Annotated in this window: 50 protein-coding genes, 1 pseudogene and 1 riboswitch (1 of these 52 running past the window's edge); of the genes and pseudogenes, 19 read left to right on the forward strand and 32 right to left on the reverse strand. The window is 67.4% G+C overall.

Translation table 11 applies throughout. The features are described 5' to 3' along the window. The 6 genes and pseudogenes from ACYSM9_RS07830 to ACYSM9_RS07855 all read right to left on the reverse strand — a co-directional run. Positions 1 to 172 (reverse strand): annotated as a pseudogene (locus tag ACYSM9_RS07830) (IS982 family transposase); the annotation flags it as partial. A 180-nt stretch (positions 173 to 352) separates the two neighbouring features. Next, on the reverse strand, positions 353 to 862 hold the full coding sequence (locus ACYSM9_RS07835; RefSeq protein WP_461856418.1) for a Pycsar system effector family protein: 510 nt from the start codon (positions 860 to 862) through the stop codon (positions 353 to 355). 102 nt (positions 863 to 964) lie between these two features. After that, entirely contained in the window at positions 965 to 4,138 is a 3,174-nt protein-coding gene (locus ACYSM9_RS07840) for a type I restriction endonuclease subunit R (protein ID WP_461856567.1), read from the reverse strand. Between the two features lie 101 nt (positions 4,139 to 4,239). After that, the gene (locus tag ACYSM9_RS07845) at positions 4,240 to 5,361 is read right to left on the reverse strand and encodes a restriction endonuclease subunit S (RefSeq protein WP_461856419.1); all 1,122 of its coding nucleotides are present in this window, start codon (positions 5,359 to 5,361) and stop codon (positions 4,240 to 4,242) included. Then, positions 5,354 to 6,985, reverse strand: coding sequence for a class I SAM-dependent DNA methyltransferase (locus ACYSM9_RS07850; RefSeq protein WP_461856420.1), 1,632 nt, complete (start codon positions 6,983 to 6,985; stop codon positions 5,354 to 5,356). The genes ACYSM9_RS07845 and ACYSM9_RS07850 overlap by 8 nt, the downstream gene beginning before the upstream one ends. Beyond that, positions 6,985 to 9,045: a hypothetical protein gene (locus ACYSM9_RS07855; protein WP_461856421.1), complete on the reverse strand. Its 2,061-nt coding sequence runs from the start codon at positions 9,043 to 9,045 to the stop codon at positions 6,985 to 6,987. The genes ACYSM9_RS07850 and ACYSM9_RS07855 overlap by 1 nt, the downstream gene beginning before the upstream one ends. A 237-nt stretch (positions 9,046 to 9,282) precedes the next feature. On the opposite strand from ACYSM9_RS07855, the gene ACYSM9_RS07860 reads away from it, so the two are divergent. From ACYSM9_RS07860 to ACYSM9_RS07880, 5 genes are all read left to right on the forward strand, one after another. Next, complete coding sequence (locus ACYSM9_RS07860; protein WP_461856422.1) at positions 9,283 to 9,945, forward strand: hypothetical protein; 663 nt, start codon at positions 9,283 to 9,285, stop codon at positions 9,943 to 9,945. 51 nt (positions 9,946 to 9,996) lie between these two features. Continuing rightward, positions 9,997 to 10,656, forward strand: a complete 660-nt coding sequence (locus ACYSM9_RS07865) for a DUF4352 domain-containing protein (protein WP_461856423.1) — start codon at positions 9,997 to 9,999, stop codon at positions 10,654 to 10,656. 187 nt (positions 10,657 to 10,843) lie between these two features. Further along, positions 10,844 to 12,118, forward strand: a complete 1,275-nt coding sequence (locus tag ACYSM9_RS07870) for a hypothetical protein (protein WP_461856424.1) — start codon at positions 10,844 to 10,846, stop codon at positions 12,116 to 12,118. After that, a complete protein-coding gene (locus tag ACYSM9_RS07875) occupies positions 12,115 to 12,789 on the forward strand; it encodes an NAD(P)/FAD-dependent oxidoreductase (protein WP_461856425.1) in 675 nt (224 codons plus the stop codon). Before ACYSM9_RS07870 ends, ACYSM9_RS07875 begins: the two co-directional genes overlap by 4 nt. Further along, positions 12,773 to 13,639 (forward strand): hypothetical protein, encoded by an 867-nt coding sequence (locus tag ACYSM9_RS07880; RefSeq protein ID WP_461856426.1) that lies wholly within the window; start codon positions 12,773 to 12,775, stop codon positions 13,637 to 13,639. Before ACYSM9_RS07875 ends, ACYSM9_RS07880 begins: the two co-directional genes overlap by 17 nt. 10 nt (positions 13,640 to 13,649) lie before the next feature. Here the strand turns inward: ACYSM9_RS07880 and ACYSM9_RS07885 are convergent, their stop codons facing one another. Then, on the reverse strand, positions 13,650 to 14,177 hold the full coding sequence (locus tag ACYSM9_RS07885) for a DUF2087 domain-containing protein (protein WP_461856427.1): 528 nt from the start codon (positions 14,175 to 14,177) through the stop codon (positions 13,650 to 13,652). A gap of 36 nt (positions 14,178 to 14,213) precedes the next feature. Next, positions 14,214 to 16,196 carry an APC family permease gene (locus ACYSM9_RS07890; RefSeq protein ID WP_461856428.1) on the reverse strand — a complete coding sequence of 661 codons (1,983 nt, stop codon included), beginning with the start codon at positions 16,194 to 16,196 and terminating at the stop codon, positions 14,214 to 14,216. A gap of 184 nt (positions 16,197 to 16,380) precedes the next feature. On the opposite strand from ACYSM9_RS07890, the gene ACYSM9_RS07895 reads away from it, so the two are divergent. Next, positions 16,381 to 17,142 (forward strand): glycosyltransferase family A protein, encoded by a 762-nt coding sequence (locus ACYSM9_RS07895; RefSeq protein WP_461856429.1) that lies wholly within the window; start codon positions 16,381 to 16,383, stop codon positions 17,140 to 17,142. Here ACYSM9_RS07895 and ACYSM9_RS07900 read toward each other — a convergent pair. The 7 genes from ACYSM9_RS07900 to ACYSM9_RS07930 form a co-directional block, all read right to left on the reverse strand. Further along, complete coding sequence (locus tag ACYSM9_RS07900) at positions 17,139 to 18,089, reverse strand: alpha/beta fold hydrolase (protein ID WP_461856430.1); 951 nt, start codon at positions 18,087 to 18,089, stop codon at positions 17,139 to 17,141. The genes ACYSM9_RS07895 and ACYSM9_RS07900 overlap by 4 nt on opposite strands. 27 nt (positions 18,090 to 18,116) lie before the next feature. Then, positions 18,117 to 19,190 carry an alpha/beta hydrolase gene (locus ACYSM9_RS07905; RefSeq protein ID WP_461856431.1) on the reverse strand — a complete coding sequence of 358 codons (1,074 nt, stop codon included), beginning with the start codon at positions 19,188 to 19,190 and terminating at the stop codon, positions 18,117 to 18,119. Positions 19,191 to 19,226: 36 nt separating this feature from the next. Continuing rightward, positions 19,227 to 20,093, reverse strand: a complete 867-nt coding sequence (locus tag ACYSM9_RS07910; RefSeq protein ID WP_461856432.1) for an HNH endonuclease — start codon at positions 20,091 to 20,093, stop codon at positions 19,227 to 19,229. Positions 20,094 to 20,139: 46 nt separating this feature from the next. After that, the gene (locus ACYSM9_RS07915; protein ID WP_461856433.1) at positions 20,140 to 20,334 is read right to left on the reverse strand and encodes a hypothetical protein; all 195 of its coding nucleotides are present in this window, start codon (positions 20,332 to 20,334) and stop codon (positions 20,140 to 20,142) included. After that, positions 20,331 to 20,846 (reverse strand): hypothetical protein, encoded by a 516-nt coding sequence (locus ACYSM9_RS07920; protein WP_461856434.1) that lies wholly within the window; start codon positions 20,844 to 20,846, stop codon positions 20,331 to 20,333. The genes ACYSM9_RS07915 and ACYSM9_RS07920 overlap by 4 nt, the downstream gene beginning before the upstream one ends. Positions 20,847 to 20,902: 56 nt before the next feature. Continuing rightward, complete coding sequence (locus ACYSM9_RS07925; protein WP_461856435.1) at positions 20,903 to 21,958, reverse strand: zinc-dependent alcohol dehydrogenase family protein; 1,056 nt, start codon at positions 21,956 to 21,958, stop codon at positions 20,903 to 20,905. A gap of 115 nt (positions 21,959 to 22,073) precedes the next feature. Then, positions 22,074 to 22,925: a universal stress protein gene (locus tag ACYSM9_RS07930; protein ID WP_461856436.1), complete on the reverse strand. Its 852-nt coding sequence runs from the start codon at positions 22,923 to 22,925 to the stop codon at positions 22,074 to 22,076. A gap of 92 nt (positions 22,926 to 23,017) precedes the next feature. On the opposite strand from ACYSM9_RS07930, the gene ACYSM9_RS07935 reads away from it, so the two are divergent. Then, positions 23,018 to 23,788, forward strand: coding sequence for an SDR family NAD(P)-dependent oxidoreductase (locus tag ACYSM9_RS07935; RefSeq protein ID WP_461856437.1), 771 nt, complete (start codon positions 23,018 to 23,020; stop codon positions 23,786 to 23,788). Continuing rightward, a complete protein-coding gene (locus ACYSM9_RS07940) occupies positions 23,785 to 25,251 on the forward strand; it encodes a DUF5129 domain-containing protein (RefSeq protein WP_461856438.1) in 1,467 nt (488 codons plus the stop codon). The genes ACYSM9_RS07935 and ACYSM9_RS07940 overlap by 4 nt, the downstream gene beginning before the upstream one ends. Positions 25,252 to 25,288: 37 nt before the next feature. Here the strand turns inward: ACYSM9_RS07940 and ACYSM9_RS07945 are convergent, their stop codons facing one another. The 3 genes from ACYSM9_RS07945 to ACYSM9_RS07955 form a co-directional block, all read right to left on the reverse strand. Next, the gene (locus ACYSM9_RS07945; protein ID WP_461856439.1) at positions 25,289 to 25,567 is read right to left on the reverse strand and encodes a YegP family protein; all 279 of its coding nucleotides are present in this window, start codon (positions 25,565 to 25,567) and stop codon (positions 25,289 to 25,291) included. A 256-nt stretch (positions 25,568 to 25,823) separates the two neighbouring features. Further along, the gene (locus tag ACYSM9_RS07950) at positions 25,824 to 26,294 is read right to left on the reverse strand and encodes a GyrI-like domain-containing protein (RefSeq protein ID WP_461856440.1); all 471 of its coding nucleotides are present in this window, start codon (positions 26,292 to 26,294) and stop codon (positions 25,824 to 25,826) included. 104 nt (positions 26,295 to 26,398) lie between these two features. Continuing rightward, entirely contained in the window at positions 26,399 to 26,746 is a 348-nt protein-coding gene (locus ACYSM9_RS07955) for a DUF5655 domain-containing protein (protein ID WP_461856441.1), read from the reverse strand. Positions 26,747 to 26,982: 236 nt separating this feature from the next. On the opposite strand from ACYSM9_RS07955, the gene ACYSM9_RS07960 reads away from it, so the two are divergent. The 3 genes from ACYSM9_RS07960 (at position 26,983) to ppsA (ending at position 34,057) form a co-directional block, all read left to right on the forward strand. Beyond that, a complete protein-coding gene (locus ACYSM9_RS07960; protein ID WP_461856442.1) occupies positions 26,983 to 28,914 on the forward strand; it encodes a heavy metal translocating P-type ATPase in 1,932 nt (643 codons plus the stop codon). Between the two features lie 116 nt (positions 28,915 to 29,030). Further along, positions 29,031 to 31,601: a cation-translocating P-type ATPase gene (locus ACYSM9_RS07965; RefSeq protein ID WP_461856568.1), complete on the forward strand. Its 2,571-nt coding sequence runs from the start codon at positions 29,031 to 29,033 to the stop codon at positions 31,599 to 31,601. A 41-nt stretch (positions 31,602 to 31,642) separates the two neighbouring features. Further along, positions 31,643 to 34,057, forward strand: a complete 2,415-nt coding sequence (gene ppsA, locus ACYSM9_RS07970) for a phosphoenolpyruvate synthase (RefSeq protein WP_461856443.1) — start codon at positions 31,643 to 31,645, stop codon at positions 34,055 to 34,057. 51 nt (positions 34,058 to 34,108) lie between these two features. Here the strand turns inward: ppsA and ACYSM9_RS07975 are convergent, their stop codons facing one another. From ACYSM9_RS07975 to ACYSM9_RS07990, 4 genes are all read right to left on the reverse strand, one after another. Next, a complete protein-coding gene (locus tag ACYSM9_RS07975; RefSeq protein ID WP_461856444.1) occupies positions 34,109 to 34,531 on the reverse strand; it encodes an Hsp20/alpha crystallin family protein in 423 nt (140 codons plus the stop codon). Between the two features lie 13 nt (positions 34,532 to 34,544). After that, positions 34,545 to 37,097 (reverse strand): HAD-IC family P-type ATPase, encoded by a 2,553-nt coding sequence (locus ACYSM9_RS07980; RefSeq protein WP_461856445.1) that lies wholly within the window; start codon positions 37,095 to 37,097, stop codon positions 34,545 to 34,547. Further along, positions 37,049 to 37,915 carry a universal stress protein gene (locus ACYSM9_RS07985; protein ID WP_461856446.1) on the reverse strand — a complete coding sequence of 289 codons (867 nt, stop codon included), beginning with the start codon at positions 37,913 to 37,915 and terminating at the stop codon, positions 37,049 to 37,051. Before ACYSM9_RS07985 ends, ACYSM9_RS07980 begins: the two co-directional genes overlap by 49 nt. Before the next feature lie 66 nt (positions 37,916 to 37,981). Further along, positions 37,982 to 38,440, reverse strand: a complete 459-nt coding sequence (locus ACYSM9_RS07990; RefSeq protein WP_461856447.1) for a pyridoxamine 5'-phosphate oxidase family protein — start codon at positions 38,438 to 38,440, stop codon at positions 37,982 to 37,984. 283 nt (positions 38,441 to 38,723) lie between these two features. On the opposite strand from ACYSM9_RS07990, the gene ACYSM9_RS07995 reads away from it, so the two are divergent. After that, positions 38,724 to 40,376, forward strand: coding sequence for a sensor histidine kinase (locus tag ACYSM9_RS07995; RefSeq protein WP_461856448.1), 1,653 nt, complete (start codon positions 38,724 to 38,726; stop codon positions 40,374 to 40,376). Between the two features lie 44 nt (positions 40,377 to 40,420). Here ACYSM9_RS07995 and ACYSM9_RS08000 read toward each other — a convergent pair whose 3' ends face one another. Beyond that, on the reverse strand, positions 40,421 to 41,053 hold the full coding sequence (locus ACYSM9_RS08000; RefSeq protein WP_461856569.1) for a response regulator: 633 nt from the start codon (positions 41,051 to 41,053) through the stop codon (positions 40,421 to 40,423). A 291-nt stretch (positions 41,054 to 41,344) separates the two neighbouring features. Here ACYSM9_RS08000 and ACYSM9_RS08005 point away from each other — a divergent pair, with 291 nt between their 5' ends. Continuing rightward, on the forward strand, positions 41,345 to 41,833 hold the full coding sequence (locus tag ACYSM9_RS08005; protein WP_461856449.1) for a universal stress protein: 489 nt from the start codon (positions 41,345 to 41,347) through the stop codon (positions 41,831 to 41,833). Here ACYSM9_RS08005 and ACYSM9_RS08010 read toward each other — a convergent pair. Genes ACYSM9_RS08010 through ACYSM9_RS08020 form a run of 3 tightly spaced genes read right to left on the reverse strand, consistent with a single transcriptional unit; the run spans position 41,830 to position 42,990 of the window. After that, on the reverse strand, positions 41,830 to 42,387 hold the full coding sequence (locus tag ACYSM9_RS08010; RefSeq protein WP_461856450.1) for a hemerythrin domain-containing protein: 558 nt from the start codon (positions 42,385 to 42,387) through the stop codon (positions 41,830 to 41,832). The genes ACYSM9_RS08005 and ACYSM9_RS08010 overlap by 4 nt on opposite strands. Then, positions 42,384 to 42,701, reverse strand: coding sequence for a DUF3040 domain-containing protein (locus ACYSM9_RS08015; RefSeq protein ID WP_461856451.1), 318 nt, complete (start codon positions 42,699 to 42,701; stop codon positions 42,384 to 42,386). The genes ACYSM9_RS08010 and ACYSM9_RS08015 overlap by 4 nt, the downstream gene beginning before the upstream one ends. A 31-nt stretch (positions 42,702 to 42,732) precedes the next feature. Next, positions 42,733 to 42,990 carry an SHOCT domain-containing protein gene (locus ACYSM9_RS08020; protein WP_461856452.1) on the reverse strand — a complete coding sequence of 86 codons (258 nt, stop codon included), beginning with the start codon at positions 42,988 to 42,990 and terminating at the stop codon, positions 42,733 to 42,735. A 195-nt stretch (positions 42,991 to 43,185) separates the two neighbouring features. On the opposite strand from ACYSM9_RS08020, the gene ACYSM9_RS08025 reads away from it, so the two are divergent. Further along, entirely contained in the window at positions 43,186 to 43,860 is a 675-nt protein-coding gene (locus ACYSM9_RS08025) for a hypothetical protein (protein ID WP_461856453.1), read from the forward strand. On the opposite strand, the gene ACYSM9_RS08030 is transcribed toward ACYSM9_RS08025, so the two are convergent. The 5 genes from ACYSM9_RS08030 to ACYSM9_RS08050 all read right to left on the reverse strand — a co-directional run bounded on the left by ACYSM9_RS08030 (position 43,857) and on the right by ACYSM9_RS08050 (position 50,773). Further along, positions 43,857 to 46,598 carry an HAD-IC family P-type ATPase gene (locus ACYSM9_RS08030; protein WP_461856454.1) on the reverse strand — a complete coding sequence of 914 codons (2,742 nt, stop codon included), beginning with the start codon at positions 46,596 to 46,598 and terminating at the stop codon, positions 43,857 to 43,859. The genes ACYSM9_RS08025 and ACYSM9_RS08030 overlap by 4 nt on opposite strands. A 16-nt stretch (positions 46,599 to 46,614) precedes the next feature. Then, positions 46,615 to 47,589, reverse strand: coding sequence for a polysaccharide deacetylase family protein (locus ACYSM9_RS08035; protein WP_461856570.1), 975 nt, complete (start codon positions 47,587 to 47,589; stop codon positions 46,615 to 46,617). Positions 47,590 to 47,631: 42 nt separating this feature from the next. Continuing rightward, positions 47,632 to 48,090 carry a universal stress protein gene (locus ACYSM9_RS08040; RefSeq protein ID WP_461856455.1) on the reverse strand — a complete coding sequence of 153 codons (459 nt, stop codon included), beginning with the start codon at positions 48,088 to 48,090 and terminating at the stop codon, positions 47,632 to 47,634. Positions 48,091 to 48,126: 36 nt separating this feature from the next. Next, positions 48,127 to 49,830 carry a DUF4389 domain-containing protein gene (locus ACYSM9_RS08045; protein WP_461856456.1) on the reverse strand — a complete coding sequence of 568 codons (1,704 nt, stop codon included), beginning with the start codon at positions 49,828 to 49,830 and terminating at the stop codon, positions 48,127 to 48,129. Between the two features lie 76 nt (positions 49,831 to 49,906). Then, positions 49,907 to 50,773: a universal stress protein gene (locus ACYSM9_RS08050; protein WP_461856457.1), complete on the reverse strand. Its 867-nt coding sequence runs from the start codon at positions 50,771 to 50,773 to the stop codon at positions 49,907 to 49,909. Between the two features lie 266 nt (positions 50,774 to 51,039). Between ACYSM9_RS08050 and ACYSM9_RS08055 the strand changes: the two genes are divergently transcribed. Genes ACYSM9_RS08055 through ACYSM9_RS08070 form a run of 4 tightly spaced genes read left to right on the forward strand, consistent with a single transcriptional unit; the run spans position 51,040 to position 54,445 of the window. After that, a complete protein-coding gene (locus ACYSM9_RS08055; protein ID WP_461856458.1) occupies positions 51,040 to 51,471 on the forward strand; it encodes a hypothetical protein in 432 nt (143 codons plus the stop codon). A gap of 44 nt (positions 51,472 to 51,515) precedes the next feature. Then, entirely contained in the window at positions 51,516 to 52,040 is a 525-nt protein-coding gene (locus tag ACYSM9_RS08060) for a mycothiol transferase (protein ID WP_461856459.1), read from the forward strand. Continuing rightward, on the forward strand, positions 52,033 to 52,989 hold the full coding sequence (locus tag ACYSM9_RS08065; RefSeq protein ID WP_461856460.1) for a ribonuclease Z: 957 nt from the start codon (positions 52,033 to 52,035) through the stop codon (positions 52,987 to 52,989). Before ACYSM9_RS08060 ends, ACYSM9_RS08065 begins: the two co-directional genes overlap by 8 nt. Continuing rightward, positions 52,973 to 54,445, forward strand: coding sequence for a protein adenylyltransferase SelO (locus ACYSM9_RS08070; RefSeq protein WP_461856461.1), 1,473 nt, complete (start codon positions 52,973 to 52,975; stop codon positions 54,443 to 54,445). The genes ACYSM9_RS08065 and ACYSM9_RS08070 overlap by 17 nt, the downstream gene beginning before the upstream one ends. 57 nt (positions 54,446 to 54,502) lie before the next feature. Here ACYSM9_RS08070 and ACYSM9_RS08075 read toward each other — a convergent pair whose 3' ends face one another. Beyond that, positions 54,503 to 55,342, reverse strand: a complete 840-nt coding sequence (locus ACYSM9_RS08075; protein WP_461856462.1) for a C40 family peptidase — start codon at positions 55,340 to 55,342, stop codon at positions 54,503 to 54,505. Positions 55,343 to 55,345: 3 nt separating this feature from the next. Next, positions 55,346 to 55,536: riboswitch (cyclic di-AMP (ydaO/yuaA leader) on the reverse strand. A 221-nt stretch (positions 55,537 to 55,757) separates the two neighbouring features. Here ACYSM9_RS08075 and ACYSM9_RS08080 point away from each other — a divergent pair. Then, positions 55,758 to 56,531: the 5' portion of an aggregation-promoting factor C-terminal-like domain-containing protein gene (locus ACYSM9_RS08080; RefSeq protein WP_461856463.1), read on the forward strand. Its footprint extends 543 nt past the window's final position; only the first 774 of its 1,317 coding nucleotides appear in the window; its start codon is at positions 55,758 to 55,760; its stop codon lies beyond the right edge, outside the window.

A 56,531-nucleotide genomic window follows, 5' to 3' on the forward strand; every position in this document is an offset into this window, starting at 1 on the left:
CCGAGGAGAAGCCGAGCAGGTGCTGGGCGACGGCAAGGCAGAGCAGTTCGGCGTCACTCAGAACTGGTTTCCGGCCCGGCCGGCGGTCCCTGGACATGCCAAGGTCAGGCAGGACATGGTCATCCAAATAGACGTACAGTGTGGTCAGGAGAGTGTTTAGTTGAGTGTTCACAGACCCGGCTTAACACTCTCCGCCTTATTTTAAAAGCGCCCGCGCCCCGCCAAGGCAATAGGACTTACTCATCTAGGGGCGCCGCCGGCGTGCGCCGTCCCGGAGAGGTTCCGGGACGGCGCAGTCCTCCACTCTTGCTGGAGTGGTGACGTCCTCAGCTGCAACGTGCGGCCGTTTGCCTCAGGCAGTGATGGCAACGTTCAACATCAAAGAGACCAAACCAAAGGCAGCAGCAAGGCTGAGATACCACATGGCCTTCCGGATGGCCAGGTATTTCGTTTGGACCGTATTGGATATCTGGATGATTTGATCAAGGAAACGATCTTTAGGATTTATGCTCGATGCCTCTATGAGTTCTGCAACCCGCTCCCGATCGCGTGCGTCCACAACGTCGCCGTAATAGGCGACAACTTCGGGCCGTGGCCCCTTCGCCCGGATCCTTGGGTAAACCGCTGAACCAAGCCAATAAACTGCGACTGCTGCCGAGGCGGAGCCAACCCACCACAGCCATTGAATTCGGACATCCAACTGGAAGGGAGTCCAATCACCTCCCAAAATCGCAGCCAGCAGAGCTCCAAGTGCCACGCCAGAGGCTGCCAGAAGAATCGACGCTTTGTTGTCAGCGCGGACAAGTTCTTCCCTTGTCTCAGTAAGAAGTGCTTTGGAGTATTCGATAACGGGGTCGTTCATGGGCGTTGCACTCCTCTTGAGGACTTGGCGGGTTGTAGCTTCGATTTGTCGCGGTCCCGGCCAGTTGTAGTCGTTTTATGATGTGAAAACATTCGAGAAGGGCTAGCGACCCGCCTCGGCAAAGCGCGGGGCCATGGACTCCATCTGCTCCATGACGAGCTTGATAGCCTCCGGTTGCTTGTCCGGCGGGTACCCAAATCGCACAAGAAGCCGCTTGATCGAGGAGCGAAGCTTCGCCCGGACGTCGTCGCGCACGGTCCAGTCAGTGCGGACGTCGCGACGCATGACGGCTACCAGTTCACGGGCGATGTCAGCCAGAACGCCTTCGCCCTGGACCTCCACGGCTGACTCGTTCTGGGCCACGGCGTCGTAGAACGCGAGTTCGTCGGAGTTCAGCGGGGGAGTGAACTGCTCACCGCGCTTACCCTCAGCGGCGACTTCACGCGCCAGCTCCACCAGCTCAGCGATAACCTCAGCTGACGTCAGCTGCTGGTTCGTGTACTTCTTCATCAGTTCGGTGATTCGTTCCGAGAACGCGCGCTTCCGGATTACGTTATTCCGCGTGGAAGAGGCAGACTCATCGGCAATAAGCTTTCGCAGCGCCTCGATGGCTAGGTGTGGGTTCCGTGCCTTCTGCGTCTTGGCGATGAACTCTGGTGTGAGGTCATCCAGAGACGGCTTGGGCATGCCTGCAGCATCATAGATGTCCAGAACTTCGCCAGAGGATGTCGCGGAAGCAATGAGGTGTCCCAGCAGCCGCTGGATCTCCTCTGGCACTGGTTCCCCGCTCGCCTGCCGGTCGGCGGCGTCGTACTTGGCCATCCAGACGCGGATTTCCTCGTACGCCTGGATCTCGGGACGCAACTCGGCCAGACTTTCCGAGCCGGAGCACAGCGCCCACGCCCGGGACAGCTGCCCGGAGAACCTGCGATACTTCGCGGCAAGCGATTCCTCACCATCGGCAGGCTGATTACCCGGAGTGGCAGGATTCCGCAGGTAGCTGACAGCTCCGGTGACGGCGTTCAGGAAGGATTTCGGTCCGCCTTTCAGCAGCACGGATTTCCAGTCATGGCCGGCCAACAAGGAGCGCAGGTTCTCCACGAGGGAAACCGTCAGCCCCACAGCCTCGTCCACGTTGCGGCCAACCGGCTTGTTCGCCCGGTCAGACTGCGTGTACTCACTCAGCGCCTTAGACAGGTTCTCGGCCAACGGCGCGTACGCCACCAGCAGCCCGTCTTCCTTGCCGCGGAACGTGCGGTTGACCCGGGCAAGTGTCTGCATCAGCAGCGCTCCCTTGAGCGGCCGGTCCAGGTACAGAGTGTGCAGCGGGGGAGAGTCGTAGCCGGTGAGCATCATGTCCTTGACGATCACCATCTCCAGCTCGTCGTCGACGTCCTTGAGTCGCTCCTTCACCTGGGCGTTCAACGAATCGCGGCGCACATGGTCGGACACTGGCGGCACATCTGTAGCATCGCCCGAATAAACCACTTTGATCTTGCCCTTGGACAGGTCGTCGCAATGCCACTCCGGCCGCAGTGCCACAATGGCGGAGTAGAGGTTTGCGCAAATCTCCCGAGTGCCGCCCACGATCATCGCCTTGCCTGGCACCTCAATGAACTTGAGCATCCGATCACGCCGGTTTTCCCAATGCGCCACCAGGTCCTCTGCCAGCGCAGCGATGCGCTGCGGCGCACCGTACACAGCATTGACGACGGCGACACTCGCCTCAATGCGCGCGCGTTCCGTGTCGTCGAGCCCAAGCGTCAGTTCATCCGCGGACTTGTCCAAGTCTTCCTCGGTTACGCCTTCGGAAAGTCCCACCTTGATCAGCCGCGGTTCGAAGTACACCGGCACTGTTGCGCCGTCCTCCACCGCACGTGATAGGTCGTAGATGTCGATGTAGTCGCCGAAGACTTCCTGGGTGTTCCGGTCGTCGAAGGAGATCGGGGTCCCGGTGAAGGCGATCAGCGTGGCGTGGGGGAGTGCGTCACGCAGGTGGCGGGCGTAGCCGTCCAGGTCGTCGTAATGCGAGCGGTGCGCCTCATCCACCACCACGATGATGTTGCGGCGGTCGGACAGCAGCGGATGGTCGGCACCGGCTTCCTTCTCGGACCTGCTTCGGCCGAACTTTTGCAGCGTGGTGAAGTAGATGCCACCAGTCGTCCGGTTGCTCAACTCGTCCCGAAGCTCCGACCGCTTCTTGATCTGCTTGGGTGACTCCGCGAGGAGTAGGCTTCGGTCGAAGCTCTCGAACAGCTGGCCGTCCAGTTCGTTCCGGTCGGTAATGACCACGACGGTGGGGTTTTTGAGCTTTGGCTGCCGCGCCACCATGTTCGCGTACAGTTCCATCTCCATGGACTTGCCAGACCCCTGCGTGTGCCAGACAACTCCTGCCTTCCCATTGCTTTCCACCGCCTGGATGGTGCTGGCCACCGCTTTGGTCACTGCGTAGTACTGGTGCGGCTTGGCGATCCGCTTGGCCAGCCCACCGGAGCCTTGGTCGAAGGCCGTGAAGTTGCGGACCAGTTGCAGGAAACGTTCCTGGTTGTAGAGCCCGTCCAGCGCGGTGTCGAGCGCGGTGACCGCATCGCCATCCAGGATGTAGCCCTGCGGAACCGGCACGCCGTCGTCGTCAACGTTCCACGGTGAGAAATGGTTGAAGGGGGTGAAGGGAGTCCCGTACTTGGCCTGGATTCCGTCACTGGCGAGCGTGAAGACGCAGAAGCGGAACGCCATGGGAAATTCGCGAAGGTACGTCTGCAGCTGGGCGTGGGCCCCGGGGAGGTCGGCGTAGGCGCTGCCGGCCTTCTTGAGTTCAATGATGCTGACGGGCATGCCGTTGCAGTAGAGCACAATGTCGAAGCGCCGTCTGTAATCGCCCTGCACCAAGGTGACCTGGTTGACGGCGAGCCAGTCGTTCTGGTCCGGCGCCTGGCTGAGCAGTCCGATGGTCGGGTTGGCCTCGTTGCCATCGGAGTCGATGTAGGTCAGTCGATAGCCGTCGACCAGGCAGTTGTGGATGCGGTGGTTCTCGGCCAACGCGTCGTTCGACTGCGGTGATGCGATTTCCGCCAAGGCCTGCTGCAGGTACTGGGCCGGGACCTCCGGGTTGAGCCGCTGGAGGGCTTGAAGCAGGCGTGGCCGGATCAGCAGCTCGGCCCACGCCTCGCGTTCCCCGGTGCCGGGTGCAATCGCCTGGCCCTCCATGGGCTTCCAGTCCAACTCCCCAAGCCGCTCCTTCGCGGCGCCCTCCCAGTCGGCTTCCGAAAAGGCCACTGCTGGTGCTGTCACGGTGATTCCCCCCAAATCGATTTGTTGTTCAGCTTACTCAGGCTTCGGACGGTGATCCCCGGTTGCCCATCAATCGCGCCGCGCGTTTACACTCCGGCGTTCTCCAGGACTTTCTCTGCATCCTTGACCCGGAGCTTTCCGGACATGAGCTGGGGGAGGAGAGTGTCGCGGGTCGCGGCGAGCGATTCATTTTCGGTTTCGCTGCTTGCAATCAGGTCAAATAGAACGGTTGCGGTGGCGGTGAATGTATTCAGACGGTCCTTCGACGGCACGCGAATCCGGCTTGCGTGTGCCTCGTTGCGGTTAAGACCGGGCACTGCCGAGTCATTATTCATCTCGTCAAGGCGTAGAGTTCTAAGGAGGAAGTAGCTGAAGATCTGGCTGATGTTTGCAGATCTCGGCACGACATAGAACGTAGTGTCGATTGGGAAGAAGGGCCGGCGAGACCAGTGGACTGCACCGGCAGTTCCCTTTCTTCCGACGACGACGCCAGGGTTTTCGCAAAGCGCCTCGGTGTGCGTACCCGAGACTCCGCCGCTCCCGTACACGTCCACATTCCCGGGTGTCCGCTTAGAGGCTGGCAACGACTTGCCATATTCGAGGGCCAAGATGTCACCGAGCACCGCTTCCTCGCTGGCGCCGCGCAGTGCATCAAGAAAGTACGCTTCCGCGAGGTTCTTAGCGGTAGCGGCAAGCTTGGTGTTGTCGGCGATCTTGTCGTCGAGGGCGCCGAGCACCTCCGCGATTGCCTGCTGCTCATCAAGGCTCGGGATTGATACGGGCCACGCGCCCATAGTGGAGAGGCTGATGCGGTTTACGGTTGCGCCGTGGATGGTGTGTTGTTCAATCGTTCGCTGGAACCCTGGGCTGAGATAGTAGTAGAGAAGAAACTTGGGGTTTACCACTGAACGGTTCGGACGAATAAGTGCCATGCGCCTGCCGAGGCATGCGCGAACGTCCGCAGGCATGAGGGCTGCTTCCCCGAGTCGCGTCTCATAGGAGAAGAGAAGATCCCCCTCTGTGGGCTCAACGCGCTTGGTCCATTTCTGAAAGTCCGTTTCTGAAACGTGATCGGACTGATCCAGTTCCAATCGTCCGCCGTTTAAACTGGCGATGTTCAGGAAGTAGGGCCCTGATTCAATCCGCTTGGGTGTCGCGTGGGGGCCGTCAAAGAGCGCGCCAAGGTCACGAACGGTCAGATCAGACATCGACCCTCCCCAACTGCTCGCGCACAGCCGCTGCCAACCGCTCGGACTCCTCGAACTGCTTAAACAACTCCTTCGAAAGCCGCGCGATCTTTTCCTGGATCGGCTCACCGTCGTCCTCCACTTCCGCGGCGCCGACGTATCGGCCCGGTGTCAGTGCGTAGTCCGCTGCCTTGACCTCGGCGAGTGAAGCCGAGTAGCAGAAGCCGGCCTCGTCTTCGTACGTCAGCCCTGCCTCAACTGCCGACGCGGTGCCGCGCCAGGCGTGGTAGGTGTTGGCGATCTTTGCGATGTCGTTGTCGGACAGGGCGCGCTCGGCGCGGTCCACCATGTGGCCCAGGTTCCGGGCGTCGATGAAAAGCACCTGCCCGGTCCGGTCCATCGAGCCGCGCGGTCCGGCGGTCTTGTCCTTCGCGAAGAACCAGGTGCAGACCGGGATGCCGGTGCTGCGGAAGAGCTGGGTGGGCAGGGCCACCATGCAGGAGACGAGGTCGGCCTCCACCAGCTGGGCGCGGATCTCGCCCTCGCCGCCCGAGTTGGAGGACATGGAGCCGTTGGCCATGACCACGCCGGCGCTGCCGCCGGGCGCCAGCTTGGAGATGATGTGCTGGATCCAGGCGTAGTTGGCGTTGCCGGCCGGCGGGACGCCGTACTTCCAGCGCGGGTCCGACTCGGACCGGGCCCAGTCCTTGATGTTGAACGGCGGGTTGGCCATGATGAAATCCGCGCCGTTGTTCCCGGTCAGCTCCGGATGCTGGTCACGGGCAAACGTGTCGCCCCAGCGTGAAGCCAGGTTGGCGTTCAAACCGTGGATGGCAAGGTTCATCTTGGCCATCCGCCACGTGCGCTCGTTGAGCTCCTGGCCGTAGACCGAGATGTCCGAGCCCTCCAGGTGGTGCGCCGCCAGGAACTTCTCTGCCTGCACGAACATGCCGCCCGAGCCACAGCACGGGTCGTACACCCGCCCGCGGTGCGGCTCCAGCACCTCCACCAGCACGCGGACAACGCCAGCGGGCGTGTAGAACTCGCCGCCGCGCTTGCCCTCGGCCTTGGCGAACTTCTCCAGGAAGTATTCGTACACCTCGCCGAGCAGGTCCCGCGCCTTGCTGGCGCCCTGGCCGGTGAACCGTGCGGAGTTGAACAGGTCCAGCAGCTCACCCAGGCGGCGCTGGTCCACGTTGTCCCGGTTATAGATCTTGGGGAGCGTGGCGGCCAGGGACTTGTTGTCCTGCATGATGAGCTCCATTGCCTCATCAATCAGCAGTCCAATGGACTTTGGAGCCGCCCCGTCCACTGAGTCCAGGCCCTTGGCGTTCTCTGCCAAGTAGGTCCAGCGTGCCCGGGGTGCAACCCAGAACACGCCCCGGCCGGTGTATTCGTCAACGTCGTCAATGAGCTGGGCGATCTGCCCTTCGTTGAGGCCATCGGCTTCCAGCTCGGCCTGGATTTGTTCGCGCCGTTCCTCGAACGCGTCCGACACGTACTTCAGGAACACCAGCCCCAGGATCACGTCCTTGTACTGTGAGGCATCCATCGAACCGCGGAGCTTGTCCGCCGCCTTCCAGAGCGTGTCCTTGAGTTCCTTCATGGTGGACGGGGCGAGGTCCACCTTCACTTTCGGGGGCATTATGCAGTTCCTTCTTCTGGCACGGCGTGGGTAATAGGGTCTGTCAGGGTGAGGCTTCCGCCCGCTACGCCGTCCGTAATCAGGGTAGCGAGTTCTTCCAGCTGTTTGAGCCGTTCGCGGGCCTGGGCCTGCTCGTGTTGCAGTCGCTGCAGGGCGTTAGTGAGCGGCTGCCGTTGGGCTTCGCCTGTGCGCCGCAGCTGCCAGTTGCGCCAGGACTTGTCGGCCGGGTTGACGTTGTTAATGTCACTGGCGAGGAGGGCGGGCAGCAGGCCGCCCGGGTCACCTTGGTCAATTCTCAGGATCCGGGCGGGAAAGACGACGACGCCGCCGCCCGCCGCGTCCACAATGGCCGAGGGCCGCGGGCTGGTACAGAAAACAACGTCGCCGGGTTCGGTGAGCCGCCCGGCAGGGTAGCTGGCGGCGAAGTCCAACAGGGTGATGAAGCGCGGGGGGGCATCATGGGGGTCCAGCAGTTCCTCCCGGCCAAGGATCCTGCTTCCCGCCGTCGTGTTGAGGTGCTGCTCTTCGACCCGGATGCCCTTCACGTACTTCAGGTGCCCAGAGCCCACAAGTTCTGTGACCGAGGCTGGGGCAGGGGAGGAGCGGTTGGCCGTAGGCTGAACACCAAGAAGCGTAGTGTCACCACTTCCCCTTGTAGACAGGGCCCTGACGAGTTCGTCGGCACGTAGTGCCGCCTCTGCGCCGGGCGCCGCCGTTGTCGTAGCCTTGGCGGGCAGCTCTACCAGGGCACCGGTTCGCGCAAGCAGAAGCCGGGTCTGCACCAACCGGGCGAACCGGAAGGAGTGCGCGCGGATGGTGGCGCGGTTGCCCATGGACGCGACGACGTCGCTGATCAGGTCCTGGCTCACGTCGACGGTCAGCGCGGCGGTGGTGAGGTCTGCCACCATGGTCCACCGGTCTGCGATGGGTACCTCGGCAAAAGAAGGCCCCAGCACCCACAGCGCCTGCGGCTCGCGTGGCTTTGCCCGGAGCAGCCCGGCCGTGAGCCGGATGATGGCCCGCACCCGGCCGGACCGGAGCAGGTCGGCGCGGACGTTGCCCGTTTCACCGGCAAGGGCATCAGACAACACCCGGGAGGGAGCGATCACCACCGCGCGCTGGGAATCATCCATTTGCAGCACGATGTTCTCGATACCGGACAGGATGCCTTTGGTGTCGAGGCTGGGTTTGCCGGGCGCGGGATATTGCGCAACATGGACGGCGGGACCGGTGACGGCGAAGGCGCCTTTGCTATCAACCTTGACGGGCCCACTGTCCGTGCCATGCACTGCCAGGCGCCGGCGGGCGAAACGTGAGGCGCCGCCGTCGTGATCCGCTGCCAAAAAGGTGGCGGACTCTGACTCGCTGAAGTGCTGCGCGATGCTGAGCATGACGTCGCTTCCGCCTGGTGTGGCGTCCACAAAGACTGGCCGGCTGTCCAGCGTGACCGCGAGCTCTATGGCTGCCGCGCTGATGAGGTTGAGGGCTGGGGCTGTCAGTGCGGTATCCGCATGCTCCCTCAGGCCCTCCTTGAAGCGGTGGGTCAGCAGTTTCTCAAACGCCGCTGGAGCGCTGTAGGCGCTGTCCGCCAGCCTGTCCGCGAAGCTGGCCAGCCCAGGAAGTGCGGAGCCAAGGGTCTCCAGTTCCGAGTACAGGAACAGATCATCCGGATCGGCCTCGTCCGCCTCATCTACGAGACGGGAGGCGCCTAAGTTACCCAGCACCTCTCCGGTGATGACTTTCAGGGCGAGCAGGGCTGTGAGGCCGTCGAAGGTCTTGCGGCCGTCCTTCAATGGCCCAGCGTGATCCGCGGGTTTGGCGTGGACGGCGACGTCGTTTCCTGCCTCAGGGTTGTTGCCCCGGCCGGTTGCCTGCAGCCATGCCGAAACTTCGTCGGCGTCGAAGAGTTCGACGCCGTTTACCGTTTCCGAGGGTGAGGGGAACGGCAGAGGCCCTCCGCTGCTGCGCTTCCGCCACATGGAGACGACGGGACGCTGAACCTGCGAGAGGGATGCCACGTCCGACAGCGTCATGCGCATTGAGCCCGTTGCTGTATCCATTCCGGTTCCCCCTTCGTCGAGTGTTCCCACAGCCTAGCCGGATGCCATGACATCGCCACTTTTCCGCTGATAACCCCCGTTATCAGTTACTCAGCGTCCGCGTACGCCAGCCCAGCCGTAGCTTGTTTCTGCAGCCACGAAGGAAATCTTCCGAAGCTGTGGCGGTGGCGGGAAACCGCACATTGGGGGGAGGTATCCCGCCGCCGACCTGCAGGACTCATGGAACGAGGAAGAGAAATGCTGAACAACGACATCGGCCCGGGGGAGATCCCCGACACTGAGCAGGCGTACCAAGCCGGGCATGCGACTCCTGCTCAGCTGACCAAGCGTGGCCGGAAGAAGCCTGCCCTTCTGGCGGCGGCCGCCGTCGTGCTGTTTGCCGGCGGAACGGCGCTTGGAACGGCATTGCCGGATCCCACGGAAAGCACCGCATATAAGTCCCTCGCTGGCGAGAAGTCCACCGTCGAGACCGAGCGGGACGCTGCACTTTCCAGCTACGCCTCACTGAAAGGCAAGTCCGACACGCTTGAAAACGGCATGGCTTCCCGTGAATCCAAGGTTGCGGCCCGGGAGGCCGAAGTCGGCAAGGCCGATGCTGCCGTGAAGACGGCTGAGGCAGCGGTCAAGGCCCGCGAAGACGCCGTGACCGGGGCCGAGAAGGCGAAGGCGGCGCGCACCGTGGGCGACGGCACGTGGACGGTGGGAACCGACATCGAACCCGGCACCTACCGGGCCGCGGCTGCCGTGGGATCCACCTGCTACTGGGGGATCTACCGCAGCGGCAGCAACGGCGGCGACATCATCGAGAACGACATCCCCGGCGGCGGCCGCCCGGTTGTCACCCTCTCCGCAGGGCAGGACTTCAACTCAACCCGCTGCGGCAAATGGGAAAAACAGTAGCCACGGCTACTCCGCAGGATCATCTAATCGCATCACTTGAAAGGCACCATCATGACCGACCACAACTTTGCCCCTGTCCCGCCGGCTGCCCAGGCACCTGCCGTCCGGCCATTTTACAAGAAAAAGCGCTTTGTGCTTCCGGCAGGCGTCCTGCTGGTGGGCATCCTCATGGGCTCCTGCTCCGGGGGAAGCAAGCAGGCTTCCGACTCCAGTTCGGTCGCCTCCGCCATAGAGTCCGTTGAAGCGGCTGCGCCGGCTGCCACTGCGCCTGCCGCCCCGGCGGCGACAGCACCGCCGTCGTCCGCTCCTGCTGCTCCCGCGGCGCCTGCAGTGGGCGTTCCATTCTCCGTGAAGATGCGCAACGGCAACGTTGCCAGGATCACTGTGGTGTCCGCTGTCCGGACTGACTCTGTCACCACCGGCGCGTTCGCTACACCGCCCAAGAACGGCACCTACCTGCTCCTGGACGTGCTCTGGGAAACCGAGTCCGGTAAGACCAGCTCCAACCCGCTCTACTTCTCGGCGAAGGATGCCAACGGGCGTAAGGCAGACATGAGCATGTTCGCCGATAACCAGCTGGGCTCAGGCGAGGTTCTGCCCGGCGACAAGGCGCGGGGCAACGTTGCCTTCGATATTGCTCCGGGTGCTGCCACCGTCATGATTTCTGATCCGCTGCTGCAGGAGGCTGCACGGATCCAAATTCCGGGATAAGTTCACTTCCGCCCGTGCGGTCTGATCGGCGGAGGTCCCGCAGCGTGGCGAGCAGGATCCTGCCGCGTCATGCGGGACACTGATGACGACGCGGTAGGGGAGCCCTGGGCTCCTCTGCCGCGAACCGAATTGCAGCGTTTATAGAAAGGCTCAGGGTTGAGCCTGTGGTTTAGAGGGGACAACGTAAATGACCGAAAGCGAAGCTGTCACGCTGGAGACCCAGTTGGATGATGAGGAAGCCAACGCAGACATCGCGAAGGCGGTCAGTGCGCGTCATTCAATCGCACGCAAGTACGTCATGCGGATTCGTCGCCGGCGTCCAGAGGCGACACCCGCCGAGGTGATCAGGCTGCTTGAGCGTCACTACAGCACGTCAATCACGGCTGCCGGGGCTGCGATCACCGCCGGGTCGATCGCGGCTGAGGTAGGAATCTCGTTGATCCCGGGCGGCAGCGTCGCGGCAACCGGTCTGAAGACAGCTGGGAAACAGGCGGCTAAGAAGACCGTGCAGGTAACGGCCAAGGAGGCGGCCAAAGTGGCCGCGAAGAACATGGCCATGGGGGCTGCGAAAACGGGTGCCCACCGAGTGGCCGCCCTCCTCCCTGCCGGTGATCAGCAGCTCCAGTTCGAGCTCACCGCAATTTTTGGGCTTGCCTTGGCCGACATCCACGGGAAGGCCCTTGACCAGGACCAGGCCCACGCGTTGGTCTACGGGCTGACCAATGAGCGGGTAAGCCAGGAGCAAATTGCCATCATGGCCAAGGATGTCGCGGAGACTTCCCCCGACGGTGTGGTGGGCGTTGGCCACAAATTTGCCGCCGCCAGCGGGGACTGGTCCCATTGGGCGACTACCCTGGCTGATACCCTGCCCAGCGGCGCCGCGCAAAGCCTCGTCCGGACCATGCAAACGGGTCAGCTGGACACCGTGCGGGAGACCTTGAACGGAAAACATCAGACGGCGATCGAATACGGCGTGGGTGCGTTGACTGGAGGCGTGAGCCGTTTCGTTTTTGGCCGGGACGTCGTTGAGTCCGCCCGTAAAGCATTCCCTGAGGCTCCGGCAGAGTTCCCGACACACCTTGCTTTGCAGAGCGAGTCGTCAGAAGCCGACGACCGGGAGTCCGAGCCCAACCGCGCACTTGCAGCTTTGGAAGACGCTGCGAAGTCCACAGGAAGCTGGATCACCGGGACGGCCAGCACTGTTGGAGAAGGAGTTGCAACCGGTGCCTCTGCCGTGGGGTCTGGGGTAGCGAGCGCTGCTGCTGCAGTGTCCCGGCCCTTCCGTGCCGTGGACGTCGACGGAGATGGCATCCCGGATGAGCCACAGGCCCTCACTGCAGTAAAGGGCCTTGGAGGTGCCCTTGCCGGAGCCACCGGCGCGGCGAGTGGAAAAGTTGCTGGCTTGTTCAAGTCCCGCAAGCGAGGCGCGGCCGATGAGCCGGAGGAGGCGCCTGGGGAATGAATCCGGACGATTACAGCGCAGAGTTGGCCGCGGTATCGGAGGCACCGTCGATGGCGGGGAAGCACGTCTGCGTCGTGGGTGGCGGGAACTCGGCGGGCCAGGCCGTCCTGCACCTGGCGAAGTATGCGAGGAAGGTGACGCTGCTGGTACGCGGGCCGGAGCTGTCCGCCAGCATGTCGGACTATCTGATCTCGCAGCTCGAAGCCACCTGGAACGTCGCGGTCCGGTGCAGCACCGCGGTGGTGGGGGCCCGGGACCGGGATGGTTTCCTGGCCGCAGTGAGGGTTGCCGCAGCCGGCGCCGAGGCTGCGTCAGGCGAGGAGATCGAAGCGGCAGGCTTGTTCGTGCTGATCGGATCCGTGCCGCGGACGTCCTGGCTGCCCGATACTGTGGAGCGTGACCCCGCGGGCTTCCTGCGCACAGGCGCCAGCCGGGACACCGGCCCTGCCAGGCCCACGCTGGCACTGGAAACCAGCCTGCCCGGTGTGTTCGCGATCGGCGACGTGCGGGCCGGTTCCATCAAGAGAGTTGCCACCGCGGTCGGGGACGGCGCCACCGTGGTCTCGATGCTGCACACATACCTGGCCGGGAACCCCCTGCCTGCCGCAGCCACTGGCCCCGGGGAGGCAGCCGGGACGGAGGAGATGCCCGGGGATGTCCACTCCAACTGATGCCACACCGTTGATCCGGCCGATGCGGTGGCTGCTCTACATCGCTGCTTTGCTCGTGTTCCTTGCCGGGCTGGTGTTGTTCGTTTTTCCGCTCCGGACCGCGGAATGGTTTGCCTGGACAGTCAATCCGCCCATGACCGCCGTCTTTCTCGGTGCGGCGTACTGGTCGAGTGCCGGACTGGAGATCACGGGCGCCCGCTCGGCCACCTGGGAATCCGCCAAGCTTGCAGTCTGGCCCGTGTTCGTCTTCACGGCACTGACCATGGGAGTCACCCTGCTGCATCTCGAACGCTTTCACTTGTCGCCAGCCAATGGCCCCGTTGCCCAGGCAGCCACCTGGGCGTGGCTGGCGATCTACGCCATTGTGCCCGTGGCGATGCTCCTCATCCGTCGGATGCAGGTCCGCTCCGGGCACCCATCGCTGGCAGCCGTAGCTGCGGGACGGCCGGTGCTGCCTGCTGCGCTCCGGGTGCTCCTGGCGGGTATCGCGGGCCTACTGCTGCTGTATGGCGCGGCGCTCCTGGTAGTCCCCCTGATAGCCGCGGCCTGGTGGCCGTGGCCACTGTCCGAACTCACAGCGAGGGCGGTGGGCGCCTGGCTGGTGGGCCTGGGCTGGTCGGCTGCGCAGGGCCAGTCCAGCGGGGACCTCCGCAGCGTCCGCCCCGTGGCCCTGACCTCGGTCGTCTTCGTCATCCTGCAGGTGCTTGCCCTGCTCAGGTACGGCGGCGCGCTCACCTGGCCGAGCGCGCAGGCGATCGGCTTTATCACTGTACTGCTTGCCATCGGGGCGGCCGGCGGTTGGGCCCTTGCCCTGTCCCGTCCGCCGGCAGCCCGGGCCGGAGCCAGGTGACCGGAGTGCTTTACCTTGTTTCCGGCCGCAGGGCGTACGAAGAACCCGAGGGCGTCCGTTCCAGCACGCCGAAGTCCACCATGTAGCGGCGGAGCAATACGACGTCATCCGTGTAGTGGAGAAGCCGCTCGTTGACCTGGCGTTCGGAGAGCCGTTCACCCGGTGCAATGGCCTCGCCTGCAATCCTGGCCAGCAGCTTCCGGCGTTCTGCCACGTTCGCCGGATACCTTTCGATCCGTCCCAGGCGCAGGAACCGGTCCAGCCCGGTCGTGGGCTGACGCCTGGGCTGCTGGTCGAGCAGGTTCCTGAAGACCAGCTCAGAGGCCACCAGCTCACCGGAGGCGCGCCGCTCCACCAACCCGGATTCCAGCAGGCTGGAGATCGCCCGGTTGCGCCGCTGTTCCTTCACGTCAGGCAGCAGGTGGGGCAGTTCCGTGCCAAGTACTATTTGCGCATAGGCCGTCCGGGCGTCACTGTTTCCCAGCGTCGCGATAACCCGCCGCCAGTGCAGGCCGGTCATTCCTATGTCTCCGGCCACGTCGATGACCTCCCTTGCTGCCGCGGACCTGGACTGTCACCCCACGTGGATGCCAGGGCGCCGCTCCGGATCTGGCTCGTTTTCGCGGATGATTTCACGGACCACCGGTGCCGTGTCGCCGCGGCCCAGCAGGAGGTAGCGCATGAGGTGTGCCACCGGGTTGCCTTCCGACCACTCAAAGTAGGCGTGCGGCTTGACGCCGGTGGCGTCGCGCAGGGCCAGCAGGATGGCTGCAATGGCATTTGGCGCGGCCGGACTGTCGGCGCGCAGCACACGGTGGTGACCCACCTCCACGCCGCTGACGTGCAGCACATCGCTGAATCCGGAAGGGTCGGTGACATCGATCTCAAGGAAGATGACGTCCGCTGTGCCAGGCACCGGGTTGTTCTCCCGCTGGGCAACTTCCTTGCCGGCATACTCTGCCTCGTCGCGTGCCTCGGGCCTGTTGGCGATCAGGTTCAGCCGCCCGTCATACGCGAGGGAATCGCTGATGAACTGGCGCGCGGCGTCGTCGAATTCGATGCTGTGGACGCGCAGCTCAGTGGTCCGGCTCACCCGGGAGACCAGGGACACCGCGATGATGCCGAGGATGAAGAATCCCGAGATGGTGATGCCGTCCGGCTTTTCGACGACGTTCGCCGCCAACGCGTAGAGGATGACCAGGGACAGGACCGTGAACCCGATCGCCGCGCCGCGCTGCTTCCTGGCAATTGCCGAGATGGTCACGGCGATGGCGCCGGAGACCATCATCGCCAGGATCCCCGTTGCATAGGCGCCCGCCTGTGCGTTGACGTCCGCTTTGAAGGCGATGGTGATCAGGACACTGATCACCGTGTACACGAGGACCACGGGCCGGACGGCGCGGGCCCAGTCGGGTGCCATGCCGTAGGAGGGCAGGTACCGCGGCACGATGTTGATCAGCCCGGCCATCGCCGATGCTCCGGCAAACCACAGGATCAGGATGCTGCTGATGTCATAGACGGAGCCGAAACCGCTTCCCAGGTGTTCATGGGCCAGGTACGCGAGGGCGCGCCCGTTGGCCTGGCCGCCCTCCTGGAACTCCTCGGCCGGAATCAAAACAGTGGTCACGAAGCTGCTGCCCATCAGGTACACGCTCATGATCAGCGCGGCAACAGTGAGGAGCTTGCGGGTATTGCGGACCCTGCTCTCCAGCTTCTCCTCCGGTGTGTTGCCCTTGGCGGCAACCAGCGGCATCATGCTGACGCCGGTTTCGAATCCGGACAGGCCGAGCACGAGCAGGGGGAACGCTACGAGCGCAGGGCCGACGATGCCGGCCGGACCCGCACCGGGCCGGCTCAAAGCCGACGTCCAATCCGCGACCACGCCCGGCGTCGTGAAGGCTTCGACCAGCCCTGCCCCGATGATGATGGCGTTCAGGACCAGGAAAACGGCCACCAGCGGTATGGCAACCGCCACCGCTTCGGAGAAGCCCAGCAGGAACACCCCGCCCAGGATCAGCAGCAGGACCACGGTGATGCTTACCGCCTGTCCGTGCAGGGCCGGTGGAAGGTACGGGTTCTCCAACAGGTGCACCGTGGCGTCAGCCGCAGAGAGCGTGATGGTGATGATCCAGGAGGTGGCGACGAAGCCAAGCAGGACCAGGACGAACACCTTGCCCCGCCAGAACGGCAGCAACCGCTCCAGCATGGCCACCGACCCCTGGCCGTGGGGGCTTTCCCCGGCCACCCGCCGGTACATGGGCAGCATTCCCAGAAGGGTCAGGGCGACAATCAGCAGCGTGGCCAGCGGTGACAGTGCGCCGGCCGCCAGGGCAGCAATGCCGGGCAGATATGACAGGGTGGAAAAATAGTCCACGCCCGTGAGGCACATGACTTTCCACCAGCTCTGCTGGGGACCGTGGTCCTCTGCGGACTCCGGGCCCACGGGTTGGTGGACCCGGTGTTCGAGCAACCAGCGGACCAGCCCGCTGTGCGGCGCCGACTCCTGCTCCGGGTTGGGGACCGTGGTGGGAATCGAAAACGGTTCGGAAGCCGTCAAGGACGTCTCCTTCTCTGCGGAGCCAAGCCGGTGCGCTGGCTTCACATCCGGTGTGGTGGTTCCCGGAGCGTACCACCGGATCGCCCCCGCTGGGTGAATGGGTCACCTGGTCCACCAAGCACGACGGCGGCGGGCAGCCTGGGCGGTGGGCCTCCGGGCTGCACGGAACAGGTAGGCTCTCGCTATGGATGCTGCCACCTCCATCTCTGTCGTGATCCCGACCCGCAACGATGGGCCGCAGCTGCAGATCTGCCTCGCCTTGCTCGCCCACCAGACCAGGCCGGCCGACGAGATCATCGTGGTGGACAACGCCAGCAGCGATGGAACCGCCGAAGTGTGCGCCGCAGCAGGGGTCCGGCGGATGGCTGTGGACCTGCAAGGTATCTCCGCCACCGCGGCTGCGGGCTTTGATGCGGCGTCGGGCACGCTCATCGCCCGGCTGGACACTGACTCGCGGCCGCCGCAGGACTGGCTTGCACGCATTGAGTCGATCCTCGGTTCCGCCGGACCGTTGACCGCCGTGACAGGGCCTGGCGACTTTTACGGCGGGACCAGGTTCGCCGACTGGGCCGGCCGGCATGTGCTCCTCGACGGCTACTTCAGGATTATCGGGTTCTTGCTCGGCCACCGCCCGGTTTACGGCTCCAACTTCGCCCTCCGCAAAGAGGTCTGGGCCCGGATCCGCGACGGCGTCGTCCGGGACAATGCCCTGGTCCACGACGATTTCGACATCTCCTACCGCCTGCCGCCTGACGTGGATGTCATCTACGAGCCGACACTGAGGGTGGGCGTCTCTGCCCGCCCCTTCGCCACGTGGGCCGCATTCCGGCGCAGGATTGTCATGTCCGTGGAGACCTTCCGCGTCGAGTTCCGCCATGAACCGCCGCTGCGCCGCCGGCTGGCCCGCTCGCGGTGGCGGCGTACCCACGGAAAAGGCCCCCGCTAGGAGGGCCGGTCCGCCTTGGCGTAGAGCGCCAGCAGGTCCCGGCTGAACTCATGCGGCGACGTCTCACAGGGGCTGTGGCCACCCCTGTAGACCCCGATGCGCGCCTGGATGGCCTGCGCGAACAGCCGGTGGAGGCGCAGCGGCCACAGGTCGTGCTCCCCGACGGCGACAAACTTTGGCAGCGGAGCTGCTGCCAATACCTGCCGGAGATCGGGCGCCTTCTGCATCAGCGTATATATGTCCCGCACTGACGCCCGGCGCGTGAAGCGGAACCGGTAGCTGACGAACCGGCGCCTTCCCGGCGGTACATGCACCACCCTGCTGCTGCGGATGCCCCAGATAAGCAACGCCGCGCCGATCCGGCCGTTGACCCACGTGCTGAAGCGTCCGATGCGGCTCACCCCCCTGAAACTGGGCCCGGGCTCGGGCGGGCAGCTGAGCAGGGTGAGTGACCGGAACACCTCAGGGCGCCGCGCGTAGGCCAACTGTGCAACGATGCCGGCGAAGGAATACGCCACAACATGGGCAGGGGTGGTGGTCGTTTCCAGGACCGCCAGGAAATCATCCACGAACAAGGGGTAGTCGTAGTGCCGCCGTTGGGGCACGAGGTTCTCCGGGCCCGCTCCCGCGGATTCATACTGGCCGGCCAGGTCATAGCTGAGCACGAAATACCCGGCGTTGGCCAGGTCGGGCATCATCAGCGAGAAGTCTTCCTTGGAACCGGTGGCACCGGGCACCAGCACGACGGCGGGATCGTCCGGGTTGCCCAGGCTGAGGCCGGCGAGGGTGCCGCTGGGGACATTGAGGATGCAGCGTACCGAGCCCGGGGGAAGTACGGACCAATCGACATCGCCCAGTTCCGCGTCCATCAGGGCGGCCGCGTCCACCCGGGCGGAACCGAATTCCTCCGGGTCGACTCCGTAATCCCGCGCGTCCGGCTCTGGCATGCTTCAAAAATAGCCCAGCGGCGGCGCTTAGTCAGCCGGGGGCGCGGCCGGGTGCGGGGCCACTCTGCGTACAAAGGCATGCAGGCGCCGGTACACCTCCTGGGACTCCGGGTAGCGGTAGTCCTGCTGCCAGGTATGTTCGGTGTTGCTGCTGCTCCACCCGTAAACCAGGGACTCCACCGGCACGGCATGCTGGCGGAGCCGCTCGATGAAGTTCAGGTTTGCCCGGTAGAAGAAGTCACGCTCCGAGGTACTGACGAACACCGGCGGATGGCCGGCGTCCAGCCATTCGATCGGGGACATGAAGGCTGCGGCGTCCTCAAGCCGCCTCACGGCCGGACCGGGCACCAGCCGTCCAGGCAAGCGGCAGGCTGGCGCAGCTGTCGGCGGCAGGAGCATCCGGACAAAGTTGAGGCTGAGGACGAAGCCGCGTTCAAAGAACACGGAGAAATCGACGGCGCTGCAATGTTGCACCAGCCCCTTGAGGTGGTCCGCGGCAAGGGCCGGCCGCAGCGCGTAGTGCCCGGCCAGTTCGGGCCTCAGAGTGGCTGCGGTGAGCAGCGCGGCGATCTGGCCGCCGGCGGAGTCACCGCCGAGGACAACCCGCTCCGGGTCGCCTCCGTAGCCGCTGATGTGTTCAGCCACCCAGGCCAGAGCGGCGTTCGCATCGTGGAGGACATGACCCAAATGGAAGCGCGGCGCACGGCGGTAGTTGACGTTCACCACCACCATCCCGCCCAGCGCCTGGCTGGCGCAGTACTTGGTGACGGCGGCCCTGTCACCGGACGTCCAGCCGCCGCCGTGGAAGTAGACGTAGACCGGAAGCGGCATCCCCGGTCCGGTCCCGGCGGGCCCCAGGGACGCTTCCGCCACGGGAGCCACGGGAACCAGGACGTCGAGGCGGTGGGCACGCAGTCCGGTCCCGGCGTAATCGACGTCGAGCGCGTAGTGCACTTCAGTGATCGGATCGCAGTTGAATCTGGCGCGTTCCCGCGGGCCCACGGCAAGCATCAGCAGCCGCCAGGCCCACACCGGAACACGGCGTAATGCTGCCCGGCCGCCGCGGGCGAAGGAGAAGGCGCTGCCGGGACGTGGGGCCACCGCGGTCATTCCCCAATATTACCGGCGCTGGATTGGTCAGTCGCCGCCCGCTTCAAGGATCCGCCGCGCATCCGCCTGTGCTTCGAGGGACGAGTCGCTGACCGCTTCGCCCCTCAGGTGGCCCGAGGCGGCCATCATGCTCCGCAGTTCCTGGATGGTCAGCGGCGGACCCGTTCCAGAGTGCGCCACGGCGTGGCAGTTGGGGCACAGGGGCACGAGGTCGGTTATGGGATCCAGCTGGTAGCCGCTTTCGAGCAGTGCCGGTGGCACCACGTGGTGAACGTCCATCGCGTCGGCGGTGCCGTAGGTTGCTTCGAACGAGAAGCCGCAGGCTGCGCAGGATGTGCCGTGGAAGGCCAGGCAGCTTCGCCGCGCGTCGGCGTTCCGTTCGAAACGGTTTACGTCGATCCGGCTGACTGCTTCCGGCGGAAAGGTGCCCGGAACCAGCTGGCCCCGGCCGGCCGCCGTCGGCCCCTGCTCACGCCAGAGCCGGCGAAGGCCGGGCTCCGCTGACGGCGGAAGGACCATGCCGGCCCGGCGGATTGCTGCGTCCCACGGCACGCCGGGAACTGCTGCGCCCAGCGTCCGCGCGCGCAGCTGTTCGCCCATGGGCAACAGCGCGTCAAAGGCAACGGTGACACACCATTCGGCGGCGCCGGGCCCGGCCCCGGCGGCGGCCTGGAAGGGTTCGGACATCACCATTCCGTGGCCAATCAATCCCGTGTCGGCATCGCCGGCGCCCTGCAGGAGGAGCCATGCTTCCGTCCCGGGGCGGGCAGGCGAGCGCCCGTCGATGCGCCACCGGTCCAGGTATTGCCCGGTCTGGGCTACATGCTCGACGACGGCGTCATAGTCCCAGCGGTTCCACGCCTTGATGTCCCAGCCAAGAATCAGCGCACCCATCGGCTCACCTCACCCTGTGCGGCCGGCGGCCCGGGCAAAAGGGGGGTCAGATGGGTTCCTTGGCCAGCGCTTTGGTCCTGGCCGGTGTTTCGCGGCCCAGCCGCTCATCGAGTGTGACCCGCAGGCGGGCCGCAGCCACCTGCACACGGTGCTCGGCGGGCGTGGCCTTCTTCTTCGCCGGCTTGGCGGCCTGCTTTCGGGGAGCGTACACAAACCTGTGCTCAGGGGATGCTGCGCTCATGGTCCACCCTCCCTGGTGTTGCTTTCATCCGTCGTTCCATTCTCGCCCAAGTTCCCAGCGCCGTCCACGTTCCCACTGCCATCCACGGAGGCCTCGTGGCCGCCCGCTTCACCGTTGGCCTCAGCGTCGTCTCCGGTGTCTTCGCCTGCCACGCTCTGCCACGCAATGTCGAACAGTTCCAGTTCCTCGGTCCGGGCCAGCTCGCTGCGGGCCAGCACTTCCAGGGTGGCAAGGCCCAGTGCCTTCGTCCCTTCGTCGCCGTCCAGCGCCCGGTCCAGCGCCCACTGCGTCCGGCGCCACCATTCCGCCCTGCTGTCCGCCTCGGTCTTTTGCTCCAGGGCGGTCCTGTCAGCCGCGGTGCGCTGCTTCAGCGTGCGCCAGTTGATGTAGAAGGCCAGCAGTGCAGCAACCAGGACCGCCAAGGGGCCCAGCCCGGCCAGGATCACCCACCAGTCGGCCGGCCCCGAATGGACAATGATGTCCAGCGGGGCGGGGGAGGGCGCAGGGGTCACCCGACCAGCTTAGGCGGGGCGGCGGCTACCGGCCTGACCGGACACTCCGTAACCGGTCAGGCCGAGAGGACCACCTTCAATGCCTTGGTCTCCGCGGCGCGGCTGAAGGTGTCGTACGCGTCCATGAACTGGTCGAACCGGAAATGGTGCGTGGCGAACTTTTCCGCCGGCAGCTTGCCCTGCGCCACGAGCTTCAACAGCATGGGCGTTGTGTTGGCGTTCACCAGCCCCATGCTGATGTTGATGTTCCGGATCCACAAATCCTCCAGGTGCAGCTCCACCGGTTTGCCGTGCACCCCGACGTTGGCCACGTGGCCGCCCGGCCGCACGATGCCGGTGCACATCTGGAACGTGGCGGGAATGCCGACGGCTTCGATGGCCACATCCACGCCCTGGCCGTCGGTCCGGGACAGCACCTGGTCCTTCCAGTCCGCGTCTATGGACAGGACGACGTCGGTTGCCCCGAATCCATGGGATTGTTCCAGGCGGTTTTGGTCCACGTCGATGGCGATGACGGCAGCGGCACCGTAAAGCCCGGCGGTGGCGATTGCTGCCAGCCCCACAGGTCCGGCCCCCACCACGGCCACCGTGTCGCCCGGCTTCACCCGGCCATATTGGACGCCGATTTCGAACCCGGTGGGGAGGATGTCGGAAAGCATCACGGCCTGTTCGTCGCTGACGCCCGCAGGCAGCAGGTGCAGGGAGTTTTCGGCGTACGGGACGCGGACATATTCGGCCTGGGTGCCGTCGATGAGATGGCCGAAGACCCAGCCGATGCCGGATGCCCCCTCGTCACCGAGGCAGTGCGAGTAGAGGCCCGTCCTGCAGTTGGCACAATGCCCGCAGGACTTGATGCAGGAGATGATGACCCGGTCGCCGGGCTTCAGGGTGGTGACGGACGAACCCACGTCGGTAATGGTGCCGACGCCTTCGTGGCCCAGGATCCGCCCTTCCTGTACCGCCGGGACGTCGCCCTTGAGGATGTGCAGGTCCGTGCCGCAGATGGTGGTGGTGTCCATCCTCACAATGGCGTCACCCGGGTTGCGGATGGACGGATCCGGTACCTCGGTCCAGGCCTTCTTTCCGGGCCCGCCATAGACAACGGCTGTCATTGCGCCTCCTTGATGGTGGTTCCGCCTGTGGGTTCCGGGGCCGGCCGCAGCGGGCACCGTACCCTGGATCCAGCTTTCCCCACGCGGGAACGGCCGGCACAGGGTCCTCCGGCCCTTATCCGTCCCTGTGCCGGGAGACGAGGACCGGACCCCGGGAATGGTGCAGCACAGCGTGCGCGGTGGAGCCGATGGTTTCCCTGACTGACCCGTAACCCCGGGTGCCCACCACCAGCACCGCGGAGCCTTCCGCGGCGTCGAGTATGGCCTGCGCCACGGAACGGCCGGAGACGAGCTTTCCCTGCACTTCGACGGCAGGGGAGAGGGCGGCGGCGGCCTGCACTGCCGTCCGCAGCACGTCGCCAGCGGCAGCTTCGGTTTCCGACGCAGCACCATGCCCGGATCCTGCGTTCGTCCGGCGGACGTGGACAACACTGAGGGCTGCCCCGTTTCCGGCGGCCAGTTCGCAAGCGTCCCGCAAGGCACCAGGGGAACCTGAGCCGTCAACGGCGACGACGACGGGCCCATCCGGGTGCAGATCCCTCCGGATGACAGCTACAGGGCAGGCGGCGGTTGCGGCCAGTTCAAGGCTGACGGAGCCCACGAGGAGGCCCAGGAAACCGCCCAGGCCGCGGCTGCCGACGACCAGCATCCGTTCGCCGGCCGCTTCCTGGGCAAGGAGCTGCGACGGGAGGCCGTGCAGCAGCGTTTCCCTGATGTCCAGGGCCGGGACTTCAGCCCTGGCGCACGCAACACCTTCGGCAAGGACGGACCGGGCGGAACTTTCCAGGCCGCTGCCGGATACGCCGGGCACAGGACCAAGGTGCCGGGTCAGCAGCGGCCACAGCGAACAATGCACCACCCGGAGGGGACACCGTGCTGCCTGCGCCTGGCGGGCCGCCCAGCGGACAGCAGCCGCGGCTTCATCCGAACCGTCGTACCCGGCGATGATGACCCGTGAGTCCTTCATGTGGCGACCGCGCTCCTCGTTCGAGGGACCTTAGGCCCTGTGTCACACCCGCTGCCGGCCCCATCCTGATTCTACGTAGCGAGGAGCACACCATGTCCGCCTGGCAGGAAATCATCACCCCCGGCCGGTTTGACGGCCAGACAGTCATCGTCACGGGGGCCGCCTCCGGCATAGGGCGGGCGACGGCGGAGCGCGTCGCCCGCGAGGGCGGCCGGGTGGTTGCCAGCGACCTCAGCGGGGAGGGCCTGGAGACTCTCGTGGCGCAGAACAGCGGGCTGGACTTCGTGCCGGTCGCCGGCGACATCAGCCGGGAGGACGTGGTGCAGCAGGTGGTGGCGGCTGCCGGAGGCCGGATCGACGGGCTGGCGAACGTGGCCGGCATCATGGACAGCTTCCAGCCGGTGCACGAGCTCGACGACGACACCTGGGAACGCGTGCTGGACATCAACCTGACGTCGATGATGCGGCTGATTCGGGCAGCGGTGCCGGTGATGCTGACCGCAGGCTACGGCTCGATCGTGAACGTCTCCTCCGAGGCAGGGCTGCGCGGATCCGCCGCGGGGGCGGCCTACACCGTGTCCAAGCACGCCGTCATTGGACTCACCCGCAGCTCGGCAGTGATGTACGGGCGCCGGGGTATCCGGGTGAATGCCGTGGCCCCGGGCGGCACCAGGACGAATATCCACGCGGAGTTCAAATCCCAGCTGGCCACCGAGGTGTTGGGGCCTTTCATGCAGGTAAATGTGCCTCCCATCGCCGAGGCGGGTGAACTCGCTGCCGGAATCACGTTCCTGCTCAGCAGGGACGGAACGAACATCAACGGCGTAGTGCTCGCTTCCGACAATGGGTGGAATGCGATTTGAGGTTCCACAGCCGGGCGGCAGGCATCGCTGCCATCCTGTTCACAGTGACGGCTTTACTGTTCGGAGGCGCCGCCGCCGCGCTCGCGGTTCCGCCGGTGCAGGTGGACATCCAGGACACCGCAGGCGTACTCGACCGGAACAGGCTGGTGCCCGCCCTGGAGGGAATCGATTTCTACGAGCCCACGCGGGTTGTTGTCTATACGTACAACGGCCAGGCAACGGACAACCTCAATGAGGAGGTCCTGAGGTTCGCCAGGACCCAACACCAGGAATGGATCAGCCCGGACGGACAGAAGTGGGCGGACGGGCTGTTCATCTTTGCCCTCGACCCGATCGGCCGCCACGTCGGCACCTACATGGGTGAAGACCGCAAGGTGTCCCTTGACCAGCGAACTGACATCCAGGACGCGGCGAAGGACCTGCTGCGGGACGCCCAGTGGACTGAGGGAACCATCGCGGGGGTCCGGCGCGCCGCCGAACTCATCAACCAGCCCTGGTACCGGACCGCAGCCTTTGTTGTCACAGGCTGGGTCACCGGGGGCATCGCCGTCCTTGGCGCCGTGGCCTGGCTGGTGGTGCGCGCCGTGACCAGCGCTGCGTGCCGGAAGCAGCTGGAACGGGCGGACCGCAGCTATGCCAACGTCAGCATGGACCTGGAGGTTACGGAGCTGAACGCGGGCACCATCCCCGCCTCGTCGAAGTACGGGAGCCAGGTTCTGGAGAAGCACCGCTCCTTCCTGAGCCGCTACAACGCCGCGAGCGGCCTCGCCAACCGCGTCCATGCGCTGGGCAGGCGCTCGCTGGGCAGCCGCACGACGCTGAAACTCATACGGGAATACGCCGATGCCGCGGCCGAGCTCGATGCACTCGATGACGTCATCGCCGACAGCAACGCGTTGCTGAACCGGGCCGGTACCTGGCCCACGGCCTGGGACCGGCAGCTGGCGCCTTTTCGAAGCGACCTGGCCGGCCTGGAACAGCTGTTGACGAAACGGCATGGGCAGGGGGATTCGGCCACTGCCGCTGCGCTGCGGTCCTTCCGGGATCACAGCCTGGCCGAGATCGAGCGCTGGACGGCCGGGTTGGCGGACGGACTGCTATCACCGGAAACCGCGCTCGACCGCCTCTATGACGCCCGCTCCCGGCTGTCGGTCCTGTTGCAGGAGCATTCCGAAACGGTCATCCAGGGGTTTGCCAGGAATGACCGGGAGGCGCGACTGATGCGCGAAAAGATGGCGGGCGCGCAGGAAGGCCCTGACCACGGGAAGCAACGGAGCTATGAGCCCAGCATCCTGGGCACGGTCTACCCGTCGTACCAATTCTTCTCGGTGGCCACCTTCAGCACTGGACTCAACTCCGGCGTCGGTAGCGTCAATGCCGCGCGCGGCGGCGGGGGAAGCACTACCGGATACGGCAGCAGCGGGGGAAGCTTCTCCGGCTCAGGCAGTTCCTCGGGCTTCTAGCGTGCTCCCAGCACGGCCAGGCCGCCGTCGGCACCGGCTATGCGGCACCCCTGGAGCCGAAGATGAAGGGGCGGGCCGGCCAGGCCTCACGTGCCGGCCGCGGCGCCGGCGCCGTGGCCAGGACAAGGTTCGGGGGCGTGGCGACATCCTGGATCAGGCCCATTCCGGCACACTCCCTGACGTCCGCGATGGCAGCGGCAGCAGCCCGTTTATCGGTGAATTGTCCGGACACCGCCAGCACCTGGCCATTTGCTGCCACAAGCCGGAAGCGGATCTGCGCATCGTCATCGATAAACAGTTCGAACATACCTGCCATGAGCCCTTGTTCTCCTCAACGTCCCGCCTCCGCCGATTATGGAGGCTGCAAGCTGGTCTACATCGTGCTGGTCTGCACCGCGTCCAGCGGGCCACCACGCCAGTCCCAGCAACCGTGCGTCTTTCGGCCCTTATCCACCGTCCCAGAGGGAAGGCCTGGGGTTTAGGGACCAAAGTCCCTGATCCTTTTTCCTGCCCGCAGCTAGGAAGCCGGCCGCACCAGGCCCGGGAAGGCGGGGCGGTGACCGCCCTGCAGGTCAGGCGACGGGCCACACCACCCTGGTCTGCCAGGTGGCCGGGTCCGGCTGTTCCCGTGGATCGCTCAGGTAGTACTCCCACATCACGTCCGCGGGGGTGTGGCCGCCGGCTGCCATGCGCTGCCGGATGGAGTCATAGGTGGCGGCTAACGTGTCGTACGGGCCGGTGTGGACCGCTTCGAAGGCGTCCGTTTCGGGCAGTGCCCCGGCCTCGACGCCGCCTGTCCCGGTGAAGTCCCCGGCGATCGGAAAGCCAGCCTCGACGTCGACCGTTTCGGTCGGCATGCCACGGTACAGGGCAAAAGGAGGGCCTGCCGGGCCGGCGCCCTGGGCCTGGACGGCGGCCATGACGGTGCCGAAGGCCCGGTCGAAGAAGGCGGGGAGTGAGTCCATGCGGACCTTTTCACGCATCACGGCAACCGGCTGCCCGGCCAGGTGGATCTTTCGTGGCTCATTGCCAGGACCATTCATCCCACAAGGCTCTGCCGGATTCCGTCCCGGCAACAGGGCACTACGACCCTAAACTCCGGCCCTGAATCCCCGACCTCAGATGCCGCCCGGCCGCGTGGTGCGGGTCAGCCTGCCGCGTCGTAGGCTTCACGCATCCACTGGAAGACCTCGGCGTCCAGTTCGGAGCCGTCCCGGAGCTCCAGGTGGTGCATCCAGATTCCCGGGGAGGGCTGGACGATCTCCTTGAACCGGGGGGACGCTGTGTTCCGCGGCAGCGCCAGGGAGAGGACAAGCGGGACGGTGGACTTGACGTACATGCCGGGGCGCCAAAGGTAGGCAAAGCCGCGGCGGCGCCGGAACGCCACCTGGCTCTTGGAAACGCGGACGTCCAGCGGACCCAGCCCATGTGCCATCCGCTCCACCTCGCGGTAGATCGCGTACGCCGGGGCGGCGTCCTGGAAGAACCACTCCACAGTCCACGGCTGACTGGCGGGTTGCGGGCTTCTACGTCTGCCTCGATCGGAAATCACATCTGCCCCTGGGGTTTTCTTCAACCATGCGCCCTCCGGGACGCCCCGGACAGGGTGTTAAGTCATGTCCACGGCGGCCCGCGCAGGCGGCGGGGGCAGGCCGAAGTGCCCTACCGCGGCAACCCGCACCACCGTACATTCTGGTGTATGCGTCATGACCGCCGGCCCGGGTGCCCCGGATGAGGGAACCGGCGTCCCATCCAGGAGTGTCGCCGGGACAGGCAGTACCCGCTGATGATGGAGCGGAACCTGAGGCCCCCACCGGGAACCGTGCCCTGCGCTTCATCCGGAGGTATCCCGTCGTCGCGCTCACCGGCGTGGTGTTGCTCGCAGCGCTGGTGTTGCTGCAGGCCGGCCTGGAACCGCAGGCCAGGGTCCTGGGCTCGGCGTACGCGGCGGTGGTGCTGCTGGCACGCGTGCCGAAAATGGTCCGTGCCCTGCGGGAAGGGCGCTGGGGCATAGACCTGCTGGCACTCATGGCCGTTGCCAGCACGATCGCCGTCGGCGAATACCTTGCCGCGCTGGTGGTGATCCTGATGCTCACCGGCGGGGAGGCACTGGAAACATTCGCGCAGGGACGTGCCGCGCGCGAGTTGAAGGCACTGCTGGACAGGGCTCCCCGGTTCGCCCACCGGGAGGGCCCGGCCGCGGCCCTCGATGACATCCCGGTCGGCGACGTTGCCCCGGGGGATGTGCTGGTGGTCCGCCCCTCCGAGCTGGTACCGGTTGACGGCGAGCTCCTGTCCGCCTCGGCCAGCCTGGATGAATCATCCCTGACGGGGGAGAGCCTGCCCGTGGAGCGGTCCCGGGGCGGGCTGCTGCTCAGCGGTTCGGTGAACGGCGAAGCGGCCATCCGGATGCGGGCAACAACTACGGCGGACGAGTCCCAGTACAGCCGCATCATCGCCCTGGTGGAGGAGGCCTCCAGCAGCCGTGCGCCCGTGGTCCGCCTCGCCGACCGCTACGCGGTTCCCTTCACCTTCCTCGCCATCGCCATGGCAGGCACCGCCTGGTTCCTGGCCGGCGATCCGCTGCGCTTCGCCCAGGTGCTGGTGGTGGCCACCCCCTGCCCGCTCCTGATCGCCGCGCCCGTGGCCTTCCTTGCCGGCACCAGCCAGGCCGCCCACAAAGGGATCATCATCAAGAACACCAAGACCCTGGAGCAACTGGCGAAGGCCCGCACCGCGGTGTTCGACAAGACCGGGACACTGACCTCGGGCCGGCCCGTCCTGGACCACATCCTGGTGCCGGACGCCGGCGCCGCCGTCACTCCGGAGCGGATCCTGCAGCTCGCGGCGTCCGCCGAGCAGTATTCCTCGCATGTCCTGGCAGCCTCCGTCATCGAGGCGGCAGCGCGCGCCGGCCTGCAACTGTTGCCGGTCCAGCACGCCACCGAATCGGCAACCCAGGGCGTGGAGGCCGTGTGCGGCGGTCACCAGGTGGTGGTGGGCAAGGCCGGCCTGGTCCGCAGCGTGTCGACCGGGTTCCGGGAACCGGCGCTGCACAGCGGGCAGCTGGCGGTGCACGTGGCCGTCGACGGCGTGTACGCCGGTGCCCTGGTCATGAAGGATCCGCTGCGCCACGACGCCATCACCACGCTGGCGCGGCTGCGCGGACTTGGCGTGCGGCACACCATGCTGCTCACCGGTGATGCCCACGCCACCGCAGCCCATATCGCCGAGGAATCGGGCATCGGAAGCGTCCAGGCGGAGTGCCTCCCGGAGGACAAGGTCCAGGCGGTGGCCGCCATCCGGGACCGTCCGGTGCTGATGGTGGGGGACGGGGTGAACGATGCGCCTGTCCTGGCCGCCGCGGACGTGGGGATTGCGATGGGAGCCAAGGGCGCCACGGCCGCCAGCGAATCCGCGGACGTGGTGGTGATGCTGGACGACCTTTCCAAGGTTGCCCAGGCCGTTGCCATCGGGAAACGGACCGTGGCCGTGGCCCTGGTGAGTATCTGGACGGGAATCGGCCTGAGCATCGGATTGATGGCCGTGGCCATGACCGGCTACATCCCGGCAGTCACCGGAGCGCTGCTGCAGGAACTGGTGGACCTGGCCACAATCCTCAACGGCCTGCGGGCACTTCACGGGGCGGACCGGAAACCCTGACCGGCCGCCGCCGCATGACCTTCGGCCCTTCCCACGGCAGGCGGTGCCCGCGAGTCTGGTGACATGACTGCAGGAACAGCGTCCAGGCTGCCGGGACGGGAGGCCGACGCCGTGTGATGACCGCGGCGGGCCTGACCTCGGAACGGGCGGCCGAACTGCTGAAGCAGTCCGGCCCCAACCTGCTTCCGGCGGAAAAACCGGTCCCCCAGTGGCGGAAGCTCTGGGGCGAAATGACGCACTTCTTCGCGCTCATGCTCTGGTGCGCCGCAGGGCTGGCCTTCATCGCAAACATGCCCCAACTCGCGGTAGCGATCGTCGTCGTCGTCGTTGTCAACGGCGTCTTTGCCCATATCCAGCAGGAACGGGCCCAGCACGCGGCGGCGAAGCTCCGCGGCCTGCTGCCCGCCGACGTCGTGGTGCGCCGGGACGGGCGCATCCGCACGGTCCATGCCAGCGAACTGGTGCCCGGCGACGTGGTGCTCCTCGCCGCCGGTGACCGCGTTCCCGCGGACGTCGTCCTGCTCTCCGCGTCGGCCTGTGCTGTGGACGAATCGATGCTCACGGGCGAAAGCGAGCCGGTGGCAAAAGCTGCCGGCGACGCAGCATGGGGCGGAACCTTCCTGGTCAATGGCGAGGCCGCGGCCGCGGTGACCGGCACGGGCGCGAAGACCCGCCTGGCCGGAATCGCGGCACTGACCAGCGGCGCCGTTCCGCCACCCACCCCGCTGTCGCTGGAACTTCGCAGGATCGTCAGGGTCATTGCCGGGGTGGCCCTGGCGATCGCGGGACTCTTTTTCCTCGTGTCGCTGCTGGTCGGCTTCCAGTGGCGGGACTCGTTCCTCTTCGCCATCGGCGTAGCGGTGGCGCTGGTACCGGAAGGGCTGCTGCCCACGGTGACGCTGTCACTGGCGATGGGTGCCCAACGAATGGCCGCCCGGGACGCCCTGGTGCGCAACCTTGAGGCGGTGGAAACACTCGGATCCACCACCTTTATCTGCACGGACAAAACGGGCACCTTGACGCAGAACCGGATGAACGCCGTCGAGGTCTATACGGCGGACGGTTCCGTCCGGGTCATCGGGGAGGGCTACGCGCCCGAAGCGGAGGTGCAGGGGCGTGGGGTGCACCAGGCGGCAGCGGCCGCGGTGGCGGCCCGGGCGGCGTCGCAGGGCCGCGCCGAGCTGCGCGGCGGCCAATGGCACGCCCAGGGTGACCCGATGGAAGCGGCCATGGACGTCCTGGCACGCCGCCTCACGGGCACCGAGGCATCCCTTCCGCCCGCCAGGCGCCTGCCCTTCGATCCGGTGCGGCGCCGCGAGTCCGCGATCATCGGTCCGGAGCTCTTCTGCAAGGGAGCCCCCGAGACGGTGCTTCCGCTCTGCGAATCGGTGCCCGGGCACTTGAAGGAGCAGGTGGAGGTGATGGCATCCGGCGGGCTGCGGGTGATCGCGGTGGCACGACGGCGGCTGGCCGGCCCCCCGGGGACGTGGCAGTCAAGCCCCGCCGCGGACCTGGAGGCCGGCCTTGAGCTGCTGGGCCTGATCGGCCTGCAGGACCCGCCCCGGCCCGACGTGGGTGAGGTGATCCGGACGGCGCGCCAGGCGGGGCTGAAGATCGCCATGGTCACCGGCGACCACCCGGCGACAGCGGCCGCGATTGCCCGGCAGATTGGGCTGATGGGCGCACCGGAGCGCATCGTGGAAGGTTCGGACCTGCCCGACGACGACCAGGTGCTGGGTGCGCTCCTGGACCGGGACGGCGTGGTGGTCAGCAGGGTATCGCCGGAGCAGAAGCTTCGGGTGGCCAAAGCGCTGCAGGCCCGGGGGCACGTGGTGGCCATGACCGGCGACGGCGTCAACGACGGCCCGGCGCTGCGCGAAGCCGACATTGGCGTCGCGATGGGGCTGGGCGGAACCGACGTCGCCCGGGAAGCGGCGGACCTCGTCCTGCTCGACGACCATTTCGGCACCATCGTCTCCGCCATCGAACAGGGCAGAGCAACCTATTCGAACATCCACCGCTTCCTCACTTACCACCTCACCGACAACGTCGCGGAGCTGACCCCGTTCGTCATCTGGGCGCTTTCCGGGGGCGTGTTCCCGCTGGCCCTCGGGGTCCTGCAGATCCTGGCGCTGGACATCGGCACCGACCTGCTGCCCGCCCTGGCGTTGGGCGCCGAACCCCCGGCCAGGCACGTCCTGGCCCGTCCGCCCGAGCGGCGGCACCTCATGGACCGCCGGCTGGTCGTCAGGGTGTTCTGCATACTGGGCCCGGTGGAGGCGGCGATGGAGATGACGGTGTTTGCCGCCGTCCTTGGTGCCGGGGGCTGGACCCGCGGCGCTGCCCCGGAAGCCGGCCTGCTGATGGCCGCCTCGGGAGCCGCTTTCACCGCCGTCGTACTGGGACAGCTTGCCAACGCCTTTGCGTGCCGAAGCGCCACCGTCCCACCCTGGCGGCTGGGCTGGGGTACCAACCGGCTCCTGGCCTGGGCCGTGCTGGCCGAACTGGCGATTCTCGCCGTGTGCCTGTACGTGCCCTACCTTGCAACCCTGCTTGGCCAGGCCCCGCCGCCGCCCCTGGGCCTGCTGCTGGCCGTGCTTGCCGTTCCCGCGGTCCTGGTGGCGGACTGGACCCATAAGGCAGCGCGGGCCAGGGTGCGGCGGAGCCAGGGTGGGCGCGGGACCTAAGACTCTGCCCTGCCCGGACCGGTGGAAGCCAGAATCGAGCCATGAGCGCAGCCGCCGAAACATCGCTGGCCGGTGTCCACGTCACGTGGATTGAAGAGACCGGGATCGCCGACATTGCCTCCGTGGGCGGGAAGAATGCATCGCTGGGCGAACTGAGCCGCGCCCTGCAGTCCGCCGGAGTGCGGGTTCCGGAGGGGTTTGCCACTACCGCAAGCGCCTACCGTGCGTTCCTTGACGCGAACAACCTGGAACCGGATATCAGGACCCGCATCGAGGAATACCGGGCAGGCCATTCAACGCTGCGGCAGGCAGGGGCGGCGATCCGTGAACTGTTCCTGCAGGCCAGTTTCCCCGAAGGCACCGCCAACGGGATCCGCGAGCATTACCGGGCGCTGTGCCGCCGCGCAGGCCAGGACCAGGCGGCCGTTGCCGTCCGCAGCAGCGCCACGGCCGAGGACCTGCCGGACGCCAGCTTCGCCGGCCAGCAGGAAACCTTCCTGAACGTGGCAGGGGAGCGCGCCGTCCTGGACGCCTGCCGGCGCTGCTATGCCTCACTCTTCACCGACCGCGCCATCAGCTACCGGGAGATGAAGGGGTTCGACCACCTGGACGTTGCCCTGTCCGTCGGCGTGCAGCGCATGGTGCGCTCGGACCTGGGCGCCTCAGGCGTCATGTTCTCGATCGACACCGAGTCCGGCTTCCCCCAGGCGGTGGTCATCAGCGCCGCCTGGGGGCTCGGGGAAACCGTGGTCCAGGGAACCATCAACCCGGACAAATACCAGGTGTTCAAACCCCTGCTCGCGGACCGGCGCTTCAGCCCCATCATCGAACGCCAGCTCGGCGCCAAGGAACGCAAGATGGTCTACAGCCAGGGCGGCGACGCGCGGACCCGCACTGTTGAGACCAGCGAACGGGAACGGCGCTCGCTGGTGCTCGCGGACCAGGAGATCATCCTCCTGGCGCGCTGGGCGGCGGCGGTCGAGGCCCATTACGGCCGGCCCATGGACATGGAATGGGCAAAGGACGGACTGACCGGCGAGTTGTTCATGGTCCAGGCCAGGCCGGAGACAGTCCAGGCCCGGCGGGACAAATCCACCTTCCGTACCTACCGGCTTGCCGAACCGGGACGGGTGCTGGTCACCGGCGCCGCCATCGGCGATTCCATCGCCAGCGGCCCGGCCTGCGTCATCAGGGACGCAAAAGACATCGAGTCGTTCGTCGACGGTTCCGTGCTGGTCACCCGGATGACGGACCCGGACTGGGTCCCGGTGATGAAGCGCGCGGCGGGCATTGTCACCGACCACGGCGGCCCCACAAGCCACGCGGCGATCGTCAGCCGGGAACTCGGGGTGCCGGCCGTCGTCGGGACGCGCGACGCCACGGACGTCCTGCACGACGGCGGCCCGGTCACCTTGTCCTGCGCCGAGGGCGAGGAGGGCCGTGTCTACGAGGGGCTGCTGGACTATTCGGTGGACGAGGTGGACATGCACACCCTCCCCGCCACCCGCACGGCGGTAATGATCAACATTGCCAGCCCCGCCGCCGCCTTCAAATGGTGGCGGCTGCCGGCCGCCGGGGTGGGATTGGCCCGGATGGAGTTCATCATCAACAACCTGATCCGGATCCACCCCATGGCGCTGGTCCACCCTGAACGGGTCACCGATCCCGAAGAGGCCGCGCTGATCAGGGACCTCACCAGCGGCTACGAGGACCCGCAGGAGTACTTTGTCGACGTCCTGGCCACCGGCATCGCGAAGATCGCCGCCCCCTTCCACCCCAAGCCGGTGATTGTCCGGCTCAGCGACTTCAAGAGCAACGAGTACGGCCACCTGGTGGGCGGCAGCTACTTCGAGCGTGCGGAGGAAAACCCCATGCTCGGCTTCCGGGGCGCCTCACGCTATTACAGCGGCCACTACCGGGAAGGGTTCGCACTGGAGTGCAGGGCCCTCAAACGCGTCCGGGAGCAGATCGGCTTTTCCAACGTCATCGTCATGGTCCCGTTCTGCCGGACAGTCAAGGAAGCAGACATGGTCATCCAGGCCATGGAGGAGCAGGGACTGGTCCGGGGCGGGGAAGGGCTCCAGCTGTACATGATGTGCGAAATCCCCTCCAACGTGGTGCTGGCGGAGGACTTCGCCCGGCGCTTCGACGGGTTCTCCATCGGCTCCAACGACCTGACCCAGCTGATGCTGGGGGTGGACCGCGACTCGGAGGAACTCGCGGGCCTGTTCGACGAACGCGACCCCGCCGTCACGGCCATGATCGCCCAGGCCATCACCAAGGCACACGCCGCCGGTATCAAGATCGGCATCTGCGGGCAAGGTCCCAGCAACCACCCCGACCTCGCGGAGTTCCTCGTGGGCCAGGGCATCGATTCGGTGTCGCTGAACCCTGACACGTTCCTGAAGACGCTCCCCATCATTGCCGCCGCAGAGGCGCATAAGGAAGCACATTAAAGTGCCTGGCCCGCACGCAGGCCAGGCACCGCCGTCGGCTGCTTCTGTGTGTCAGCCCCTCGTGATGGGGATCTTCGATGAGGCAGCTACCTGCCCCTGGTCCGGCATCGGGGCCCGGACCTCCAGGACGCCGTCCTTGTAGGATGCCGAAACGTCGTCCTGCTGAACGCCAGTGGGCAGCTGGATCCGGCGCATGAAGGAGCCATACCGGAATTCGGACCGGTAGCTGTTCTTGTCCTTCTGTTCCTTCTTTTCCTGCCGTTCGGCCTTGATCGACAACACGCCGTCGGCGACTGTTACGTCGACGTCCTTCTCGGGATCTATGCCGGGCAGTTCGGCCCGCACCACCAGCGTGTTGCCCTCCACCATCTCTTCAACCCGAATGGCTGAAGACCCAGTCTCGCCCTCGAAGAGTCTTTCGATCAGATCCATGGGGGAGCGGCGGGTGTCGAACCATTTCATCAGGTCTGTCATTCTTGCCTCCTGCTCAACTGGACGCCGGGCGATCGGGTTGCCCGGCAGTTCCACCATCCCCTTCCGGGGCAGCAGGTTCCAGAGGCAAAAGTCCCAGCCTGTCGCCGGCGGCACGGCGGCCGCGCCGGGCGGCGTACCCGGCAGTCTCAATGGCCAAACACCCGGCAAGGGCAGCTGCGACCGCGACGGCAAGGAGTTCCGCGGGCGGCAGGTCGAGGCGGAAGAAGTCCTGCGCCACCGGAACGGTGAAGAGCAGGGCCAGCCCCGCGTACATCCCGGCCAGGATCAGCAGCTTGGGCAACGTGAGGGGACGCGATGCCATCACCAGGATCCATGCCGCCACGAGGCCGAGGGTCACCGCCGAGGCGGACTGCGCCTCTTCCGGACCCCGCCCACCCGACAGCTGGGCGTAGGCGCTGACGGCCAGCACGCACACGGCGGCACAGATGCCGGCCGGAACCGCGAAGGCCAGCGACCGCCGCAGGAAACCGGGTTCGTAGCGCGGCGCTGACGGCTGCAGCGCGAGGAAGAAGGCCGGCAAGCCGATGGTCAGTCCGTCCAGGGCCGACAGCTGCCGGGGCAGGAACGGGAAGGCCAGCATCAGGACACCGGCCATGATGGAGATGACCGTGGCGTAGACGGTCTTGCTGAGGAAGACCAGGGATACGCGCTCGATATTGCTGATGGCGCGGCGGCCTTCATCGACCACTGCCGGCAGCCGGTCGAAGCGCCCGTCCAGGAGGACAAGGCGGGCCACGGCCTTGGTGGCCGGAGCGGCCGAGTCCATGGCGATGCCCAGGTCGGCTTCCTTGAGCGCCAGGACGTCGTTGACGCCGTCGCCGGTCATGGCCACGGTGTGGCCCCGCCGTTTCAGTGCACGGATGAGGTCCCGCTTTTGCGACGGCGTGACCCCGCCAAAGAGGTCATGCGAGTCCACAATCCCGTCCTGGAGGAGCGGTTCGACGGGCAGGTTCCGGGCGTCGTAGGCGCCCCCTGGGCCAAAGTCCAGGCCGCGGGCCAGGGCCGACACCGTGCGCGGATCGTCCCCGGAGATGATTTTCACGGCAACCCCCTGGCGGCGGAAGTACTCCAGGGTCCGGCCCGCGTCCGCGCGGATGTTTTCCCGGAAGGTCAGCAGGACCACCGGCATAAGGTCCGGCGGAAGGCCCGTCTCGGCGGCGTCCGGCGGAAGCGGCGCCGGACGGTGTGCCAGCGCCAGCGTGCGCAGCCCGGACGAGGCAAGGCCCGCTGCCTGCTCGCGTACCCCCGAAGGGCCGGCCGACGCGCGAAGGACCGGTCCCGGGGCCCCGAGGATCCAGGTCCCGGCCGCCGGGCACTGCGCATCGAACGTCACCGAACTCCACTTCCGGGCGGAGGAAAAGGGAACGGATGACACCTCCGGGGGCGGGCTTTCGGTCGGAAAAGCCGCACCGATGGCGGCGGCCGTGCTGCCTTCAGCGGCGGCGCCGAACCATTCCACGGCCGCCCGCCACCCGTCCGACGGCGCGGTCCCCACATGATGGACGGCGTCGAACACGACGGTGCCGGAGGACAGCGTGCCTGTCTTGTCCAGGCACAGGACGTCCACCCTGGCCAGCACCTCCACGGCGGCCAGTTCCTGGATCAGGACTTTCTGGCCGGCGAGCCGCAGGCCCCCCACAGCGAACGCCACGCTGGTCAGCAGCACCAGGCCCAGGGGGATCATGGCCATGATGCCGGCGATGGTGCCTACCGCTGCGGGTACCCATCGGCCCGAGGTGACGGCGTCCGTCCAGCCGCCCTGTTCCTGGACCTGGGCGTTCGCCAGCAGCAGGGCGGTGGGCAGCAGCAACCACGAAATGACTCCAAAGACCTTGTCCAGTCCCCGGCGGATCTCCGACGTGACCAGGGAAAAGCGCCTGGCTTCGGCCGCCAGCCCGAAAGCAAAGGTGTCCGGCCCGACGCGCAGCACCCGCGCGTAGGCATTGCCTGCCAGGACCAGTGAGCCTGACAGGAGCGCGGCTCCCGGCAGTTTGGGTACCGGCTCGGACTCTCCGGTCAGCAGGGATTCGTCCACTTCCAGGGCGGCGCCGTCAAGGAGTTGAAGGTCCGCGGTCACCTGGTCCCCGGCGCTGAGCACCACCAGGTCGTCCGGCACGAGTCCTCCCGACGGGATTTCCGTCCGTTCCCCGTCGCGGACCACCCGGCTCGTCGCGGCGTGCAGGATGGCCAGCCGGTCGAGGGAACGCTTCGCGCGGTACTCCTGGATGATGCCGATCAGCGCGTTGCTGACGGCGGACAGGCCAAAGAGGGCGTCCCGCCACTGCCCAAGCACCAGGAGCAGCAGGAAGCTCCCGCCGACGATGCCGTTGAACAGGGTGAGGACGTTGGCCCGGACGATGTCCCATATGCTTCGGCTCGTAGCCTCCGGAACTGTGTTGACCTGCCCGCTGCGGGTCCTCGCCAGCACGTCAGCGGCGGAGAGTCCTTCGAATGCCTGGTGGAGGCCGTCGGCGCGGCCGGGAGGGGCTTCCGCGGTTACTCCCCGTGCTGGCTCTTGTGCATGCGGGTGATAATCGTGGGGCACGGGGGCTGGGTCAGCACGGCGTGCGCCGTCGAGCCGAGCAGGAGCCGTCCGAAGCTGCCCCGCCCCAGGCTGCCGAGGACCAGCAGCCGTGCCCCGGCGGCAGCCTGGACCAGGGCGTCCGCAGGCTCCAGGACCGTCTCCAGGACAGAGTGGACCACAAGGTCGGGATACTCCTGCCGCAGGCCCGCCAGCGTCTCGGACAGCACGAGCTGCTCCTCCTCAACCACATGGCCGGCGAAACTGGAGGAAGGCAGTCCCGCCGCGATCCAGCGGTTGGGGCCTGTGAAGGCGTAGAGGACCGTGAGTTCTTCACCGAGGAGGTCTGCCTCCGCCGCCGCAAAAGCAACCGCCTGCGTTGACTCGCGCGATCCGTCCACGCCCACGAAAACGCCGCGGCCGTCTTCCTGGCCGATGCCGATGACCGCCACCGGGCATTCGGCGGTGGCAGCCGCCTGGAGCGCCCGGTCCGTCAACGCCCCGCGGGATTGGCCGCTGGTACCCAGGACGAGCATCGAGGTTCCTTTGGAGTAGTCGCCGAGTGCGGCTCCCACGCCTCCTTCGAGCAGTTCCAGCGTGACCTGCAGGCCCGGCTCGGCGGCGCGCACCTTGTCGCCGACCTCCTTCAGCAGGTCAAGGCCCCTTTCCCGGAGCACCTCGATATAGGGCAGGGCCTCGGCCGCGATCCAGCGGTCGTCCAGCACATGGAGCACCGCCAGTGGCACTTTGAGCCGGCTGGCGCGGGCCGCTGCCCAGAACAGGGCAGCGTTTGACGCGGGGGAGTCGGTGATGCCGACGGCGATGGGCTGGCTTGGTGCCATTATGGACATCCTTGCGGGTCAGGTGGGGGTGGATGGGTTTCCGGCGGGCTGTTTGGCCCGGACTGCTTAGTCCGCTGTTGGCTCCCGGGGCGGCCACCAGTGGGTTGGTGCCGCGATAACGAACCGGCGGCCGCTGATCTCCTCCGGCGTGATCCGGAGCAGGACGTTCTTTTGGCCGGGTTGCCACGGCGAGAGCCCGGCATCCATGGCGTCCTGGACCTCCTCCGCGTCCGATACGACAGCAGCATGGCCCTTGAGGATGACGCTCCAGGCAATGGTGCCGTACTGGTTCATCCCATCCGCCTCGACCGCCACTGATGTGCGCCTGGCAAGGGAAGCCAGCTTGGTGCCATCACCCGTCCGGATCAGCAAAGTGCCGTTCGTGGGGACGTAGTTGACGGGGTAGTTCTCCACCGTGTCACCGTCCGCGAACGCGACCCTGCAGACCGAAGCGGAGCGAAGGTACCTCCAACAATCGTGGACGCCAAGGTGCTGGATGGCCGGATGTGTTGCTGCTGTGTCCATGGCCGTAGCCTAGGGCCGGGGACCGGGTGCGGCTAGGGAAGAAGGTCCCGCCGGATATCCGCCCCTGTCCACCGTCTTGAATTCGTGATGTTCGCAGGTATGTTTGTCAATGCCCGGGTCTTTTAGAATGGTCCCAGGACATGCGTTCGTGCCCGGGCAAGGCGGATCAGCGGCGGGGCCGTGCTCCGTTCCGGGCGTTTGGATCGCGCCAAGGGCCTGCAACGACGCAGGTGCTTGCCTCAGGAGGTGGAGCGTGGGCACTGAGCGGCAATGGAGTTCTTCCATGCGGGACCGGGTCGAGGACCTGCTGCGCGACCTGGCCGCGCGGGGAGACGAGCTGCTCGATACCCAGGACCGGTTCAATGGCTTGCTGGCCGCCGTCGTGGCCCTCGCCGAAGACCTCAGCCTGGAAGCCGTCCTGGACCGCCTCGTCCGCTCTGCCTGCGCGCTGCTGGGCGCAAAGTACGGTGCCCTGGGCGTCATCGGCGAGGACCGGAGGCTGAGCCACTTCATTACGGTGGGAATTGATGAGGAGGGCATCCGCTCCATCGGTGACCTGCCCACCGGACACGGCGTCCTGGGCCTGTTGATCCGGGAACCGAAGCCATTGCGGCTCCATGACCTTGGCCACCATCCCATTGCCTCGGGCTTTCCCCGCAACCATCCGTCCATGAAGACGTTCCTGGGCGTCCCGGTGCGTGTCCGCGATGAGGTGTTCGGGAACCTGTACCTGACCGAGAAGTTCGGCGGCAAGGACTTCACCCCGGAGGACGAGGACCTGGCGGTAGCCTTGGCAGCCGCGGCGGGCGTCGCGATCCAGAACGCCCGGCTCTTCGAAGACATCGGCCGGCGGCAAAAATGGCTCGAGGCCGGCATGGAACTGAGCAGCCGGCTCATTATGGCCTCCCACCCCGGTGACGCCGACAACCTGGACCTCGTCGCCGAAACGGCGCTGAAAGTCGCGGATTCCGCCCTTGCCGTGATCGCCGTCCCCGCCGGCGGGGGAGTGCTCCGGTGCCAGTCGTCCCTTGGGGTGCAGGGCCTGCAGGCAGGGCAGGAGGTCACGGTCGCCGCCACCGTGTCCGCTGTGATCGACGCCGGCGAAGCGTTGGTGGTCCGCGATCCGGCGCAGGTGTTCGACGGCGAGGTGGCCAAGAAGCTCGGTTCGGTCCTGGTATTTCCGCTGGGGCACGGCAACAGCGGGAACGGTGTGCTGTTGGTGGCCCGGGCGCAGGGGTCCCCGGTGTTCAACCAGTCCGATGTGGAGTCCGGGTCCATGTTCGGGAGCCGGATAGGGCTGGCACTGGACCTGGCCCGCGTCAATGCGCTGCGCGAACAGAATCTCCTTTCCACCGACCGCGAGCGGATCGCCCGGGACCTGCATGACCTGGTCATCCAGCGGCTGTTTGCGGCCGGCCTGAGCATCCAGACCCTGCGCCGCTACACGCCGGACCCCGTGGCCCACGAGCGCATCGCCGCGGTCACCAGGGAACTGGACGACACCATCCGCAAGCTGCGGGACACCATTTACTCGCTCCGGACCGGGGAAGAGGAGCGGGAACCGTTGACCGGCCGGATCCTGCGGGTGGTCCGGGAAAACTCGCGCAGCTATGCGGTCACGCCGAAGGTTGCCCTGGACGGGCCGGTGGACTCGGTCCCCGAAGAGGTGGCCGTCCATGTGCTCTCTGTCGTGTCGGAGGCGTTGAGCAACGCTCTGCGCCATTCCGGCGCGGACGAGATCCAGGTTGCCGTCACCGTGGGGCGTGACGGGGTGGAGCTGCTCGTCAGCGACAACGGGCACGGCTTCGCGGAGCCTGCCGAGGTCAGCGGCCTGGCGAACATGCGCTACCGGGCCACGCTGCTGGGCGGCAGCTGCGTCATCGAAAGTTCACCCGGAGAAGGGACAGCAGTGAAGTGGTCCGCGCGGCTCGCCTGAACCCGCCCGCGCTGAACTGGCCCGGATGAACCTCCCGCTGAACCTCAGGAGGACGCGTCGCCGGCACTGCGGGTGACGTACACGGCAGCCTGCGTGCGGCGCTCAAACCCGAGCTTCGCCAGGATGGAGGAGACGTAATTCTTGACGGTCTTTTCCGCCAGGAACAGGTCGTCACCGATCTGCCGGTTGGTCAGCCCCTGTCCGATCAAGGCCAGGACCTTCTTTTCCTGGGCGCTCAGGGCTTCCAGGCGCGGATCGACGGGGGCCCTGGAGAGGCCCTCTATGATCCGCTTTTCCACGCCCGGCTCGAACAGCGATTCACCGGCCGCCGCCCTGCGGATGCCGGTGAGGAGGTCATCGCTCCTGATCTGCTTCAGGATGTAGCCGGAGGCGCCGGCCAGAACCGCGCCGCGAAGGGCTTGTTCGTCGTCGTAGCTGGTCAGGATGAGGCAGCGCAGGCGGGGGTCGAGGGAACGCACGTCACGGCAGACCTCTATGCCCGTGCCGTCCGGGAGCCGCCCGTCAAGGATGGCGATGTCAGGCTGCAGCGCGGGGATGCGCCGGGTGGCTTCTGCGGCGGACCCGCTCTCACCGACCACCAGGAACCCTTCACCCTCCAGCAGGTCCCTCAGCCCCTGGCGCACCAGTTCATGGTCGTCGAGGATGAACACGCGCATGGGCCCTGGCGCAGCTGCTGCGCCGTTGGCTCCCGCTTCCTGGTTCTGCACCTAACGCTCCCAACGTCCGACCAAGCCCCGCATCCCTTAAGGGGCAGTCCCCTGGAGGGACTGATCCAATTGTTCCCTGAGCGGGACCGCGCGGGAAGGGACCAAAGTCCACAGCGGCCGCGTCGCATGGCCCGGCGGCAGGCCCTGATGACTTTTGGCCCTACCCGGCCGGCCGTTTGCGGGCCACGCTAAGACCCACCGGACCAGCACCCACCGGACCAGGAGAGAACGGACATGGCCATGGCAACCCCGGAAACGCAGCCAAGGATCATTGTGGGGGTGGATGGATCCGAGGCTTCGGTCGCCGCGCTCCGGGTTGCCTGTGCGATGGCGGAGCCCCTCGCAGCGAGGGTGGAAGCCTGGGCATGCTGGGACGTCCCGGCCGGCTACGGCGTCTACCTGGCCGTAGGCATCGAAGGGTTCAAATACGCCGCCGAACAGGTGCTGCAGCAGGCCCTGAAGGACGCTTTCGACGAGCAGCCACCCTTCCTGCATCCCAGGCTGGTGCGCGGCAGACCGGGCCCGCTGCTGATTGACGGCAGCAGGAACGCGTTGCTGCTGGTGGTGGGCCGCCGGGGACACGGGGGCTTTGTCCCCGGATCGGTGAGTTCGGCGTGCGTGGGCCACGCACACTGTCCCGTCCTGGTGGTCCACGCCCCGGAAGCCGGGCATCCGGAAGAAGTCCAGCCCCGGCCGGAAGCAGCGCAGCCGCAGGAAGGGCGCAGCTAACGCCGCGTGTGGTGCCCTTCCGCGTGGTGGTGGTGTCCGCCGTCGTCCCTTCCCAGCGGCTCGTCCCTTCCCACCAGCTCGTGGAGTCCTGCCACTGCGTCGGCAAGCGACAAATCGGGGGATTCGACGACGAATGGCATCAGGAGCCGGTTCTCCTTGTCCAGGTGCAGGGCAAAGATGCGTTGAATGGCGCCGGCCGCCACAGCGGCGGACACGCCGCTGGAGGTCCGGAGCTCCTCGACCAGGTCGACGATCACCTTGTGCTCGGCGAGCATGCCCTCCACCAGGAGCTTCGCCTCCGGCTTGCCACGCGGCCCGCTGTACAGCGGGCCTTCCTCCGCCAGGGCATGCGGGACCAGTTCCCGGTCACACCAGTCCAGCAATGAGGCCTGGGCGGCCTGCTCGGCGGCGGCATCCCCCGCCTCGACTTCCTCGGCCAGCAGCCCTGCCAGCCCGTTCAGTTGCCGGAGCATGTTGGCGTGATGGGTTTCCACCGCCTTCAGCGCCTGTGCCTCGGCGGATGCCCCGTTCCCTGCGGCCGGTGAAACGCTCATTCGTTGTTGCCTTCCATCTGGGGAACCTGCCGCCTGGCGCGCCCGAACGTCCAGCGCACATCCTGTGTTGTCCAGTAGCAGGCCACGCTCATGACGGCGAATCCCGTGACGCCGACGAGGGGCGCCCGGAACACCAGGCCCAGTGCCAGGACGCACAGCCCAGCCATGAAGAAGACGAGTCCGCGGCGGAGCCGGGTCCGCAGGGGAGACGGGAGGCTATTCCTGTTGAGCAGGGCGGCGAGCCGGGGGTCGTCCTTTTCGAGCCCCTGGCCGATGCTGTCGAGCTCCCGCTGCTCAAATTCCGAGAGTGGCACAACTGCCCCCAAATGTCCGGATCCGTGGCTGCTAGGTACCCGGATGGCCGCGCAGCACGGCCAGCCTGTTTTGATATTCCGCGACGTCGATTTCCCCGCGGGCGAACCGCTCGCCGAGCACGTCCTCCGCCGTCCGCATCAGCGGGTATTGGGTGCTGTGCGGATACGGTGCCCGCAGCGAACGGGCCAGCAGGACAATGCCGGTGATGATGGCTCCCCACACCACCAGCATGCTGATGCTCATCAGGACATAACCCCACACGCCCATGCCGTCATTCCAGCCGTACACTTCCCTGACCTCCGGTCACTGTAAGACGGATGCCATCCATCCGCTGCATTTCCAGTATCGGAAACAGCGGGTTGCTCCGGGAGAGTCATTAGTCCTCATTCGGCGACCGGGTGGGCGGGGCTGCCGGGGGCTTTTGGCACTGGCACGGCAGGGGCGGCCGCGCCACTGTGGGGGAGGAGAACCAGGAGGTGGCCCGTGGAGATCGGGGGTACGGCCGGCGCAGGACCGCTGGCCCGGCATGCCTTCCTCGTACGCTGGGTCGGCTGGGTGAGCCTCGGCGAGAGCCTGGGCTTCCTCGCCCCGGTCCTTGCCGAGTACATCGGGGCCACCGCGTGGCCCGGTGGCGGATCCGCGCTCCTCATTGCGGCGGGCCTGGCCGAAGGCGCCGTCCTGGGCTGGTTCCAGGTGCGCCTCCTGCAAACCCGGCTGCCCGCCGTCGCCCCAGGCCGCTGGGTGCTGCTCACCGCCGTTGCGGCCGGCTTCGCCTGGTCTGTTGGCCTGTTGCCCTCGGCCTTTCCTGCCTGGCAGGAGTGGCCGGCACCGGCCGTGGGCGCGGCCGGATCGGTGGGAGCGGTGCTGCTGCTGGGCTCGATAGGGTCCGGGCAGTGGATTGAACTCCGGCACCATGTGCCGAGGGCATGGCGCTGGATCGCCGGAACCGCAGCCGCCTGGGCGGCCGGACTGGCCGCCTTCATGGCCGTTGCCACCCCCTTGTGGGAGCCGGGCCAGGCGGCGTGGCTGACGGCCATCATCGGCGTGGGCGCGGCTGTCCTGATGGCGGTAGCGATGGCAACGGTCAGCGGGCTGGTCCTGGTCCGCCTCCTCCGGGAGCTGCCCCCGGAGCCGCGGGCGGCAGGCCGCAGCCGCTAGAAGCCGCGGCGGCGGAAGCGCTTCTCCACGGCGACAACCAGTGACGCGAGCACGGCGAGCGCCAGGATGCGCAGCCAGGTTCCGGCGTCGATCGGGGCGGTGTGGAAGAGCCCGTTCATCACCGGTGTGTAGGTGAGGAGCAGCTGCCCGGCGGCCTGGACCACGACGCCGACCAGCACCCACCGGTTCCCGAACGGAGCGATCCGCCAGGCCGGCCGGGTCAGCGATCGGCAGCTGAAGAGGTAGAACACCTCGACGGCCACGAAGAGGTTCAGCGCCGCGGTGCGGGCTTCGGCAACGGAGGCGCCGGCGCTGAGTTCGTGTTCGAACAGCCACCAGGCCCCGGCGACCAAGAGGGCCGAGACCAGGACGGTCCGGAAGGTCAGGGACCATGTCAGGAGCGGCCGCTCCGGTGGCCTGGGTGGACGGGACATCAGTCCCGGCTCCTTCGGCTCGAAAGCGAGCATCAACCCCAAGGCCACGGCGGTGGTCATGTTGATCCAGAGGATCTGGGTGGGCAGGATGGGCAGCGCCGCGCCCACCAGGATGGCCACCAGGATCACCAGGCCCTCCGCCATGTTGGTCGGCAACGTCCAGACGATGAACTTGGTCAGGTTGTCGAAAACGTTCCGGCCTTCTTCGACCGCCGCCTCGATCGTGGCGAAGTCGTCATCGGTCAGGACGATGTCCGCGGCTTCCTTGGCCACCTCGGTTCCCGAGCGTCCCATGGAAATGCCCACGTCCGCCTGCCGCAGCGCCGGGGCGTCGTTGACGCCGTCGCCCGTCATGGCCGCCACGTGGCCGCGCGACTGGAGCGCCCCGATGAGCCGGAGCTTCTGCTCCGGCGAAACGCGCGCGAACACCGTGGCCCGCTCCACTGCCTCCGGCAGGCGGTCGGCCGGAATGGCGTCCAGCTCCGCGCCGGTCAGGGCAGTGCCCTTGTCGTGGTCGGAGGCCAGCCCCACTGCCGCGGCGATGGTCATGGCGGTCCTGACGTGGTCGCCGGTGATCATCTTGACGGCAACTCCGGCGCGCCGGCACGCGTGCACGGCCGCCGCCGCCGCTTCCCGCGGTGGATCGAGCATGGCCTGCAGGCCCGTCAGGGTCATCCGGCCGCGCAGTGCTGTTGCGGCCAGCGGGGGGCCGGGCACGGGCAGATACAGGATGGCCGTGGCGAGGACGCGCAGCCCGGTGCCGGCGAGCGCGTGTGCGGCGGTGAGTGCGGCGTGCCGGTGGACCGGGGATGGCTGGCCTGTTCCGTCCATCTGGAAGGCGCAGAGATCCAGGACCCGTTCCGCGGACCCCTTAACGAGGACAACGCTGTGGTCGTCTCGGGGGCCGGGGGGATGCAGGGTGGCCATGAACTGGTGCTCGGAGGCGAACGGCATGGCTGCGTGCCGGGGACGCGCTGCCAGGAACGCGGCGACGTCCACCCCGCCTTTTCCGGCAGCCACCAGCATGGCGGCCTCGGTGGGGTCGCCGCGGGCCTGCCAGGTGGTTCCGTTCCGGAAGACACCGGCGTCGTTGCAGGCCGCGCCCGCCACAAGGGACCAGTACAGTGCCCGGTCCCCTGCGGTTGCCGTCGGCCGCACCGCCTCTTCCGGCGAGGTGTCGGGATGGATGTGCCCCTCCGGCCCGTACCCGGAGCCGGTGACCCGGTAGCTGCCTGAGGGGGTCCAGATCGCCCGGACCGTCATTTGGTTTTCGGTGAAGGTGCCGGTCTTGTCCGAGCAGATCACCGTGGTGCTTCCGAGCGTTTCCACTACCGGCAGGCGGCGGACCACGGCCCGCCGCCGGGCCATCCGCCGGACGCCGATGGCCAGGGTCACCGTCACCGCCGCCGGCAGGCCCTCGGGGATGGCGCCCACAGCCAGTGCGACGGCGGCCGTAAACATTTGCGCGGGCTGCTCGCCGTGTGCCACCCCGGCGAGGAAGGCCACGGCGGCCAGGGCCAGGATGGCCACCGTCAGTGTCCCGCTGAAGCGGGCCAGCTTCTGCGTCAGCGGCGTGGCCACAGGCTGGACGCTGCCCATCAGCCGGTGGATCTCGCCGAGCTCCGTTTCCCCGCCGATGGCCACGACGATCCCTGCGCCGGTGCCTGCTGTCACCAGCGTGCCGCTGTACAGCATGTTCCGCCGGTCGGCCACCGGCGTGGCCCGGGGCAGCACCACCTCATCCTTGGACACCGGCTCCGATTCGCCGGTCAGGGCCGATTCATCCACCCGCAACGCCGACAGCCGGACCAGGCGCAGGTCGGCCGGTACTTTGTCCCCTGCCTCCAGCAGCACCAGGTCGCCGGGGACCAGGTTTTCGGAGGGCACGGAGATCCTGCTGCCGCCCCGCATCACCACGGCCCGGGTACGGACGAGCGAGTGCAGGGCGTCCAGCGCCGATTCTGCCCGTACCTCCTGGATGAACCCCACCAGGGTGTTGACCAGGACCACCGCCAGGATGACGGCGCAGTCCAGGAGTTCGCCGAGGGATGCGGTCACGGCAGCGGCGGCGAGCAGCACATAGACCAGGGGATTGTTGAACTGCCGCGCCAGCTTGCGCAGGATGCCGCCGCTTCGGGATTTCGGAAGCACGTTGTCGCCGAACTGGGCCCGCCGCCGGCTGACCTCCTCATGGTCCAGGCCGCGGACAGCGTCGGTTTCGAGCAGCAGGACAACTTCGTGGAAAGGCAGCCCGTGGTGGGCGGGCCCCGAAGCGCCGTCCTGCCCTGGACCGGTGGGTGGCATGGTTTTCGCCATGGGGCTACGAGGGTCCCAGCAGGGCGTCGAGGGTGGTGAAGCCGTATCCGGCCGCCCGGATCCGGTCGATGACCTGCGGCAGAGCGTCTGCGTCCAGCGTGGTGCCGTCATCGGGATTGGAGCCGATGTGCATCAGCACGATTTCGCCGGGCTGCAGCCCCGCCAGGGCCCTGTCCGCCACGGACTGGACGCTGGCTCCGCCGCTGGTGCCCTTCCAGCCCAGCGTGTCCACCGTCCACCGGACCGCGATATAGCCCAGGCCGTTGACGGCGGCGATGGTCCGGCTGTCCCGCTCGCCGTAGGGGAACCGGAAGAATGGCCGCGGGTCGGCGCCGGCGGCGAGGATGGCCTGCTCCGCGCCGCGCACCTGCGAGGCGATGTCGAAGTCACTGAGGCCGGTAAAGCCGGGATGGGTCATCGAGTGGTTGCCCACCCGGTGGCCGGCCGCCGCGATCTGCGCCGCCTGGGGATTGTTGGCGGCCCAGTTGCCCGTCAGGAAGAACGTGCCCGTGGCGCCCTTGGCAGACAGGGCAGAAAGGATCGTGGGCAGCCCGGCCGGGTTGGCGCCGGCGTCGAACGTCAGCGCAACCACACGGCCTGCCCCCGGGACTACCGTGAGGTCCTGGCCGAGCAAGGACGCGGGGAAGGGCAGGGCAGGCGGTTCCTGCGTGGACGGCGGCTCCGGAGGCACCGCCGGCGGCTCCACGGGAGTTTGGCCGGCTTCCGGCGTCCCGGTTTCCGGCGCCGGGACGGAGGCGCCGGAGCCCGGCGACTCCGTTGGCGACGCCGCCGGGGAAGCGGAGGCGGACAGTGAAGCGGAGGGCGACAGCAGGACGGAGGCGGACGGCGAGGCCGACGGCGGCGGTCCGGAAGTGCCCGTACGCAACAGGACGGCGAGGACAGCCGCGAGCAGCACCAGGGCGAACACCACCACAACGGCGACGGCCCGTCGTCGCGCATCCTTGCCCGACGCTGCCATCACGGGCCCGGACCCGCTGCCCCGGCGGTGCCCACGGCGTCCTCAGGAAGCCTTGGGCGGGTTTTCCGGAGTGTGGACCACCAGCACCGGGCAATGGGCGTGGGCCACGAGGGCCGAGCTGACCGAGCCGAGCAGCAGGCCGCCGAAGCCGCCGTGCCCGCGGCGTCCCACCACCATCATGTCGGCGGCGCGGCTGGCCTCGATGAGGGTCTCGCGGGGATGCCCCCGGACCAGGGTGACCGTAACGTTCGACGGCGTTTCATCGTCGAAAGCCGCCTTCACCGCCTCATCGACGGTTGCCCTGGCTCCCTCTTCGAAGTGCTCGATGCCCATCATGACGTACCCGGCGTACATCTGCGGGTACTCCCAGCAGCCCATCGCCTCCACCTTGGCGCCCAGTGACGTGGCAAAGCGCTGGGCCTGCCGAAGCGCCTCAATTGACGGCTCCGATCCATCCACGCCCACCAGGATCCGGGCAATTGGTGCTCCGGCAACGCTCATGTCAGCTCCCTCGTTTGTCCGGTCCGGTCATCGCAATCATGCCGGGCCGGCGGCGCCGGGGCTAGGGCCGAAGGTCATGGCAGGATCCGCGGCGCCCAGGTCCAGCCGGAACGGCGGGTACTCATCGCGCATCAGGGCCGTGTAGGCCAGGACCCGGTAGATCCAGCGGTCGATGCCAAGGATGAGGTCGAACAACGGCCGCAGGTACCGGCCGGTGAACAGCAGTGCCACCGCCGCGATCAGCACCAGCAAACCCAGCAGGGACAGGCCCGAGCTCCGCTCGTACGTTGTCCCGAAGAAGTTCTCCTGCGCCTCCCACCGCCAGCTGGTTCCGGCGAACGCGGCCACCACAAGCAGGTGCGGGAGGGCGAGCAGCCACCACTTGACAAGGACCAGGCCCCGGGAGAGCCGTTGCGGGTAGTCCACCTCGAAGTCGGCCGGATAGTCGGTGCGCGCCAAGGTGAAGGGCGGGTAGAGGTCGGTGCCGACCGCGGCATAGGCATAGAACGCAACCCGCCAGTTCCAGCGCAGGACTCCGACATTGAAGTCGAACAGCGGGCGCGGATAGCGGCCGGTGAACAGGATGGCGAACCCGGCCACGATGGTGGTGACGACGAACGCGAACCAGAGGAAGAAGAGGATGATGAAATGCGGGATGGCCAGGAACCACTTCACCAGCCACATCCAGCGGGAGAGGCGGGGGTCGAGTTCCCCGTACAGCCGTGCGGGGTAGGGCGCGTAGCCGTCGGGCAGGCCGCCCTGCGGAGGAGGCGGCACCGGGGCAGGCGCCGGAGCCACCGCCTGCCCCGGTGCCGGCCCGGGCGGTCCCGCAGGTGCCGCGGGTCCAGGCATTCCGCCGCCTGGCATTCCGGCGGCCGGGACACTGGCGCCCGGGACGCTGGCGCCGGGTACTCCAGGTCCGGGCGCCCCGGGGCCTGCTGCCACCGGGCCGCCCTGGTACGGGCCGCCTTGGTACGGGCGGCCCTGGTAGGGGCCGCCGGCGTACGGGCCGCCCTGGTAGGGGCCTCCGGCTGGAGGCTGTGACGACGGCGGACCGGCATGGCGTCCGAGCCCGACGGCGCCGAGGACAATCAGCGGCACCCCGAGCAGGAGGGCGATGGTTCCACCCACCAGCAGGCCCGTCGCCGCCGGACGGATCAGTTCGGACCGGAAGCCGGCCTGCATCCGGACGTCAACCCCGGAAGAGGCGTCAGCGTTCATCACCACGATTTCCCAGGCGCCCGCCGCGAGGTCCCAGGTCAGCTCCTGCTGCCCCGGGCCTGACACCGAGGCCGTCCAGAAACCCTGCCCGGCAGGCGGTGCCGGCGGAGTGTCGCCAGGGATGTCGCCAGGGATGTCGCGGTACTCCGCGCGGTTGCCCCGCCGGAAGGCGTTCAGCAGCTCCGAGCGGTGGACACCCGAGAGGTACCGCTCGACCTCGGCCTGCGGGCCGATGCCGAGGAACACCTGTTTGCCCGGCGTCATGGATTCTGCGCGCAGCCGCAGGGTCCCGATGTCGAAGGGCAGCCTGCCCGGCACGTCATCCCCGAACGTCTCCATCCGCGGCGAGGTAATTGCGTAGGAGCTGACGGAAAAGCGGGTGGTGCTGGACGTCAGGTATCCGTCGCCCTGGGCCGCTCCCACCGCCGAGGCCACGGCACCGCCGGCCAGGGCCGCCAGGCCCGGCACCGCGAGCAGGATTCCGAGGACCAGCATGATGATGGCGGCAGGCTTTTTCATGGTGTCGTTCCTTGCACCTTGGACAGTGGGCGTGGAAAGGGAGACGGTGGGAAAGAAGGGAGCAGGCCTCTGCCTGCTAGATCTTGTTCCCGACGCCGGCCTCGGTCCTGGTGATGACGGTGGGGCAGGGGAGGTGCCTCAGGACGCCGTGGGCGGTGGACCCGAGGAGAAGGCGCTTGAAGGCGCCCCGGCCGCGGCTGCCCACCACCAGGAGCCGTGCACCGGACGCGGCATCAACCAGCGCATCCACCGGTCCGCGCTCGGTCTCAAGCCGCTGGTGCACCGTGAGGTCCGGGTAGTCCTCCTTGAGCCCGGCGACGGTTTCGGAGAGCACGATGCGTTCTTCGTCGACGGCCAGGCTTGCCAGGGTGGCCGTTGACAGGCCGGCATCGATAACGGGATTGGGGACGCTGATAGCGTAGACAACCGTCAGTTCGTCGCCGTCCCGGTCCGCTTCCGCCGCTGCGAAGGCGACCGCCTGGGTTGCTTCGGGGGACCCGTCCACGCCGACCACGACGCCCGTCCGGCCCTCAAGGTCCTGGGTTCCGACGACGGCGACCGGGACCTTCGCGCCCGTTGCAACCTGCAGCGCGCGGTCGGCCAGCGTGCCGCCGAGGTGGCCGCTGCCGGAGCCCACCACCATCATCGACGTCCTTTTGGAGTACTTGGCCAAAGATCCGCCGACGCTGCCCGTAAGCAGTTCGGTGGTGACATCCGGTTCAGTTCCATCCAGGCGGGCCGCGGCCTTCTGCAGGAGTTCCTGGCCGACATCCCGGAGGGTGCCGAACCACGGGTAGGGCTCGGCTACCCAGCGGTCATCCACCACGTGGAGGATGACCAGCGGGAGCCGGGCGCGTTTGGCCCGTGCGGCTGCCCAGAGGACTGCCGCCTGGCTCTGGGCGGAATCATTCGTGGCCACAGCGATCGGTTTATGGGTTGTCATGGCCGCACTTCCTGGTCTGGTCGAAAAGGTCCGGTGACAGCACGCGCCTGTGGGCCCCCTGCCGCAGCCCGGCAACGCCGTTGTCCTGCCCTTCAAGACTGGCGCCGCGGGCCCCGGCACTGTAGGGCCGAAAGTCACAGGACTGGACAATCCGGGTTCCCGCCGGGCCCGCAACGCATCGTCCCGTCGGCCACACGGGAACGGCTTCACACGGCACCCGATTCGTCAGTATGCTTACTAATATCCGCGAGATGAAAGGCACCATCATGGCTGAACAGAACCTCCCCGACGACGAACTGGAAGTCGTGCAGGACAACGACGTGCTTCTCGACCAGGCGCCCGGCGCCGCCCCGTCCCTCGAGCTGGATCCCGTGTCCGGGGAGCCGGACAGCTACCCGGGGGCCGCTGAAAACAACCCGGACCGCTGGCAGGAGGACCCACTGCGGCAGGACGAGGCGGTTTCCGGCGAAGAGGAAGACTTCCTCAGCGAACAAACCCTCCGTGATGAAACCGCCCAGGCACGGTATGAAGCCGGCGACGAGCAGGTGCCCCCGGAGGCGCCTACGCTGGGGGAAGCCGCGGCTGACGTCGATTTCGGCGAAGTGCCCACGGGCCTGGAAGCCGATAGCAGCGACGACGAGGAAAACTTCGGCGGATCACCCCTGAGCGAGTTCGAGCCCGACGACCTGGAGCGCTAGCAGCCCTGCCCGGACGCGTCCCGGCAGCCGCGGGAGGAGACGGCATGAAATCCAGTAACCTGCTTGGAGACGCCTTCGGGCGCATCCAGGGGGTGGTCACGCAGACCCTCGATGGGCTGGACGAGGATGCGCTGTTGTGGCGCCCGGCAGGCACCGGCAACTCCATCGCATGGCTGGTCTGGCACCTTGGCCGGGTGGAGGACGCCCAGGTGGCTCCGGCTGCCGGGCTGGAACAGGTCTGGACGGCCCAGGATTTCGTGTCCCGCTTCGGGCTGCCGCTCTCCCGGCAGGATACCGGGTACGGCCATACGAGCAGCCAGGTGGACGCGGTGCGTGCGCCGCGGGCTCTCCTGCAGGAATACTGCGACGCCGTGCACCGGCAAACCGCCACCGTGCTGTCAGGGCTCCAGGATTCCGACCTGGACCGCGTTGTCGACCGGAACTGGGACCCGCCGGTCACCTACGGGGTGCGGTTGGTGAGCATCCTCGCCGATTGCCTCCAGCACGCCGGCCAGGCCGCGTATGCCAAGGGGCTTCACGCCCGCCAGGCGGAACGCCCCGGTGCGTGAGCTGGTAGTCCTGGGGACGGCCTCGCAGGTGCCCACCCGCACCAGGAACCACAACGGCTACCTCCTGCGCTGGGACGGCGAGGGGCTGCTCTTCGACCCCGGCGAGGGCACCCAGCGCCAAATGATCCATGCCGGCGTCTCCGCAACATCCATCACCAGGATCTGCCTCACCCACGTGCACGGCGACCACTGTTTCGGGCTGCCGGGCGTGCTCTCCAGGATGGCCCTGGATGGAGTCACCCATCCCGTCCACCTGCATTACCCGGCTTCGGGCGCCGACGTTGTCCGCGCCCTCATCTCCGTCAGTTCGCCCGGCATCGACCTGCGGCTGCACCCGCACTCCGGCGCCGGAACGGTGGCGGACGGCCTGGAGGTCCGGCCCTTGAACCACCGCATCGAGACCTACGGCTACCGGCTCACTGAACCGGACGGCCGCACCTTCCTGCCGGAGCGGCTGCGCGCGGCCGGCATCGCCGGCCCGGACATCGGAAGGCTGCAGCGCGGCGGGAGCCTTGACGGCGTGCGGCTGGAGCAGGTCAGCGTGCCGCGGCCGGGGCAGCGGTTCGCGTTCATCATGGACACCGCGCCTTGCCTCGGCGCCGGGGAACTGGCCGCCGGCGCCGACTTGCTGGTCACCGAATCGACGTTCAGTGACGACGACGGCGGGCTGGCACGGCAGTACCGCCACCTCACCGCCGGGCAGGCAGGGGAACTGGCGGCGGCCGCGGGCGCCCGGACCCTGGTGCTGACGCACTTCTCGGCACGGTATGGCGACGACGTTTCGCTGCTGGCCGCCCAGGCCCGGACGCGCGCCCCCGCTGTTGCCGTCGTGGCAGCGGAGGACCTGCAGCGCATTCCCGTTCCACGGCGCCTGGGCGCCCGGGAATCCTACCCGGCACCACATCAGGAAGCCACGGCGATAGGGTTAAACCATGACGGCAGCAGCTGAATCCACGGTCACTTTCGATGGCCGCTTTGCCCGGGACCTGGCCGAGCTCGCCGTTCCCTGGCAGGCCGAGGAAGCCCCGGCGCCCGAACTGCTCATCCTTAACGAGGCGCTGGCCGCGGATCTTGGCCTCGACTCCGGATACCTCCGCAGTCCTGAAGGCGTGCGGCTCCTGGTGGGTAACCACGTTCCGGAGGGTGCCACGCCGGTGGCGCAGGCCTACGCCGGCCACCAGTTCGGCGGCTATTCGCCCCTCCTGGGTGACGGCCGCGCCCTGCTCCTGGGCGAGGTCACGGACGGGGACGGACGCATCAGGGACGTCCACCTCAAAGGCTCCGGACGCACGCCTTTCGCCCGCGCAGGGGACGGCCGGGCCGTCGTCGGGCCCATGCTGCGGGAGTACCTTGTCAGCGAGGCCATGCATGCCCTGGGGATTCCCACCACTCGCTCCCTCGCCGTGGTGGCCACCGGGCGGCAGGTGCGGCGCGAGGGGATGCTGCCCGGTGCCGTGCTGGCGCGGGTGGCCGGCAGCCACCTGCGCGTCGGCAGCTTCCAGTATGCCCGCGCCACGGAAAACATCGACCTGCTGCGGCGGCTCGCCGACCACGCCATCAGCCGGCACTACCCCGGGGTCGCCGCGGCCGAAAACCCGTACCTTGGCCTCTTCCGCTCGGTGGTCTCCGCCCAGGCCGCCCTGGTGGCACGCTGGATGCTGGTGGGGTTCGTGCATGGGGTGATGAACACGGACAACATGACCATTTCCGGTGAAACGATCGACTACGGCCCCTGCGCATTCATGGATGCGTTCAATCCCGGCGCCGTCTACAGCTCCATTGACACCAGCGGCCGCTACGCGTACGCCAACCAGCCGGTCCTCGCCGAATGGAACCTTGCCCGGCTGGCCGAGGCCATGCTGCCGCTGATCGACGAGGACCAGGAGAAAGCCGTCGCGCCCGCGGTCGAGGCGCTCGGCACCTTCCGCGCTGAGTACAGTGCGGCCTGGTCCGGCGGAATGAAAGAAAAGCTGGGCCTGCCGGCGGACGCGGCCGGTGCCGGCAGCGAGGCGGCATCGGACGTCGTGGACGGGGCGGTCGCCATCCTGAAGGACGGCCCGGTGGATTACACGCTGTTCTTCCGGAACCTCGGCAAGGCGGCCCGCGGGGACCTCCGTCCGGTCCGCGGCATGGTGCTGGACCTGGCGGCCTTCGATTCCTGGGCGGGGCAGTGGCAGGCCCTGGGCCCCGACCCGGACCTGATGGACCGCGTGAATCCCGCCTACATCCCGCGCAACCACCTGGTGGAGGAGGCGCTTGCGGCCGGCACGGGGGGAGACCTGGACCCCCTGCGCCGGCTGCTGGAAGCGGTCACCAAACCCTTTACGCAACGGGCGGGGCTGGAACGCTACGCCGAGGGAGCGCCCAAGGACTTCGGGAGTTACATGACCTTCTGCGGGACCTGAACGCAGAAGGGCGGCGGCCAGAAATCCCGGCCGCCGCCCTTCTTCTGCGCGCGGTGGTTAGGCTACGCGGACGGCGGAGTAGCCGCCGAGCCAGCTGATGGAGTGCACCTCGGTGGTGTATCCGTTGACGCCGCCGCTGACCACCTGGCCGTCACCGGCGTACACGCCGACGTGGCCGGAGGTGATGATCAGGTCACCGGGAGCCGGGCTGCCCACCACGGTGCCGTACTGGAAGAACTGGGTGGGGGCCAGGTCACCCACCGACTTGCCCACCGAGCGCAGGGCCTTCTCCACCATGGCGGTGCAGTCCTGCTGGACGCCCAGCTGGCTGTAGGCCGAGGCGAGGATGGCTGCACCGGTGCCGGTTCCGGTGGAGGCCGGGGTGGCCGAGGCGTAGGACATGTTCATCCCGGTGTTCACTGGAGTCGAAGCGGCTGCGGCGGTGGGTGCCGGAGCGGGCGCCTGGGCGGGTGCCGGGGCAGCGTATCCTGCACCCGGGATCTGGATCTGGTCGCCCGGGTAGATGATCGAGGACAGTCCCAGGCCATTGGCGGACAGCACATCGTTCAGGCTGACGCCGTAGGCTGACGCGATAGCGCCCAAGGTGTCGCCGGACGCCACGGTGTGTACAGTGGCGGCCGCCGCTGCCGGCGCGGCCACTTCGGCGGCGGGGGCGGCAGTGGCCTGGACTCTAGTCTGTTCGGTGGTGTCCGGGGCGGTGACACCGGCGTGGGCCGGGGCGCCGACCCCGAACGCAATGCCGGACGCGGCTGCCACTGCGAGCGCCGGACGGCCCAGCGAGCGCGCCTGGGACTTGGCTGTCACGGCCAGGCCTTCGAGCACAATCGAGCGGGCCGGGGTCGCGCGGTGACGGGCAGCATTGGAAATTTTTGACACGGTTGATCGCCTCTCCCATGCCTGCGGGGTGAGCTGTCGGGTTCGGGCTGGAGATGCCCGGCCGAAAGCACCCCGCGATGGACGGAAGGCGCTGTCGACTTAACCCCAAGGCCTCGTAAGGCCGTGGAAATGTGGTTCCCCCGTCCCTGCCAGCTGGAAACGATCGAATCCCGGGTCAGCGGCAGGGCTCGGCAAGCTGATGGGAATGTCCCGTCTGGGAGGGACACCATTCGACCATAACCCGCGCTCCCGCCAATTGTCACATTTAGATAACATGCGAGGCCTTCCTCTCGAATTCAGCAAAAGTCTTGTGGCGGTTTTGCGGACGCTGCAGGGCGCCCCGCATGGCGCGAGGTAACGGTATTGCGGCGCAAATCCTTCGTGGCCGGCACGGCTGCCGGTAAGCTTCGGGACTATGCCCCTGATCGTGACCGGGATCAAGGCCCCCGTGCTGGGAGGCCTGCTGGCCATTACACTGGCCGCGGCCGCACTGTTGCCTGCCTCCGCGGACGACCCCACGCCACCTGCCGGGTACCCATCCTGGGACGATGTGCAGAAGGCGCAGTCCTCCGAAACTGCCAAAGCCGGGGAAATCAGCAGGATCAACGGCCTCCTCGCCGGCCTGCAGGCCGAGTCCGAGGCTGCGGGTGCCACCGCCGTCAGCTCAGCAGCCGGCTACGCGTCGGCGCAGGCAGCCCTCGAAGCGGCAACCGCGCGGGTGCAGACCCTGTCCGCCGAGGCCGCCCGGGCCAACGGCCAACTGGCAAGCCACAGGAAGGCCCTTGGCGCCCTCGCGGTGCAGTCGTACAAGACCGGCGGGACCAACGCCGGATTTTTCGTGGCACTGGACGCCCTTGAGGCCAACACGGCCCAGGGCTTTAACCTGGTCCAGCTGGCAGGGGACAAGACCGCGGCGCTGGTGGCCAAGGCCGCGGCTGCCGGCAAGGTGGCTGCCTCCCTCGCTGACCAGGAAACGGCCGCCAAAGCCGAGCGGGAGCGCCTGGCCGGCGAGGCGAAGGCAAAGCTGGAGGCCGCCCGTTCGGCCCAGGAAGCCCTGGCCCGGCAGGTTGCGGAGGAAAAGCAGCACGGCGATGAACTGACCGCACAGCTTGCCAGCCTGAAAGGGACCACCGCGGCCATCGAGGGACAGTACCGCCAGGGCCAGGCCGCGCTGGCTGCCTATGAGGCG

The organism is Arthrobacter sp. C152 (assembly GCF_054890965.1).

Bases quoted from the DNA above. Each gene is read 5' to 3' on its own strand.
- ACYSM9_RS07835 (WP_461856418.1), bottom strand. From the start codon at position 862: ATGAACGACCCCGTTATCGAATACTCCAAAGCACTTCTTACTGAGACA.
- ACYSM9_RS07845 (WP_461856419.1), bottom strand. From the start codon at position 5,361: ATGTCTGATCTGACCGTTCGTGACCTTGGCGCGCTCTTTGACGGCCCC.
- ACYSM9_RS07850 (WP_461856420.1), bottom strand. From the start codon at position 6,985: ATGCCCCCGAAAGTGAAGGTGGACCTCGCCCCGTCCACCATGAAGGAA.
- ACYSM9_RS07855 (WP_461856421.1), bottom strand. From the start codon at position 9,045: ATGGATACAGCAACGGGCTCAATGCGCATGACGCTGTCGGACGTGGCA.
- ACYSM9_RS07860 (WP_461856422.1), top strand. From the start codon at position 9,283: ATGCTGAACAACGACATCGGCCCGGGGGAGATCCCCGACACTGAGCAG.
- ACYSM9_RS07865 (WP_461856423.1), top strand. From the start codon at position 9,997: ATGACCGACCACAACTTTGCCCCTGTCCCGCCGGCTGCCCAGGCACCT.
- ACYSM9_RS07870 (WP_461856424.1), top strand. From the start codon at position 10,844: ATGACCGAAAGCGAAGCTGTCACGCTGGAGACCCAGTTGGATGATGAG.
- ACYSM9_RS07875 (WP_461856425.1), top strand. From the start codon at position 12,115: ATGAATCCGGACGATTACAGCGCAGAGTTGGCCGCGGTATCGGAGGCA.
- ACYSM9_RS07880 (WP_461856426.1), top strand. From the start codon at position 12,773: ATGTCCACTCCAACTGATGCCACACCGTTGATCCGGCCGATGCGGTGG.
- ACYSM9_RS07895 (WP_461856429.1), top strand. From the start codon at position 16,381: ATGGATGCTGCCACCTCCATCTCTGTCGTGATCCCGACCCGCAACGAT.
- ACYSM9_RS07900 (WP_461856430.1), bottom strand. From the start codon at position 18,089: ATGCCAGAGCCGGACGCGCGGGATTACGGAGTCGACCCGGAGGAATTC.
- ACYSM9_RS07910 (WP_461856432.1), bottom strand. From the start codon at position 20,093: ATGGGTGCGCTGATTCTTGGCTGGGACATCAAGGCGTGGAACCGCTGG.
- ACYSM9_RS07915 (WP_461856433.1), bottom strand. From the start codon at position 20,334: ATGAGCGCAGCATCCCCTGAGCACAGGTTTGTGTACGCTCCCCGAAAG.
- ACYSM9_RS07925 (WP_461856435.1), bottom strand. From the start codon at position 21,958: ATGACAGCCGTTGTCTATGGCGGGCCCGGAAAGAAGGCCTGGACCGAG.
- ACYSM9_RS07930 (WP_461856436.1), bottom strand. From the start codon at position 22,925: ATGAAGGACTCACGGGTCATCATCGCCGGGTACGACGGTTCGGATGAA.
- ACYSM9_RS07935 (WP_461856437.1), top strand. From the start codon at position 23,018: ATGTCCGCCTGGCAGGAAATCATCACCCCCGGCCGGTTTGACGGCCAG.
- ACYSM9_RS07945 (WP_461856439.1), bottom strand. From the start codon at position 25,567: ATGGCAGGTATGTTCGAACTGTTTATCGATGACGATGCGCAGATCCGC.
- ACYSM9_RS07950 (WP_461856440.1), bottom strand. From the start codon at position 26,294: ATGAATGGTCCTGGCAATGAGCCACGAAAGATCCACCTGGCCGGGCAG.
- ACYSM9_RS07960 (WP_461856442.1), top strand. From the start codon at position 26,983: ATGAGGGAACCGGCGTCCCATCCAGGAGTGTCGCCGGGACAGGCAGTA.
- ACYSM9_RS07965 (WP_461856568.1), top strand. From the start codon at position 29,031: ATGACCGCGGCGGGCCTGACCTCGGAACGGGCGGCCGAACTGCTGAAG.
- ppsA (WP_461856443.1), top strand. From the start codon at position 31,643: ATGAGCGCAGCCGCCGAAACATCGCTGGCCGGTGTCCACGTCACGTGG.
- ACYSM9_RS07975 (WP_461856444.1), bottom strand. From the start codon at position 34,531: ATGACAGACCTGATGAAATGGTTCGACACCCGCCGCTCCCCCATGGAT.
- ACYSM9_RS07985 (WP_461856446.1), bottom strand. From the start codon at position 37,915: ATGGCACCAAGCCAGCCCATCGCCGTCGGCATCACCGACTCCCCCGCG.
- ACYSM9_RS07990 (WP_461856447.1), bottom strand. From the start codon at position 38,440: ATGGACACAGCAGCAACACATCCGGCCATCCAGCACCTTGGCGTCCAC.
- ACYSM9_RS07995 (WP_461856448.1), top strand. From the start codon at position 38,724: ATGCGGGACCGGGTCGAGGACCTGCTGCGCGACCTGGCCGCGCGGGGA.
- ACYSM9_RS08000 (WP_461856569.1), bottom strand. From the start codon at position 41,053: ATGCGCGTGTTCATCCTCGACGACCATGAACTGGTGCGCCAGGGGCTG.
- ACYSM9_RS08005 (WP_461856449.1), top strand. From the start codon at position 41,345: ATGGCAACCCCGGAAACGCAGCCAAGGATCATTGTGGGGGTGGATGGA.
- ACYSM9_RS08010 (WP_461856450.1), bottom strand. From the start codon at position 42,387: ATGAGCGTTTCACCGGCCGCAGGGAACGGGGCATCCGCCGAGGCACAG.
- ACYSM9_RS08030 (WP_461856454.1), bottom strand. From the start codon at position 46,598: ATGCCACCCACCGGTCCAGGGCAGGACGGCGCTTCGGGGCCCGCCCAC.
- ACYSM9_RS08035 (WP_461856570.1), bottom strand. From the start codon at position 47,589: ATGGCAGCGTCGGGCAAGGATGCGCGACGACGGGCCGTCGCCGTTGTG.
- ACYSM9_RS08040 (WP_461856455.1), bottom strand. From the start codon at position 48,090: ATGAGCGTTGCCGGAGCACCAATTGCCCGGATCCTGGTGGGCGTGGAT.
- ACYSM9_RS08045 (WP_461856456.1), bottom strand. From the start codon at position 49,830: ATGAAAAAGCCTGCCGCCATCATCATGCTGGTCCTCGGAATCCTGCTC.
- ACYSM9_RS08050 (WP_461856457.1), bottom strand. From the start codon at position 50,773: ATGACAACCCATAAACCGATCGCTGTGGCCACGAATGATTCCGCCCAG.
- ACYSM9_RS08055 (WP_461856458.1), top strand. From the start codon at position 51,040: ATGGCTGAACAGAACCTCCCCGACGACGAACTGGAAGTCGTGCAGGAC.
- ACYSM9_RS08060 (WP_461856459.1), top strand. From the start codon at position 51,516: ATGAAATCCAGTAACCTGCTTGGAGACGCCTTCGGGCGCATCCAGGGG.
- ACYSM9_RS08070 (WP_461856461.1), top strand. From the start codon at position 52,973: ATGACGGCAGCAGCTGAATCCACGGTCACTTTCGATGGCCGCTTTGCC.